Annotated in this window: 61 protein-coding genes and 1 pseudogene (1 of these 62 only partly in view); 23 read left to right on the top strand and 39 right to left on the bottom strand. The window is 63.0% G+C overall.

Annotation, left to right across the window (positions count from 1 at the left end; all coding sequences use genetic code 11):
- The 24 genes from QM716_RS28410 to QM716_RS28295 form a co-directional block, all read right to left on the bottom strand.
- Nucleotides 1–660: the 5' portion of a hypothetical protein gene (locus tag QM716_RS28410; RefSeq protein WP_283307586.1), read on the bottom strand. It extends 132 nt beyond the left edge of the window; the window shows 660 of its 792 coding nt (coding positions 1–660); the start codon lies at nt 658–660; the stop codon falls past the left edge of the window.
- Entirely contained in the window at nt 653–799 is a 147-nt protein-coding gene (locus tag QM716_RS28405) for a hypothetical protein (RefSeq protein ID WP_283307585.1), read from the bottom strand. Before QM716_RS28405 ends, QM716_RS28410 begins: the two co-directional genes overlap by 8 nt.
- A 127-nt stretch (nt 800–926) precedes the next feature.
- Entirely contained in the window at nt 927–1223 is a 297-nt protein-coding gene (locus tag QM716_RS28400; protein ID WP_283307584.1) for a hypothetical protein, read from the bottom strand.
- A gap of 9 nt (nt 1224–1232) precedes the next feature.
- Nucleotides 1233–2594 (bottom strand): VG15 protein, encoded by a 1362-nt coding sequence (locus tag QM716_RS28395; RefSeq protein WP_283307583.1) that lies wholly within the window; start codon nt 2592–2594, stop codon nt 1233–1235.
- Nucleotides 2578–4065 (bottom strand): phage portal protein, encoded by a 1488-nt coding sequence (locus QM716_RS28390; RefSeq protein ID WP_283307582.1) that lies wholly within the window; start codon nt 4063–4065, stop codon nt 2578–2580. The genes QM716_RS28395 and QM716_RS28390 overlap by 17 nt, the downstream gene beginning before the upstream one ends.
- Entirely contained in the window at nt 4062–5879 is a 1818-nt protein-coding gene (locus QM716_RS28385; protein WP_283307581.1) for a terminase, read from the bottom strand. The genes QM716_RS28390 and QM716_RS28385 overlap by 4 nt, the downstream gene beginning before the upstream one ends.
- Complete coding sequence (locus tag QM716_RS28380; RefSeq protein ID WP_283307580.1) at nt 5851–6306, bottom strand: phage terminase small subunit; 456 nt, start codon at nt 6304–6306, stop codon at nt 5851–5853. The genes QM716_RS28385 and QM716_RS28380 overlap by 29 nt, the downstream gene beginning before the upstream one ends.
- A gap of 318 nt (nt 6307–6624) precedes the next feature.
- On the bottom strand, nt 6625–6921 hold the full coding sequence (locus QM716_RS28375) for a hypothetical protein (protein WP_283307579.1): 297 nt from the start codon (nt 6919–6921) through the stop codon (nt 6625–6627).
- A 141-nt stretch (nt 6922–7062) separates the two neighbouring features.
- Nucleotides 7063–7368, bottom strand: coding sequence for a hypothetical protein (locus QM716_RS28370; RefSeq protein WP_283307578.1), 306 nt, complete (start codon nt 7366–7368; stop codon nt 7063–7065).
- Nucleotides 7369–7548: 180 nt separating this feature from the next.
- Nucleotides 7549–7926, bottom strand: coding sequence for a MerR family transcriptional regulator (locus tag QM716_RS28365; protein ID WP_283307577.1), 378 nt, complete (start codon nt 7924–7926; stop codon nt 7549–7551).
- Nucleotides 7923–8681 (bottom strand): hypothetical protein, encoded by a 759-nt coding sequence (locus QM716_RS28360; protein ID WP_283307576.1) that lies wholly within the window; start codon nt 8679–8681, stop codon nt 7923–7925. The genes QM716_RS28365 and QM716_RS28360 overlap by 4 nt, the downstream gene beginning before the upstream one ends.
- The gene (locus QM716_RS28355) at nt 8674–9696 is read right to left on the bottom strand and encodes a hypothetical protein (protein ID WP_283307575.1); all 1023 of its coding nucleotides are present in this window, start codon (nt 9694–9696) and stop codon (nt 8674–8676) included. The genes QM716_RS28360 and QM716_RS28355 overlap by 8 nt, the downstream gene beginning before the upstream one ends.
- A gap of 337 nt (nt 9697–10033) precedes the next feature.
- On the bottom strand, nt 10034–10465 hold the full coding sequence (locus QM716_RS28350) for a hypothetical protein (protein WP_283307574.1): 432 nt from the start codon (nt 10463–10465) through the stop codon (nt 10034–10036).
- 20 nt (nt 10466–10485) lie between these two features.
- Entirely contained in the window at nt 10486–11457 is a 972-nt protein-coding gene (locus tag QM716_RS28345; protein WP_283307573.1) for a hypothetical protein, read from the bottom strand.
- A 669-nt stretch (nt 11458–12126) separates the two neighbouring features.
- On the bottom strand, nt 12127–12441 hold the full coding sequence (locus tag QM716_RS28340) for a hypothetical protein (protein ID WP_283307572.1): 315 nt from the start codon (nt 12439–12441) through the stop codon (nt 12127–12129).
- A complete protein-coding gene (locus QM716_RS28335; protein WP_283307571.1) occupies nt 12438–13697 on the bottom strand; it encodes a hypothetical protein in 1260 nt (419 codons plus the stop codon). The genes QM716_RS28340 and QM716_RS28335 overlap by 4 nt, the downstream gene beginning before the upstream one ends.
- On the bottom strand, nt 13694–14416 hold the full coding sequence (locus tag QM716_RS28330) for a hypothetical protein (protein ID WP_283307570.1): 723 nt from the start codon (nt 14414–14416) through the stop codon (nt 13694–13696). Before QM716_RS28330 ends, QM716_RS28335 begins: the two co-directional genes overlap by 4 nt.
- A gap of 162 nt (nt 14417–14578) precedes the next feature.
- Nucleotides 14579–15976 (bottom strand): ParB/RepB/Spo0J family partition protein, encoded by a 1398-nt coding sequence (locus tag QM716_RS28325; protein ID WP_283307569.1) that lies wholly within the window; start codon nt 15974–15976, stop codon nt 14579–14581.
- The gene (locus QM716_RS28320) at nt 15973–16224 is read right to left on the bottom strand and encodes a hypothetical protein (RefSeq protein ID WP_283307568.1); all 252 of its coding nucleotides are present in this window, start codon (nt 16222–16224) and stop codon (nt 15973–15975) included. The genes QM716_RS28325 and QM716_RS28320 overlap by 4 nt, the downstream gene beginning before the upstream one ends.
- A gap of 71 nt (nt 16225–16295) precedes the next feature.
- On the bottom strand, nt 16296–16565 hold the full coding sequence (locus QM716_RS28315; protein ID WP_283307567.1) for a hypothetical protein: 270 nt from the start codon (nt 16563–16565) through the stop codon (nt 16296–16298).
- 193 nt (nt 16566–16758) lie between these two features.
- Nucleotides 16759–17034, bottom strand: coding sequence for a hypothetical protein (locus QM716_RS28310; protein WP_283307566.1), 276 nt, complete (start codon nt 17032–17034; stop codon nt 16759–16761).
- 176 nt (nt 17035–17210) lie between these two features.
- Nucleotides 17211–17387 carry a hypothetical protein gene (locus QM716_RS28305; protein WP_283307565.1) on the bottom strand — a complete coding sequence of 59 codons (177 nt, stop codon included), beginning with the start codon at nt 17385–17387 and terminating at the stop codon, nt 17211–17213.
- Nucleotides 17388–17735: 348 nt separating this feature from the next.
- Nucleotides 17736–17924, bottom strand: a complete 189-nt coding sequence (locus tag QM716_RS28300) for a hypothetical protein (RefSeq protein ID WP_283307564.1) — start codon at nt 17922–17924, stop codon at nt 17736–17738.
- Nucleotides 17925–18186: 262 nt separating this feature from the next.
- A complete protein-coding gene (locus tag QM716_RS28295) occupies nt 18187–18414 on the bottom strand; it encodes a helix-turn-helix domain-containing protein (RefSeq protein ID WP_283307563.1) in 228 nt (75 codons plus the stop codon).
- Here QM716_RS28295 and QM716_RS29445 point away from each other — a divergent pair, their 5' ends adjacent.
- The gene (locus QM716_RS29445; RefSeq protein ID WP_502942169.1) at nt 18415–18783 is read left to right on the top strand and encodes a helix-turn-helix domain-containing protein; all 369 of its coding nucleotides are present in this window, start codon (nt 18415–18417) and stop codon (nt 18781–18783) included.
- A gap of 347 nt (nt 18784–19130) precedes the next feature.
- Here the strand turns inward: QM716_RS29445 and QM716_RS28290 are convergent, their stop codons facing one another.
- Nucleotides 19131–20489 (bottom strand): recombinase family protein, encoded by a 1359-nt coding sequence (locus QM716_RS28290; protein WP_283307562.1) that lies wholly within the window; start codon nt 20487–20489, stop codon nt 19131–19133.
- 29 nt (nt 20490–20518) lie between these two features.
- Nucleotides 20519–20824: pseudogene (locus QM716_RS28285) on the bottom strand (amino acid permease); the annotation flags it as partial.
- A 189-nt stretch (nt 20825–21013) separates the two neighbouring features.
- Here QM716_RS28285 and QM716_RS28280 point away from each other — a divergent pair.
- The 8 genes from QM716_RS28280 (at nt 21014) to QM716_RS28245 (ending at nt 29838) form a co-directional block, all read left to right on the top strand.
- Complete coding sequence (locus QM716_RS28280; protein ID WP_230816847.1) at nt 21014–21484, top strand: SRPBCC family protein; 471 nt, start codon at nt 21014–21016, stop codon at nt 21482–21484.
- 34 nt (nt 21485–21518) lie between these two features.
- Entirely contained in the window at nt 21519–21971 is a 453-nt protein-coding gene (locus QM716_RS28275) for a hypothetical protein (RefSeq protein ID WP_283307561.1), read from the top strand.
- Nucleotides 21961–22965, top strand: coding sequence for a DNA polymerase III subunit beta family protein (locus QM716_RS28270; protein WP_283307560.1), 1005 nt, complete (start codon nt 21961–21963; stop codon nt 22963–22965). The genes QM716_RS28275 and QM716_RS28270 overlap by 11 nt, the downstream gene beginning before the upstream one ends.
- Before the next feature lie 133 nt (nt 22966–23098).
- Nucleotides 23099–23812, top strand: a complete 714-nt coding sequence (locus tag QM716_RS28265) for a phosphatidylserine decarboxylase (protein ID WP_003941540.1) — start codon at nt 23099–23101, stop codon at nt 23810–23812.
- A 59-nt stretch (nt 23813–23871) separates the two neighbouring features.
- Nucleotides 23872–24702 (top strand): CDP-diacylglycerol--serine O-phosphatidyltransferase, encoded by an 831-nt coding sequence (gene pssA / locus QM716_RS28260; protein WP_283307631.1) that lies wholly within the window; start codon nt 23872–23874, stop codon nt 24700–24702.
- A 21-nt stretch (nt 24703–24723) separates the two neighbouring features.
- Nucleotides 24724–26901 carry an AAA family ATPase gene (locus QM716_RS28255; RefSeq protein WP_283307559.1) on the top strand — a complete coding sequence of 726 codons (2178 nt, stop codon included), beginning with the start codon at nt 24724–24726 and terminating at the stop codon, nt 26899–26901.
- 9 nt (nt 26902–26910) lie between these two features.
- Nucleotides 26911–28533, top strand: coding sequence for an amidohydrolase (locus tag QM716_RS28250; protein WP_283307558.1), 1623 nt, complete (start codon nt 26911–26913; stop codon nt 28531–28533).
- Between the two features lie 66 nt (nt 28534–28599).
- Nucleotides 28600–29838, top strand: a complete 1239-nt coding sequence (locus tag QM716_RS28245; protein WP_283307557.1) for an HNH endonuclease signature motif containing protein — start codon at nt 28600–28602, stop codon at nt 29836–29838.
- A gap of 89 nt (nt 29839–29927) precedes the next feature.
- Here the strand turns inward: QM716_RS28245 and QM716_RS28240 are convergent, their stop codons facing one another.
- From QM716_RS28240 to QM716_RS28230, 3 genes are read right to left on the bottom strand one after another with little or no spacing between them, the layout of a single operon-like run.
- Nucleotides 29928–30947, bottom strand: coding sequence for a DUF2804 domain-containing protein (locus QM716_RS28240; RefSeq protein WP_283307556.1), 1020 nt, complete (start codon nt 30945–30947; stop codon nt 29928–29930).
- A gap of 2 nt (nt 30948–30949) precedes the next feature.
- The gene (locus QM716_RS28235) at nt 30950–31702 is read right to left on the bottom strand and encodes an isocitrate lyase/PEP mutase family protein (RefSeq protein WP_283307555.1); all 753 of its coding nucleotides are present in this window, start codon (nt 31700–31702) and stop codon (nt 30950–30952) included.
- A 46-nt stretch (nt 31703–31748) separates the two neighbouring features.
- On the bottom strand, nt 31749–33017 hold the full coding sequence (locus QM716_RS28230; RefSeq protein WP_003945041.1) for a cytochrome P450: 1269 nt from the start codon (nt 33015–33017) through the stop codon (nt 31749–31751).
- A gap of 128 nt (nt 33018–33145) precedes the next feature.
- Here QM716_RS28230 and QM716_RS28225 point away from each other — a divergent pair, with 128 nt between their 5' ends.
- Genes QM716_RS28225 through QM716_RS28210 form a run of 4 tightly spaced genes read left to right on the top strand, consistent with a single transcriptional unit; the run spans nt 33146 to nt 38036 of the window.
- Complete coding sequence (locus QM716_RS28225; protein ID WP_283307554.1) at nt 33146–33781, top strand: TetR/AcrR family transcriptional regulator; 636 nt, start codon at nt 33146–33148, stop codon at nt 33779–33781.
- A 9-nt stretch (nt 33782–33790) separates the two neighbouring features.
- On the top strand, nt 33791–35206 hold the full coding sequence (locus tag QM716_RS28220) for a hypothetical protein (RefSeq protein WP_283307553.1): 1416 nt from the start codon (nt 33791–33793) through the stop codon (nt 35204–35206).
- 13 nt (nt 35207–35219) lie between these two features.
- The gene (locus QM716_RS28215; protein WP_283307552.1) at nt 35220–36608 is read left to right on the top strand and encodes a hypothetical protein; all 1389 of its coding nucleotides are present in this window, start codon (nt 35220–35222) and stop codon (nt 36606–36608) included.
- Between the two features lie 48 nt (nt 36609–36656).
- Nucleotides 36657–38036: a hypothetical protein gene (locus tag QM716_RS28210; protein ID WP_283307551.1), complete on the top strand. Its 1380-nt coding sequence runs from the start codon at nt 36657–36659 to the stop codon at nt 38034–38036.
- Here the strand turns inward: QM716_RS28210 and QM716_RS28205 are convergent.
- Nucleotides 37993–38418, bottom strand: coding sequence for an NUDIX hydrolase (locus tag QM716_RS28205; protein ID WP_095970494.1), 426 nt, complete (start codon nt 38416–38418; stop codon nt 37993–37995). The genes QM716_RS28210 and QM716_RS28205 overlap by 44 nt on opposite strands.
- 190 nt (nt 38419–38608) lie before the next feature.
- Between QM716_RS28205 and QM716_RS28200 the strand changes: the two genes are divergently transcribed.
- The 6 genes from QM716_RS28200 to mnhG are packed head-to-tail and all read left to right on the top strand — an operon-like array spanning nt 38609 to nt 44948.
- On the top strand, nt 38609–41446 hold the full coding sequence (locus QM716_RS28200; RefSeq protein WP_283307550.1) for a Na+/H+ antiporter subunit A: 2838 nt from the start codon (nt 38609–38611) through the stop codon (nt 41444–41446).
- Entirely contained in the window at nt 41443–42075 is a 633-nt protein-coding gene (locus tag QM716_RS28195) for a Na(+)/H(+) antiporter subunit C (RefSeq protein ID WP_283307549.1), read from the top strand. Before QM716_RS28200 ends, QM716_RS28195 begins: the two co-directional genes overlap by 4 nt.
- The gene (locus tag QM716_RS28190) at nt 42072–43772 is read left to right on the top strand and encodes a Na+/H+ antiporter subunit D (protein ID WP_283307548.1); all 1701 of its coding nucleotides are present in this window, start codon (nt 42072–42074) and stop codon (nt 43770–43772) included. Before QM716_RS28195 ends, QM716_RS28190 begins: the two co-directional genes overlap by 4 nt.
- The gene (locus tag QM716_RS28185) at nt 43769–44341 is read left to right on the top strand and encodes a Na+/H+ antiporter subunit E (RefSeq protein ID WP_283307547.1); all 573 of its coding nucleotides are present in this window, start codon (nt 43769–43771) and stop codon (nt 44339–44341) included. Before QM716_RS28190 ends, QM716_RS28185 begins: the two co-directional genes overlap by 4 nt.
- A complete protein-coding gene (locus QM716_RS28180; protein ID WP_502942168.1) occupies nt 44338–44607 on the top strand; it encodes a monovalent cation/H+ antiporter complex subunit F in 270 nt (89 codons plus the stop codon). The genes QM716_RS28185 and QM716_RS28180 overlap by 4 nt, the downstream gene beginning before the upstream one ends.
- Nucleotides 44604–44948, top strand: a complete 345-nt coding sequence (gene mnhG, locus QM716_RS28175; RefSeq protein ID WP_502942167.1) for a monovalent cation/H(+) antiporter subunit G — start codon at nt 44604–44606, stop codon at nt 44946–44948. Before QM716_RS28180 ends, mnhG begins: the two co-directional genes overlap by 4 nt.
- On the opposite strand, the gene QM716_RS28170 is transcribed toward mnhG, so the two are convergent.
- From QM716_RS28170 to napA, 5 genes are all read right to left on the bottom strand, one after another.
- Entirely contained in the window at nt 44914–46281 is a 1368-nt protein-coding gene (locus tag QM716_RS28170; RefSeq protein WP_283307546.1) for a phosphatase PAP2 family protein, read from the bottom strand. The genes mnhG and QM716_RS28170 overlap by 35 nt on opposite strands.
- A gap of 107 nt (nt 46282–46388) precedes the next feature.
- On the bottom strand, nt 46389–47513 hold the full coding sequence (locus QM716_RS28165) for a glutamate--cysteine ligase (RefSeq protein WP_003945034.1): 1125 nt from the start codon (nt 47511–47513) through the stop codon (nt 46389–46391).
- 89 nt (nt 47514–47602) lie between these two features.
- A complete protein-coding gene (gene sodC / locus QM716_RS28160) occupies nt 47603–48304 on the bottom strand; it encodes a superoxide dismutase[Cu-Zn] (protein ID WP_283307545.1) in 702 nt (233 codons plus the stop codon).
- A gap of 95 nt (nt 48305–48399) precedes the next feature.
- Nucleotides 48400–48996, bottom strand: a complete 597-nt coding sequence (locus QM716_RS28155; protein ID WP_283307544.1) for a LytR C-terminal domain-containing protein — start codon at nt 48994–48996, stop codon at nt 48400–48402.
- A 53-nt stretch (nt 48997–49049) separates the two neighbouring features.
- A complete protein-coding gene (gene napA, locus QM716_RS28150) occupies nt 49050–49400 on the bottom strand; it encodes a nucleoid-associated protein NapA (protein WP_283307543.1) in 351 nt (116 codons plus the stop codon).
- A 244-nt stretch (nt 49401–49644) separates the two neighbouring features.
- Here napA and QM716_RS28145 point away from each other — a divergent pair, with 244 nt between their 5' ends.
- Genes QM716_RS28145 through QM716_RS28135 form a run of 3 tightly spaced genes read left to right on the top strand, consistent with a single transcriptional unit; the run spans nt 49645 to nt 52013 of the window.
- Nucleotides 49645–50244, top strand: coding sequence for a peptide deformylase (locus QM716_RS28145; protein ID WP_283307542.1), 600 nt, complete (start codon nt 49645–49647; stop codon nt 50242–50244).
- Between the two features lie 10 nt (nt 50245–50254).
- Nucleotides 50255–51196 carry an N-acetylglutamate synthase, CG3035 family gene (locus tag QM716_RS28140; RefSeq protein ID WP_502942172.1) on the top strand — a complete coding sequence of 314 codons (942 nt, stop codon included), beginning with the start codon at nt 50255–50257 and terminating at the stop codon, nt 51194–51196.
- Between the two features lie 16 nt (nt 51197–51212).
- A complete protein-coding gene (locus QM716_RS28135) occupies nt 51213–52013 on the top strand; it encodes an exodeoxyribonuclease III (RefSeq protein ID WP_283307540.1) in 801 nt (266 codons plus the stop codon).
- A gap of 44 nt (nt 52014–52057) precedes the next feature.
- On the opposite strand, the gene QM716_RS28130 is transcribed toward QM716_RS28135, so the two are convergent.
- Nucleotides 52058–52408, bottom strand: coding sequence for a GNAT family N-acetyltransferase (locus tag QM716_RS28130; RefSeq protein ID WP_283307539.1), 351 nt, complete (start codon nt 52406–52408; stop codon nt 52058–52060).
- Nucleotides 52409–52656: 248 nt separating this feature from the next.
- Here QM716_RS28130 and thiD point away from each other — a divergent pair, with 248 nt between their 5' ends.
- The gene (gene thiD / locus QM716_RS28125) at nt 52657–53499 is read left to right on the top strand and encodes a bifunctional hydroxymethylpyrimidine kinase/phosphomethylpyrimidine kinase (RefSeq protein ID WP_283307538.1); all 843 of its coding nucleotides are present in this window, start codon (nt 52657–52659) and stop codon (nt 53497–53499) included.
- A gap of 32 nt (nt 53500–53531) precedes the next feature.
- On the opposite strand, the gene QM716_RS28120 is transcribed toward thiD, so the two are convergent.
- From QM716_RS28120 to QM716_RS28110, 3 genes are all read right to left on the bottom strand, one after another.
- The gene (locus tag QM716_RS28120; protein WP_283307537.1) at nt 53532–54383 is read right to left on the bottom strand and encodes an adenylate/guanylate cyclase domain-containing protein; all 852 of its coding nucleotides are present in this window, start codon (nt 54381–54383) and stop codon (nt 53532–53534) included.
- 137 nt (nt 54384–54520) lie between these two features.
- Complete coding sequence (locus tag QM716_RS28115) at nt 54521–55975, bottom strand: M20/M25/M40 family metallo-hydrolase (RefSeq protein WP_283307536.1); 1455 nt, start codon at nt 55973–55975, stop codon at nt 54521–54523.
- A gap of 132 nt (nt 55976–56107) precedes the next feature.
- Nucleotides 56108–56661 (bottom strand): ABC transporter permease (locus QM716_RS28110; protein ID WP_283307535.1); only part of this gene is annotated, 554 nt, incomplete at its 5' end.

Here is a 56661-nt window from a genome sequence, read left to right as displayed (position 1 = left end):
GACAACACCAACACCGACCGGAGCAACGATCTTGAATCCAGGATTCGTGGTGATGGCCGCCTGAATTTCGGCGGTCATCTTCGCGGTGAAGTCCGAAGCCGTCGGGTCGAGATCGAGGGACTTGATCTTGTCCATGAACGACCGGGAGTCAATCAGCGAGTTGGCATTCGCGGCCGCGCCGGGTGCGAGACGCAGGATTGCGTTCTCGACTTTGGTGTCTCGAGCGTCCTGCTGTGCGGCGGTGAGACTCGTTGCGATGGCAGCCGGGTCGGGCGGAGTCGCCGGATCAGATCCACCGGTGAGTCCGGCGAGGATCTGGTCGTACTTCTCGGCCTTGGGGTGATTCGCCTTGGCTCTGGTCTCCCACCTGCGCGAGTTGTCCAGCTGCGTCTTGACCTCTGCGGGTGTCAATCCCTCGAAAGTCGTTGCCCAGTCGTCCGGTGCAGGCGCGGCGGGCGGAGTCGCAGCGGGTGGAGTCGCAGCGGGTGGAGTCCCGGGATCAACAGCCGGGGCAGGTGGTGTGCCAGCCGGACTCTGGGGATGGCCTTGTGGATCGGGATTGCGTCGGGGATGGCGCCGTGCGGCACGATTCCCGAACTGACCGAAAGGATCCAGAGCGGCAGGGGCAATTGTGAACAGCGACTTGCTGGGATTACGCATCGAACTTCACCGCCAGACCGTTCTCCTTGACGTACGCGACACCGACTTCGCAAGCAAGTCCGTCGGCGTCACGTTCGCTGAATCCTCCCTCGATCAGTTCCTTGCGGAATCGCGACAGAGTTTCGGCAGTTGTACTCATATTTGCTCCCGTGCGGGATAGGTCAGCACCGTGCGGCGCTGGGGGAATGTGGAGCCCGAAATTCATCCGGGCATGACAAAGGCCCCGGAGCGAAATGCTCACGGGGCCTTTGCGATGTCGGTTGCCGCTATGCGGCTACTTGAAATTTGACCTGTTCAGTCCAGCGACGAATCCGATCGACGTCGTCCGCGCCGATCGCGGTCAGCAGGTCGAGGAATGCGTCGATGTTGCGGCGTATTCCTGTCGGGATGACGAGAGCGAACTCGATCGCGTCCTGCAGCGCGAGATCGACTGCGAAAGCGGGGTCGCCGTCCTCGAGCACGCTCTCGATGTAGCGGCGATTCTCGGCAGGTAGGCCGGGCAGGATCGCCGCGGCGATGATGCCCGCTTCGCGATCGTATGCCTCGACCTGTTCCTGGTTCATATCGTCACCTTATCGCTTTCGTGGCTGCGGCGGGAGCTGATACAGGACAGAGCGGTCGAGTTCGCGCGGAAGCACCTCGCCTGTCGTCCGGTCGTTCTTGACGACGCCGTTTCCGTTGACCGGGTAGGCATGGCGCATGATCTCCTCGCCGTTCTTCGGGTACGAGGCGACTTCGACGATCACGCCGTCGACTTCGAGGCGGCGGACTGTCGCGTCACCGGCCGTTGAGGACCAGTGATGTTCATCCACCGTCGCCCGTACCGCGGTGATGATGCGGTCGTCGTCCCAATCCGGCGGGAACTCGGTCTTGCCCGGACGACCGACGCCGGATCGGTGCCCGCCCGCTTTCACGTTGTCCGGTTCACCGTCGAGAATGTGCCGCCGATTCTGCGCGGTGATCTCGATGTGCGGCGTTTCGGCCTCAGCGCGCGTCAGGCGCTTCGGGAGCGATTCGCCGTCCTCTCCGCCTGCGACGATCTTTCCGGCCGTCGGCGGCTTGATCGGAGGCTTGCCTCCGCCTCCCCCACCCTTCGGTGCCGGTGCGCGCTTGTCGGCGGCCGCGGCTACCCGAGCAGCTTTGGCAGACGACTCACCCGCCCGCATGTGCGCGAGAACTGCCTTGGTATCGATCGCACCGAACTCACCGACCCCCTCGGTCGCCCGAACCGCGGCGATGTACTCCTCGTTCCATTTCTCGACGTACGGCGGTGGTTCGTACGAGCGTCCCGGCCTGACTTCGATCGCCGTACAGAAGCACTTGTCGTGATACTTCTCCCCCGCTGGTTGGGATCCCCGGACACGTCCTGCGCGACCGATGTCGTGTCCGACCTTCTGTCCCTTGTAGTTGCGTTTCGGTTCCCAGCGTTCCGCGCCGACGTACCTGGCAGACGCCTTGGTGCTGTAGACAGGTCCACGGGTGGCTATCATCTTGCAGAAGGCGCAGGCGTTCGACGAGGCGTGACGAGCCCACGTGGAACCGGGTTCGCGCCTGTGATTTCCGATGATCGTCTCGCGGGCGGCGTTGAAGATCGTCCGTTGCGTGAATCCGGCAATTCGAACTAGAGCAGCGTCGCCCGCAGCGCCAAGTGCCCATCTGGTCGACGTCGAAAGCTGCTCGACAGGTGCCAGGGCGGCAGGTGTTGCACGATAAGCCAATTCGGGAGCCGAATCCTCGTACCATCGGGCGGCAAGCTCACCCGTCATCGACTCGTACGGCTGAATCGTTTCCGGCACCGCCTGCACCATCGCGGCACGAAACCTCATGCTCGTCAGATCACTGGCGGACAGCTGTTTCCACAATTCCGAAATATCCTGCACCGCCAGCAAGTTGATGCGTTCGAGGATTTCGATCCGCTCAGTCGGCGAGGGCATCGGGCACGCCCTGCTCGGGACTTCGCTTGCTGGCGAGGGCGATCACGTTCGGATCGGTGACCTGACGCGAGGCATTGATGATTCCATCGACGCGTGTGCCGAGCTGCGCGCGCTGCATGTCTGCCATCGCACGCGCAACCGTGGTCTCGTCCCAGCCCATCATTTCCAGACCGACCGCCGAGTTCTTCAGCTCGGGGTACGCCTGCAAGAGCTTGACGACGAAGTCGCCGGCCGAAGCCTGCGACATCGTGGCGGGGTTGCGCCACTTCGAGCGAAGCGTGCGCCACTCGTCCGGGATCTCGGCGCGATTCTCCCGAATCTGCAGACCCGTCAGAACCGACTTCACCCAGGTCGTACCGAAGCCTTGGTTGCAGTATTCGGCTTCGATCAGCAGGTCTTCCTTCGCCGCGTGAATCGCTTCGGCCGACGACGGGTTGTCCTGCACGACACCGAGAGAGCCGACCGGGATTGTCGTCTCTCCGGAAAAAAGCGTTGCGTAGGTGCGCAACTGGTCGGAGTGCGGTTGAGGTGACGATGCTGCGAAGGTGCCGACCTGCGGGAGTTCGCCGTCCTCGTTTCGGCCGGCGGCCCACAGTCGGCCCATGATCGCCTGCCACTGCGACTTCAGGTTGCCGTTCTCGTCGACGAACATCGACTCGTCTGCACCCATGATCCACCGCTGCGGCGAGGAGTAGAACTCGGCCGAGACTTCCATCCGCACGGCCGTGCGCAGCGCTGCGTCAGCGAGTGCCATCACCGGCCGCGAGATCCGCGAGGAACCAAACGGGCGTTCGAGATGCGGCTTGTGTACGAGCAACTCGACCGGGACTCGTTTGAGTCCGTGCTTTCGGCGGTCGACGTGCCACCCCAACGTGTACTTCGTCATCGTGATCACAACGTCCGGCAGGTACATCACCACGAGTGTGGGAAGTCCGTCCTCGGAGGTGTCGACGATGGCCAGCATCGCCGAGATCCGGCGCCGACGACGATCCCACAATGCCGTCCCGGACATCGCCGAGCGCGTCGTGATCAACACGTCCGGTTCGCCGGATTCGACATCGCCCTTGGTCGTGGCCACGAACGCGCAACTGTGAATGTATGCCGAGGTATGCGCTTGCGGCGCTTCGACATCCATGCTGTTCGCGTTCCACATCGCGTCGATACCCATGTCGAGCGACGAGCCGCCGGGAATGACGAACCCGTCCAGCTTGTTGCGTCGCGCCAACCCGTCGACCGCTTTGGCCGGCCACCCGAGCACCATGTCGATGTTGACCATGTCGGGCGGGATCGCGATGCCGAGATCCTTGAGCAGGTTCTTGTGGTCGTAGTAGGTCTGACGCAGACGATTGCGCGTCAACTTCTGCACGTACTGACGGAGCAGCTTGTCGAGCGTGTTCTGCTCGTCGTGCGGAAGTTCGGGCACCTGCATACTTGACGGAGTTCGCACCGCTCCGAGGATCGGGACATTCACGAGAGAACCACCACCTTCCCGCTACCACCCGAGCGAATCTTGCTGCTGTTGAGCGCGATCGTGCGACCCATCCGAGCGCCGATCATCGTGACCGCGTAGTCGACGAGGAGTCGCGACGAGCGGTTGATCTTGCCGATCGAGGTTCCCCACGCGTTCGGCCGGTTGCGGGCGTTGAGCGTGTGGCTGATCAGAATTGCGTTGCCGTCATGAGTGAGAGTTCCGTTCTCGTCGATGTCGAGCGCGGTCTGCATCGCTGCGCGCGTGAAGAGGTCATTTCGTCGTGCGCCGCCTGGCGACGACAGACGCATATCGAATAGCACCGCGTGTCCCCCTGCTCCTGGTGTCGCCCACAAGGGCAACTTCTTGCGGTAGTCGCGGTGCAGCTCGTCGATCATCGGCATCCAGTAGAGCGTTTCGGTCGCATCGTCTTTCGCGGGCGACGGGTCGATCCCGAACCAGACGATGTTCATCGTGTCGAGCACTTCTCGGACACGGGCCTCGACCTCATCGCGCGGGGCAAGCCACTTTTCGACCTTCTCGCCGTGCTTCGGGAACCACGCGCCCAGTGACAGAACGTGACCGTCGGAGAGCCTGCACGCGGACAGCGTCGTGGCGTCACCCGACTTCGAGCAGTCGAGGAACATCGCGAACTTGTCCGTCGCGTCCATCTCCCAATCGGGGCGCGAGAGCTTGCGGAAGTCGCGAGTCTCGATCCACGCGTCCTCGGCGGTCGCGAGACCGTTGAAGTAGAACCGCACGGCATCCGAGAGCGCCGTCCGTTGGTCCTGCGCTTCGTCCCTCAGTCGTTCGAGGTCCGCCCAATGTGCGTCCGAGTACGCCGCTTTCAGCCCGAGCATGACCTCGTCGTGGTCCCACAAGTTCAGGCCTGGGGGCGCTTCGCGGGAGTCGTACAGGATGTCTTTCTTGCGTGTCAGACCAGCGACCTGCAATTGCCACGCGTCGTAGGACTCGCCCGCGACGCTCTCCGCGCTCGAGCTGTGCGCGTTCGTCAACTCCAACAGTCGGGCCGCAACATTTTTCGGCGACTTGCCGATGTTGCGGCGCGCGACGGCGGCGATCTTGAAGCCGCCGTTGGACTTGAGCATGTGGTGCGACTCGTTGAGGAACGTCGCGGTCGGCGGGTCGCCCTCGGTCGATTTCTCCGACGCCTTGAGCAGCTCGATTTTCGAGCCGTCGCCGAGTGCCGTCCGGGTCAGGCCGGCGTCGACCGCGTAGGCGAGTTTCATCCGGTCCGAGATCATCGAGTTCGCAACCCAGAGCACTTTCGCTGCCTGGCTTTGCGAGTTCGCGCCGATCTGCACGAGCGAGAGTCGGTGTTTGCGTCCGATGGCGCGCTTGCCGTCGATGTCGTGCAGGTTCGCGGGGCCGCAGAGCTCACACAACGCGAGAGCGCCTGCGAATGGATCCTTACCCGTTCCCTTCGCCCCTCGTTTGACGCCTGAGCGGTACAGCCAGCGACCTTCCCAGTCGACGGCATACCAGAGGTGCATGAATCGTTTCTGGCCCTGTGTGAAGCGCCAGGGCTTGCCGGTGCCCGGATGCAGCAACCACTTCTGGCCCCACCGGATCATGGCGGGGCCGAGCGAGAGCGGCAGCAGCTCCAAGCGCGACGGATGGTTGTACGGCAGTGTCAGATCACCCGGCCAGGGCAATGTCAGCCAAGCGCCGTGATCGTTCTCGGTCGGTCCGACGTAGTAGCCCGGTGCCATCTCGTTGGCGACTCGGTCGATGTCGAACTCGTCCAGCGCTGCGGCGAGCTCGGAATCAGGCGTAGTCCTCGCGGAAGTCGTCAATGTCAACAACCTCCGCGCCTTCGCCATCGCCTTCGCCGGCGCCCGGTCGGATCAGCTCGACCCGCACGCGGCGGCGTGCCGATTCCGTGGTCATGAGGTCGCCCATCATTGACCAGATCTGACGTATCGAGGCGGCCCGAAGAGCCGACGGGTTTTCCGGGCTCTCAGCTGCCTTGAGTACCGAGGACGCGTAGTGCGCGGTGAATCGGGCCGCTTGCCAGTCAGAGTCCTCGTAGAACTTCGACTGTCCCGACGTTTCGAGCGACCAGTACCAACCTTTGATCACTTTGTGCCACGACGGGTCCGCCGCCGGCCGCTTCACCGTCGCCGAGGCGGGAGCCTTTTTGACCGCGACTCCGGCCTCGTCGGTCTTGTTGCGCCGAGTCCGTGTTTCGGTCCGTTTGCCCACTGGCCCACGAGTGCCCACGACACACCTCCCGCGAGAAAAATGTTCGAATCAGGCATCACCCGACGTTGTCGTCGGTCGGCCGAAAATGCCGGTTGCCAATTGCATTGCAGTCCAACGGTTCTCAAAGCGAAGCCGTTCAGTGCACCTCTGACGGGCGCAGTCTGCGGGGTCCGAAAAACCCTCGAACCGAGCGAAAATCGCTGTGCGGCCGATTGGTCGAGCCGATCTAAAAAGACCCCTGACCTGCGGCGGAAAAATGTAAAACCCGTACATACAGGGATGCACTATGCCTTTAGGGGCTTCGTCCCCCTTGGGGAGGGGGTACCCCCCGGTGCCTCAGCGGCGCGGCAGCTGCTCGGCAGGTTCATCCGGGGCGGTCCACTCGCCGAACCACAGCCGCCGCCAGCGATCGTCGCTGCGGGCATCATCAGCGAGGTCCAGCTTTACGCGGAAGTCGTCCAGGTCGATCCAGGGCGAGAAGACTGGTGCAGATCCGGGCTCACCGCGATCGGGCAGTCCGTCCGGGCTGACGGGGTCGACGAGAGCGAGCCGACTGTCACCCGGTCGCTCGTAGAGTCCGGTCTTGTCGATGAGTAGGCGGTCGGTGCCGGCGGTCGGCGGCTGACTCGTCACGGTGTCTCCTCGATTCGTCTCGGGTCGAGCATCGGCGGCGAAGCATTGGGGTTGATCGGGTCAGGCTTGCATCGGCCAAGCGTTCCGCCTTGATGGGCAGGGCAGTCATCGGCCGAGGCAAGCGCAGCCATCAGCTCGATGTCACCTTTGAATCAGTCCGATGTGAGGCTTGGTTGGACGCTTCCGAGATCCGGGATGACGAGCAGCTGTCGCCTCGGCCTTGGTCTTGATCTCGTGGTGGTCGTGACACAACCACTGCAGGTTCGACGGGCTGTGATCGTCGCGGTCGTCGATGTGGTCGCAGTCGGTACCGCGCACCGTGCATCGGACTCCGTTGGTTGTCCACTCGCATCGGTCATGTGCTCGACGGCGGGCCATCTTCCGGAGGGTCTGCCAGTTGCTCGGCAACTCGTCGCGTCGAGTTGAGGTGGCGAAGCGGTTGGGCATTGTCACCACCGATCGATCGGATCACTCGCAGCACGTCAGTAGATGGGGCTGCGTGATGGGTGCGGCGGGGGGTAGTCGATCGGGGGCCGGCATCTGCGTGGGGGTCGGGTGTTTGCCCTGGAAACCACGATGACCAACGTGCTTTGAAGTCACGTCGGCCAGTGGCAGAACTGTAACGCGTCACATCGTGGGCTGTCCAGTCCGTCGATTCTTGCGGGCTTCTCGGCAGTGCTCGACGTGGGCCAGGACGTCACCGACTCGGTAGTGGGTGCGGCCAGAGATGTGGTGCCGTGGAATGTATCCGCGGGAGGCCCATTGTCTGATCACTGCCGGTGTGACTCCCGCGAGATCCGCTGCCTCCGTTGCTTGCACGAAGTCTTCGTCGTTGGCGGTCTCGGTCTTCTCCTCGACCCAGCCTTGCCCGAACCGGATGGCGGCGGCGTCGAGCTGGCGGCAGGTCTCGGGTTTGAGTGCCATCAGCGCCGAACGGTATGACTGCAGCAGTCGGCGCGCGATGTCGAGCTGTGTGTCAGCGGGCCAGGGCCACATGTTGTTCACCGGGCGAGTTCCTCTCTGATGATCGATGCTCCGATCTGTGTGAGTCGGTGGTACTCGGTTTCGCTCCATACCGAGCCGCAGGATCGACAGTCGACGTCGGTGCTTCCTGCGTTCTTGCCGAGCTGTCGGGACTCGCAGCGTGGGCACGGCACCGGCATTCGATTGCGCGGCCGCTCGACGCCGACGAGCATCACTGCGCGGCGATGCAGTGCGACGAGTGCGAGCGCCAGCTGCACGCCGTCGAGCATTTCGGCGACGTAGTCGTCACCGGCGCGATTCCACATCAGGTGCTTCCTCGGTGGAGCAGCGAGCAGGTTGTCGATGTTGCGCAGGACGATTCCGCGACACGTGACCACTTGCGCCAATCGGGTCTGTGCTGACGCTGCAGGTTCCGCGGTGATGAGAGCAGCGCAGCGATAGACCGTGTCGGCGATCTCGTGCATCAGGGCGTCCGAGTACACGTTGAGCGGCACTCGTGATCCGGGTGCACCGCTGCGGACCTCGGAGCCTGCGTGTTCGGTGGGTACGAGGAACAGTGCGTTCAGTGACGTGTAGTCGTCCCACAGTCCGCCGATCGCCGCCTCGATCTGGTAGCGACACCGACTGCACACGGTGTTCGCGGCATCGGTGGTGCGAGGAATCCAGTCGAGACTGTCGCGGGCGCGGGATCGGCCGGCGCACGACGAACCTGCTCGACAGTGATGGATCTCGGCGAATTGGTCGGGGTTGGTGTTCAGGCCGATACGGCTATCCATGGGCATCTCCTGACGACTGAGGGTTCTGTGAGTCCGGGAGAGATCGACGTTTCCTGCGGCGGCGGCCACGGGATGACTTTCGAGGTTGATGAGATTCGGAGGTTTGGTCACGTTGGGTAGGGCTTGAGACCCGACCCGACCCGACCCGTCCCGACCCGACCCGACCAGTCGAGACAGGTTCCGTACCCTCGAGGTCTGCTGAATCAGCGGATGATCTGCGGATGTTCTGCGGATCGGGTGTTTCCGCTGGTTGCTGCTGGTGTTGCGCGGTCTCCGAGGGGGTTTCGGGTCGCTGCGTTGACGATGCGTTCGCCGACGGGTTGTCGGTTCGCGGTGCGGGAGTGACAGGTCGTGCCGCCGTAGCGGTGTCCAGAGTCGTTGGTGCGTCGTTGCCCGAGTGGATGTCGGGTCGGTCTCCTGCAGGTGCCGTGCTCGCCGCCGTGGCGGGGCTCAGGCTCGTCGTGTCGGCCGGCGGTGTGCCGGGCGCGAGATCACCAGGATTGAGCTTCTTGCGGGGTTTCGCTGGGACTGTCAGGTCGTTGTTCTGACGCCAGGTGTTCCCTGCAAGCCATTCGATCGTTTTCGGGGAGTAGTAAGGCTTTTCCGGTGCGTCGAGCAGTTTCTCGATGCCTTTCGGGCGAGAGCTGTCCTTGCGGGAGCTGTTACAGCTCGTGCAGGAGACCACGTAGGTTTCGATGGTCGCGGCCTCGCCTGCGATGAGGTGGTCGTACGTTCCCGATCGCGCGGCCTTGCGGGAGCCCCAATCGACGACTCGTCCGCACCAGCGGCACGCGTCTCCATCACGTAGCCGCACGGGAACGATCAGTGACGGCCGTGAGTTGTCTTTCCTGCGTTGCTGTTCCCACTCGATTTCCTCTTTGAGTCGGAGGTGCAGGAATTCGTGATTGTCGTCGACCAGCTTGTACGCCGGTCGACCGTCGACCTCGATTTCGGTCATGTATCCCGCGAAAATCGCCACTGCGAGAAGGGTGTTCACACGAGACGGGCCAGCCATCAGGACCGCTGTACCACGGGAAACGACATAGTCGGTCTTGTGTGATCCGGATTCTGCTGCGCAACGCATCGCGAAACCGTGCACTTCGTTGACCAGTCGGTCATCGCACTCTTCGTGTTCGAGGATCGTGAGGACAATCGGATTCGTTGCAGATGTGTCCCCCAAACGCGCCCATGTCACAGCAGCGGACCAACCGGGGCTGGTCGGAACGTACTAGCGGAGAGCGTCATTAGCATTCCTCACAAGGTTCGGTAGTCATCGGAAACGGGCCACGTTGGCCGGCGGAGCGCGGGCGACGCGGCAACCCTTCACTGGCGGCACCATCTGTTACGCGCCTTCACAGATTCGGCGGGGACCAGAGGAAAACAGCCCGGCGAAGGGGCAGGAAAGCTGCTGGTACGTCTACCGGTTCAACGGGTTTGGATTTCACGGGTTCGGGCTCGGTCAGCCATTCGATGATCGCGGGCAGGCTGTTCCACTCCGCCCAATGGCTATACAACTCTTTCGAGACACCGGCGCATTCGATGATGGCTTCGAAGTCACAGTCCTGTGTGAGCGTGGAGTAGCCAAAAGAGTGATTTCGTTCGGTGACGATGACTTCGGCGTCCGAGGGCGCCCCTAGCTTGGTTCGAATGTCAGCGGCGAGCGTGCCCGCGATGATGCGGCGAACAACCTCAGTCTCACGAGAGTATTCAGGTGTTCCACGGCTGGACGGTTCCGTCGTATCGTCCGTACGCGGCTGGTCGACCTCGAACTGGTCGATCGTCACCTTGTCGACTTCAGCGCTCTTCATCGGTGCCTCCTGCGGGAATTAGTGCGAGTTCTGCGCTGTCGGCCGGCGTCGACTGCCCACATCGGCGGTGTGATGCTCGGCCGAGGCAGTGCGTGCTCTTGTGGTGTGCGGGTATCGGGTTCAGGGTTGCCGACGCCCGCAGTCCGAGCGGTTTCATTAAGGGGGTCGTCGGGCAACGTCCAGAGTTCATTGAATGGCGTGAATCTGGCTCTACGGACCGCGTCGACAAGGAACGGGTTGGGGTAATCGAGAATCCGTTGGAGCGCTCCCATGGGGTGGGGCCATTCCCGCGGGAACTGCATCTCGGGCGGAATCGCTCGATCCGCAAACGAGAAGTCTTCGCCGTACCTGTACGGCCTACCCTCGTCGAGAATTCGACCGATCGCACCCATGTAGTCGGGCTCTTGCAAACCGCCGTAGGTGTACGGCGCGAACACGCCCTCTTGACTGGCTGCTGTGCGCTCTATCGCCCTCGTGAGAACACCGTCCTGGATTCGCGCGCCCACGCCCAACCAGTACCGCTCCCGAAAGGCGCTCATCGACGGCGGCGAGATGTCGGCGACTGCATGGCCGCGCATCCAGAGCTCGACGACGGGCATATCTGGAATTGGGCCATACACGGTCGTGCCGGGAAACACCTTGCCGAGAGTTAGATCAGTTTGGAGCTTCAGAGTCTTTTCGTTGTTGCTCCGAATCCAAGCGAGCTGGCTTTTCGTTGCCCATGGACCAATGAAATGAGATCCGGGGCAGAGGATCTGGCTGTCGTCCTCCGCATGTCGATAGTTCTCGTCGTACCACCGAACTCGGCGCATCCCCTCCATGCGTGTAGTGATCTGCAGACCATGCCACTCCCGTCCGCAGTGCCAGCAAGTCTGCTGATTCACGTTGTAGTTGTAGCCACTTCGGTCGTGGTAGCCGCTGAGCTGCTCGTCGACCAGGGCGTCGATCTCGTCGATGATGTCGGTCATTTCTGCCCCCATTCTTTGCCGCACCTGCAGATTCGGATCGTTGCGTACCGGGACTCATTGACTGGCTCAGTGATCGGATACTCGGGCGTACTGTCAACCCACCTGGACGCGTGACCGCCCCATGCCGTGATCGTTGTCGTCGACCGGTGGCGTTCAAGCCATTCAGCTCGCCCACTGCTCCAGGAGCGCCAATCTGTTGGATCCCACGGGTTCGGTTCTCTCATTGCATGGCAATCGAATTCGCCACAGCTCGGGCAATGTGTCCACGCTTCGAATTGATCGGTGGCGAGTGCCGTCGCTTCGCTGGGCCGCTTTCGTCCAGTCATGGCCTCGTAGACTTCAGCCTCGGTAATCGGCTCACGAGTCACCTGAACGCTGAATTCCATTAACGCCCAAACGATCATGGCAATAACGACGCAGATGAGAACTATGCGAATCCAAACCATTTAGTCCGTCACTCGCTTCACGCATTCCGTGCAGCGGAGGTCGCCGCCAACGAGGAACACTTCGTCACCTGGCTTGACGATGTTGTCGCAGCAGTGGCATTCGTAGCTTGTGGTTGCTTTCATTCGGTGCCTCCGATGCCCTTGCCGATCATGCGGGCGATGGTTCCGATGGTGATGAGTACTGCGACGACGACGATCGCGGCAATTCCGGTGACTGCTGCGTTCATCGCGCACCTGCGTTGGACAGTCGCGCGGTGGCCGGCATGAAATTGCAGACGATTTGGTCGGTCGGCAGTATCCATTCGTCGGTGACGGTGCGGACAACCCACCAGTCGATCGCGTCGGCGTCGCGGCCGGCGTAGATGACCTTGCATGGGATCTCGTCGACGACGGGCCGAATGGTCCCGTTCCTTACCGAGAGCCGTGTGCGAAGCAATCGAACGCCTGTCGGGCGGATTGGGGTGTTGTTGCGGCCGAGTTCGGTTTCTGGGAGCGACCAGCTGCCCGATCGTGGTGCCGCGACACTAGTTTCGCTCACGCGTCGTCCCCCTTTGCCGGAACAAAGGGTGCGAGGTGACCAATTCTGTAGGTCTCCTTAACCGACTTCCCTGGACGGGAGTGCCAGATAACGCCGTCGCGTTTAATCCACACGGTTTCGGTGTGGCCTCCATCCCCGAATGTGCCACGGAACTCGACATTCTCGGGAACCGCGTTCAAACGCGGCCACGCTCCGGTTTGGGTGGGGACAGGAACAACCGGCGAGGAGGCAGGGTTGTTCCACCTGAGACCTCTACTGTCGGTGTGGACGCCGGCATGTCTAGCGGGGAGTACGCACGGATGCATGTCCCCACCGCCCGTGCACGGCGCCTCCGCTTTCGTCCCCTCCTCGGCCGCAACGAACGGGGCGAGGTCATTCACCGCTGACACGTCCCAGATCTGATAGCCCTTGACGGTCAGCGGCATCGGGTTGTTTAGGTCCGCGTATTCGGTACTGCCTTTGCCGCAGCGCAACCAGATTGAGTGCCCACCCTCGCGGCCCTTGGACACGAACTTCACGCCATCCGGCACGTCAGCGGCGCTCGGCCACGGTCCGGTTTCGGTGGGGGCAGGGACAACCGGCAAGGAGGCGGGCTCAAACGTGTCCGCAAATGGCGCGGGCTTGCATGGGTAGAACTCGCCCTGCGTGCCCTTGATGATCCAGTCGCCCGGATGCGCGGTCATCACCCCTTCGAGGGTGTCTATCTCGATGACGATCGGGCATCCTGTGCCAACTGTCGGGGTTGCCACTCTGCCTCCGCACCATCGAGCGACTCGCTCAGGTGTGGTGTGGTTGTCGAGACGAATCGCTTCGACCTCGACGGGCTTCTTCCGGAACTTCCTCGGCCTGTCAGCTTTCGTCTCTTCCTCGGCGGATTCGGCAGGGGCGGGAGTGGGTGCGTTGTAGCAGAAGTCGAGATGATGTGCCGCACCGCAATCGCCGTCCGTGGTGCATTTTTTGTCCCACGGTCGGCCTTCGGGGAGATCAAACTTCACTTCGTCGGCGGGTTCGGTTGCCGGGAACAGGGCGTCGACCGCTTTGATGAGCCGATTGACGTGCGACCGGGCATACCCATCGAAGTTGCGATACCCCCGCAACGCTTCTCGTGCTGCCTGCACGTCTTCCACCTGTTCGGCGGTGAGGATCCAGCTCTCTGCGGTATCTATCAGTCCGTTGAGGATGCGGCCACCTTGCTGTTCGCAGGATTTGTCGCAGGAGTTGTTTGGGGCAGCGTCGGGTGTTGTCTCGGTTGTCATTTCGCGGTGTCCTGTTCTTTTTGTTTGGCTTCGACTTCGGCGGGTGTGGGGATTCGGGCGTCCCATCCGGCCCGGTGTCGGGCGAGTTCTTCTTTGACGACGGGGCGTAGGTCGGGTTGCGGCATTCGGCCGATGAATGATTCGCCGCAGCGGACGATGATCGAGCTGGACGTGCGGACTGTTTCGAAGGTGAACGGTTCGCGGTAGCAGGCGGCGGCGGCGTGGAACTTGCGGATCAGTGAGTCACCGACGAGCAGCCAGTCGACTTTGCGTAGCGGTGAGTGTTGGGCGTGCGCGAATGTCGCTGGGATGTCGGGGAATTTCTCCTCTTCCGGCAGTCGCAGGACGGTCAGTGATTCTTCGCCGTCGAAGAGTCCGGATGCGTCGGTGATCGTGATTTCTTGTTCGGTCGTTTCGATGCAGAGTGTGTGTTCGGGTTCGTCGCCTTTGGTGCGGCCGCCTTTGAAGACTGTGAGGATTTTCTCGACGTCGGCGACTCCGATGTCGATGATTTCGAGTTCCGGTTCGACGTGGCTGACGACGGAGACGAGTGCCCAGCCGACGGTTTGGTTGTCGGTTGCGAGGACGTTGATGTTGACGGGGCCGATGTCGAGGCGGACTCGCGAGAGGAAGGGATAGTACTTTCCGTTCGACGCGTGGGCGACGGTCGAGATGAGTGCGGCGCGGAAGTCGTTGGTTTCGACGAGGATTCGTGTCATGGGTTCACCTCCCTTTTCGTGTGGTGGGTAGGGGGATTTCGTATTGGCCTTCGACGGGCGGGTGGGTCGGTTCTTTCGGTCCGAGCCAGCCGTAGATCCTGAGTCGGTCGGTGTCGGGCAGGTTGCCCCACCATTCGTCGGCCATGCGGGCGGTGGCCACGGTTACTCAGCGCCTGCTTCGGCGAGGGCGGTGAGGAGTTCGGCTTCGACGTCGGACCATTCGTAGCCGAAGGTGGTGCCGAGTTCGTCGCGCCAGCGGTCGAGGGCTTTGCGGCGGTAATGCGTCGGGTGCCAGTGCTCGGGGTCGGTGAGGTTTTCGTCGAGGCTTGCTGATTCGGTGATTCGGAGCAGGATCGCGAGTTGTGCTGTGGTGTATTTCGCGACGGCGGTCAGGATGCCTTCGACGACGGCGTCCCATTCGGCGTTTGTGGCGCCGGGTTCGGTCGGTGCGCCGATGTTGAGGAGTCGGGCGACGTACGCGAGGACCGCGATGTCGGATTCGTCGATCTGTTCGGTGTAGGCGGCGAGCATGCACTGTTGTGCGATGTCGTCGGAGCCTTCTTTGACGACGAGAGCCAGGTGCTCTATGCGGACGGTTGCGGAGGTCGACAGGTCGGCCGCGAGCTGCTCGCGTTCGGCTGCTGCGGCTTCACGTTCGGCTGCGCGGGCATCGGCCGAGTCCGCGGTTGGGTCGGCGGGGTGCGCCGGCACGTCGACGCTTTCGATGGGGGCGAGTCGTTCCCACAAAAGCTCGGTGCTGTTGTATCCGAACGTGGCAGCCACGTCGGGGCTCGACGCCGCGTCGTCCGGCCGGTCGTCGAGTATCTGGGACCACAGCTGGACACCGCGCGCCTTCTGCTCGGCGATCAACCACTTCGTGAGTGCGGCATTGTTTTCGAACACGCGGACGCCCTCAGCGACGAGCGCCTTACGGATCTTTGCTCGCGCCTTGGTGCGGGCGTCGGTTTCCTTTGCGCGTTCGACGGCGAACTTCCAGTTGACCGTTCCCAGTGCGCGTTCGAGGTCTGCGTAGATCTCGGGCGACTTCTCGTAGCGTTGCATCGTGACCGCTTGCTCGAGAGTGATGTCACGGGTGATGACGCCGGCCCGGATGTGTTCCGGAGCGGACGCGAGCTTCGCCCGATCGCGGATCACCTTCTGTGGACGTCCGGAGGCTTTCGAGATCGCGGCCGGGCCGACACCGAGGTCGAGCAATCCCTGGTACGCGTCGCCCTCTTCGACTTCGTTGAAGTCATCTCGCTGCAAGTTCTCGGCGAGCATTGCGCGGCGTTGCTTGATTTCGGTGTCGAGGTCCCAGCGGATCTCGCATCGAATGGTCGGCAGCTTCGCGTACGTCAGTGCGGCATGACGGCGATGCCCTGCGATGAGGAGGTACCCGCCGTCCGCGATAGGAGCGACGACGCACGACTGCAGTAGACTGTTCTCTTTGATCGAGTCCGCAAGCGCCGGAATGCCTCGCAGCACTCGTCGCGCGTTGTGTGGGTGCGGTTTGACGACGTCGAGCGCCAGCTCGACTACCTCTGGGGTTGCGGTGGTCATCGGAATCTCCGTCGTGACGGGCGGGCGGGCGGGAGGTTGAGCGAAAGGCCGGCAGGCTTCGGGTTGAACGGTTTCTGTTCACTGCAGGTGGCTCCGTGATGCATCCAGAGACGCTCGCCGTCGGCGCGGGCTCGGATGAGTGCGTCACCTTTGAGGGCTTCACCGCGCAGGATCGTCTTGTCCGACGGTCCGGAGATGTGGCGGCGGATGGTGCCCTCGTCCGGGTCGGGTGAGACATCGACGGGCATCGGTTTTCCGTCGGGACGCATCGGTTGAAACCAGCGGATTTCCGAGCCGCAGTCCTTGCAGTTCGCGGCCATCAGGTCGGTCCGGGTGCGAGCAGGTCGGCCGATGCTGAGCCGAGTGCGGCCGCGAGTTCCATCGCGGTCAGTACGGGCAGCGGCCCGGCGGTGTGGACGACGATGTCCCCGTCTTCGACAGAGACTGCGGCGAGTTCGTCGTTCGAGCACCACGGGAGCGTCCGGTCAGGCGGGAACCGCAGGATCATCAGCTGCGAGCCGAGTGCGGTGCTCAGAGCTCGCAGATCGTCGTCCGTGGGTTCGTCGGCGTCGATGTGGATGATGGTCATCAGCGCCTCTGTCCGAGGTACTCTGCGCCGTTTTCGCGGGCGACTCGTTTGGTTCGGGAGTCGGGCTTGCCCATCGTCGCGAGGATCGGCCGGCGGAGGTGGTCGGGCAGTTTGTCGAAGCAGTCGGCGCACGCGAAGCGGCTCCTGTGGATCGACTGTCGGCATTTGCCGGGGCACATTCGTCGTCGTGAGGTCACGGGTGTTCCTTTCGGGCGGTTACGGGTTCGAGGTCTCCGTCGTCGAAGAGCCAGACAGGTACGCCTCGCCAGGTGACGGGTGTGTCCTTCGGTGGGAGTTCGGGGCCGAGCTGCAGGCCCATTTGTTTGGTTGCGTTCTTTCCTGCGACGTCGATCCACCATTCGCAGCGGTCGCAGATGTGCAGTCCAGCTGCGGGGGTGTCGATCGTGGTGTTGTCAGGTATTTCGGCGATTCTGATGTGGAATCGGTTGGCCCAGTTGCCTTGACACATGACGCTGATTTCGCAGTGCCCGGTCGAGCGTTTGAGGATCAGTTGTTTCGCTTTGGCGGAAAGTGTTCTTCCGCCGGTTGATTCGCTGGCAGGGAAGTCGCAGTCGATACACGGTTCGTGTCGGTGCGGGTGCCGTTCGCAGAGGTCCGTTGCGGTCGTCGCCTCGGTCGGACTCATCAGCGGCGGCCGAAGAACCTCGACGCGCGGCGGTGTCGGCCGGCGAACTGGACAGAGGACGGTCGCACCCGCACGGTGCCGGTGATCTCGTCTCGGGCCAGTCGGTGGCCTGCCACGGCAGGGACCGAGGCGGTGGAGACGGTTGCGGCGGTGCGGTTCTCAGTTGCAACGATCATCGTTGACTTCTTTCGTGTGATGGATTTGCTGTAGGTACGGGAGGGGCGGGCACCAGGGGCCCGTGAGGCCGGTGCCCGCCCCGATATCCCTGCGCCAACTGCCCGGTACCAGACAGAGGCAGCGGAGGGACGTTTACTTTTGCGGTGCAGTGGGATTCGAGAATCGCCCGCGCCCACTTGGGTGTCGACACTTCGCGAGCGCGATCAAGTGTTGAGTGCGGACGATCTTGCGGTTCTCAGCTTCCCAAACCTTCTGAAGCTGATTGATCAGGATGGCGACAAAATCGCGTCTGCGGATCGCCGTGTTCAGCGCGTCGGAAAGCGCTGTGGTGGCTGGGTCAGACTCGGTCATGCGGCACCGCCCATCACACGAAGCTGGGCTGCATAGGCGACAGCGATCCCGCGTCCGAAGTAGTCGACCCGGAACAGTTCGTCGACGCCGAGACGATGGTTTGTACGAAGCGGCGAAACAGTGTCGACGAGAACACCGTCATGGAAAATGATCGGATCGTTGGCGGGAGTCACGTTCTCGGACATCAGCTTTCCTCCGCGATAGTTCAATACTTGAGCAATGCATGGCGGTTACAGTCGGTTTGGCCGGAAATTTTGTTCAGGTGAATTGGATTGGGGATAATCCTTCAGGCAGCAGTTGCGCGCCCACAGCGCGCAGGTTGAGTGAGATCACTCGCGGCGGCTTTCCGAAATGCAGTCCTAACAATGTCGAGCTGTCGCACGGTGAGCGGCTTGCTGCGACTCATCGTCTCGTCAAGCCACGTCTGCATCTCGGGTGTCCAGCTCGTCATGCCGCGAGGGTCTGTGACATCCCGAAGAGATCGCCGATGTCGATCTTCAGGAACTCGACGGCCTTGACGATCTCGGTGACCTCGTAAGGGCGCTCACCACGCAACCGGCGGCCAATCGTCGTCTCCGAAACGTCGAGGACCTGCGCAAACTCGGCGTGCGTAATGCGAGCTTCTTCCACGGCTTTACGTATCCGGTCCGCGATCCGGGTGCTCAAGGCGTCCATATGGAAGACAATAGACCTCCAAATGGACGTTTCGCAAGAACTCAAAGAAACGTCGGGAGGAAATCTTGTGAATACGTCAATTTGGACGCTATAGTCATCCATATGGAACCCATTCAATCCTCTACGGAGGAGATACGGCAGGCGGTCGCTGCGGAGTTACGCGCGGCCCGCGCTCGCGTACGGATGACCAGACCTAAGCTCGTTGAACTGTCCGGCGTCAGCAAGTCTGCGATCGAGCGTCTCGAGAATGGTGACCGAGATATGGATATCCCTCAACTCGTGGCGCTAACCACCGCACTGCGAACTGATCCAACAAAATTCATGCAGCTCGTGTTCGAACACCTTCGCGAAGAAAAGACGGACACATAGACAACGCCCCCTAAACCTGTCGGCTGGGGGCGTTAATGGTCGGGATGGGCTAGTCCATCAATTCCGCGATCGGTATGTTCAATCGTTGTGCGGCCGCCACAATGTCAGTCACCGTCACACTCGTACTACCCATGCCGAGTGTCGACAAATCAAATACAGGAATCTCAGGCGTCCTCTCAACTGCGAGAGAGGACGCGGCTTTGTGCGCGCGGCGCTGACCGAGAGTACTTAACACAGGGTCATCATTCGTGAATAGTTGAGACATGAAACCAGGCTTTCGATAGTCGGTACATCTCGGTTGACTATACGATTCCTTTGCATTTCTGATACTGCAATTGTTTCAAAATCTAGTTCCAGTCCACACGAACAAATTCTGGACGGAAGCCTCGTCCGGACGGTGCTTTTAAGATCTTCACCGACACGAGTGCCCTCACAACCGTGCGTCTCTCTTCAATTCCCATTCTCTCCCAATTGGTACGCGCATTTTTGCCAAGCAACTCGCCAACCAAAGGATGGACGACTGCCTGTGCTTGCCGCTCGGCCGCACGGATCTTTGGTAGCAATGTCTGCTCGATCCTCATGAACGCCGAGCGAGAGATCCTCCCCTCAGCAGCGTCGTCGACAAAGCCTTCGAGCCTGTCTCGAAGCTCACGAGCGGTGGCAGCGGCAGCGGCGACTGCCGGGTCCTCCAGTTCGTCGACGCTCTGCACTTGCGCACATCGGGCGATGATCGCTTCGGCGACCAGTAGGTCGACGGGGTCCATCAGCCTCGAAACGCAGAAGTTTTCGGTGCAACGGTACGAGCTCGCCCCGTTCGACTTCCCACGCCACATGACCTCGTTGCACACGCCGCAACGGACTATGCCCGTCAATAGGTGCGTCGGCTTCGAACCCCGATGCGACACTCGCGCCGGGTCGGACAGGATCGCCAACAATTGACGATGATCCTCCTGCGAGATCAACGGTTCCCACGTTCCCGGTACAGAGGTTCCGCGGTGCGTCCGGATGCCGGCATACGTCGCGCGCCGAATCATCTGCACCATTAGGCCGGGCCGCCACGACGGCGAGGTGGCGGCAGTCGGAACTCCACGCGCGTTCAGGTCAGTCGCGATCGAACGTACCGAGTCGCCCGCGATGATGCGCCGGGCAATCTCTCGCACAATAGGCGCCTGTTCGGGATGCGGTACGCGCTGCTCAATTCGTCCCGTATCTGGGTCACGCTGCGCTTGATAGCCGTAGGGGATCTGGCCATGAGGTCGACCTGCGGCAGCGTTCGCGCGGTGCGCGCGCAGCACCCGATCGCGGATTTGATCGACTTCCTTCTCAGCAAGCAGCGCGTCTAGACCTGTCGCAAATCGATCGTCGCCGCGAGAGAGATCGAAGAGTTTTCCGGAATACGACCACATGACGCCGCGCTCGGAGCAGAGGTCGCGGAGCTGAACGTAGGCCGCGAGATCACGTTGCGCTCGCGATGCTTCCCACGTCACCAGAACGTCGCCCGCCGCCAAAGTGCTCGCAAGTTTGCGGTATGCCGGACGGTCTTTCGCAGAGAACCTTGAAGCGCCAATATCGTTGTCTATCAACACCTCTGCGACAGGCCAGCCCGCGCGATCACATTCCTGGCGACAGACACTTTCCTGCTCCTCGACCGACCGTCCACGACCACTGGTATCGCTCGACACTCGGGTGTAGATGATCGCTCGCATGCACAGACCTTATACGACCCCTAACGACCCTCAAAGGTGTACGTCCACCCAGTCATGAAACCGGCGAGCGGTCCGAGGTGCTTGTTCGCGTACTCGCTGAACGAACCGGAAACCGGGTTACGGACTGCCATCTCGCCGAGTGCTCGCAACACCAGATAGACCGCGATACCGCCGATCAAGTAGGCCAGGAGCACCGACGGGCCGGCTCGTTTGATGGCCTCGGCACTGCCGTAGAACAGTCCGGTTCCGATGGCTGATCCGAGGGCGATGAAGCGGATATGGCGCGCCGTCAGCCCTCGTTTGAGACCATCCTGCGTCGCGGCGTCGCTGTTCACTTCTCGGTACTCCAGTCGGATGGATCGTCATACGTGCGCGAACCATTGTCCGCTACCACCGCGCGTGTTCCCGCGCGACCCTACTGGACGGCCGTACAGTGACCTGACACACATGGTCCATTGACGGATCGCCTACGATCGACAAAAGTGTTTGTAACTTTACGTAGCATCAACTCGACTGGAGAGACTGTGTCCAACACCCTCGAAGCAAGCATCGACATCGACGCATCACCGCAGGACGTGTGGGCAATCGTCGCCGACCTGCAGCGAATGGGCGAATGGAGCCCCCAGTGCAAGGTGATGAAGGTGATCGGCGGAACCGTGCGTGAGGGTGCCAAGACCATCAACATCAACCGCAAGGGCCTGCTGGTCTGGCCGACGTCGTCGAAGGTCGTTCGCTTCGAACCGAACAAGTCGGTGGCGTTCCGTATCGCGGAGAACCGCACGATCTGGTCCTACGAACTCGAGCCGACCGCTACCGGCACCAAAGTGACCGAACGCCGTGAGGCTCCCACCGGAACGTCGAAGGTCTCGCAGTTCCTCGTCAAGACCGTCCTGGGCGGAAACGCCGACTTCGAGGTCGAGCTCGTCGAAGGCATGAACGCCACCTTGAAGCGTGTGAAGAGCGAGGCCGAGGCGGCTGCGCGCACCTCTGCTTGACCCTCGACCTGGTCGAGGCATCAGGATCCGTTCCATGGATCCCGTGATGACACAGATAGCGCAGGCACAAGAATTGGCGAGCTCCGGCGATCGAGCCGGGGCTCGCTCTGCGTTCGAGAAGGTGTGGGCCGAGATCAGCGCCGCTCCAGATGCGCTCCACATGGTCTCCCTCGCGCACTACATGGCCGATGTTCAAGACGATCCGGCTCAGGAGCTCTGCTGGGACCTGCGCGCCCTCGAAGCTGCCGATTCATTGACCGACGCGCGAGCCCAGGAACACCACGCGTCGCTGCAGGTTGCCGGTTTCTATCCGTCGCTGCACCTCAACCTGGCTGCCGATTACCGCAAACTCGGACGCGACGCCGAGGCCCTCGAACATCTGACGAAGGCCGAGGCGTCGGTCGGCACGCTCTCCGACGACGGTTACAGCCGGATGATCAGGGGCGCTATCGAGCGACTGCGGGCAGAATTGAGCGGTGACCACTAGTTCCGCGCTCCTGACGATCGGCGAGATGTCCCGGGCGTCGGCGCTCCCGATCAGCGCGCTGCGGTTCTACGACAAGGAAGGCGTGCTCGTCCCGCATTCCGTCGATCCGCGCACCGGTTATCGCTGGTACACCGACGACCAGCTCCGCGACGCACGCGTGATCGCCGGTATGCGACGCGTCGGTGTTCCGATCCGCGACATGATGGCCGTCCTGACCGGACCGGAACCCCACTCGTGCCTGGACGCCCATCTGCGCAACCTCGAGGACGGTCTCGCCGACGCCCGCGCCGAACTGGGGCGAATCCACCGGCTGATCGACTCGGTGCCCACCGCCGGCGGCTTGGACATCGACTCCTGGGACCTACGACGCGCACTCGACGCCGTGCTGTTCGCCGTGAACGAGGAATCGGAGTTCCCGATACTTCGCGGCGTCCACTTCGACATTCACGACGGCGTCGCGGCGTTTGTCACCACTGATCAGTTCCGGCTCGCGGTCGCCGAGGTGAAAATTCACTCCGCTCTGACGGTGTCCGCCGTCGTTCCCGTGGCCTTCGTGCGTTTGTTGCGCGATGTCGCCGGCGTCGTGACGCTCACTTTCTCCACGCGCACAGTGACTGCGTCGTATCCGGGAGGTGAGGTGTCCAGCCCGCTGATCGAGGACGGCGAGTTCCCCGATCACCGAATCTTGGGCGAGCACCACGACGCCGTCGAACTGAGCGGCGACCAACTTGCCGCCCTGCTCAACGGCACCGGGGACCGCGCAGTCGTCAGCGTCGGCGAAGACGGTGGTGCCCGGGTGGATCCGGGCGGAAAGGATCCCCGCGAGAGGTTCCGAGTACTGGTCGACCGGCAGCGACTGCGCGACGCCGCGGCAGCCCAACCGGGGCGGCAACTGGTGATCCGAGTAAGCGGCGCGAAGCTGCCACTGGCGATACGCACGGGCGACTGTGTCGGGCACTACTCGTACTTGATGCCACTGCAGGGACGTGCATGATGCCACTGCAGGGACGTGCATGATGTGGCAGTAGCCCGTAGGAGAGAAGGCGTTCACGTAATCTATGGATGCTCTACCGCCCCGTACTGTCAGTGCGACCAGCAGAAGACCTACCGAGTAGTTAGAGGAGCCTGTGGCACGCCGACCCACACCCCCCGGAACCCCGCAACCCACCGGGATCGGACATATCGTCGATCTGGTTCGCCATGCGATTCCGCCACTTCATCCCGCCGGCCTGCCGTTCGTGCTGGCCCCGCTGGGAGTTGCAGCTCTGGGCCGCAACCGTAAGTGGGTGCGCCGAGCCGGTCTGACCACCGCCGCCGCATGCGCCACGTTCTTCCGTCACCCGCACCGGGTGCCGCCCAACCGCATCGGCGTCGTCGTCGCACCCGCCGACGGCGAGGTGGCGCTGGTCGACAACGCCGTTCCGCCGGCCGAGCTCAATCTCGGAAGCGAGCCGCGCCCGCGCGTCAGCATCTTCCTGTCGGTACTCGACGTACATGTCCAGCGCAGCCCTGTCGGTGGAACGGTCAAAGAGGTCGTTCACCAGGCAGGCAAGTTCCTCTCCGCAGATCTCGCCGACGCCAGCGAGGTCAACGAGCGCAACAGCATGCTCATCGAAACCGCCGACGGTCACGACGTCGCGGTCGTCCAGATCGCGGGACTGCTCGCACGCCGCATCGTCTGCTACGCCGGTGTCGGTGACGTCCTGCCGATCGGCGACACGTACGGACTGATCCGTTTCGGCTCACGCGTCGACACGTACTTCCCCGCCGGAACCACACTCCTGGTCGAGCCGGGACAACGCACGATCGGTGCTGAAACAGTTATCGCGCAACTGCCGTGAAGACGCCGAAGATGAAGTCAGCCGTGAAGAAGCCGGGAGCAGCCCAACCCGGCGCGAAGATGCCCAAACGCACCCAGGCGGTGCGGTTGCTGCCGTCCGTCATCACCATCCTGGCGCTGTGTGCCGGCCTGTCCGCCGTCAAGTTCGCTCTCGACGGTCAGCCTGGCACTTCGCTCGCGATGATCGGCGCCGCTGCCGTCCTCGATTCACTCGACGGCCGCATCGCGCGACTGCTCGACGCCACCAGCAAGATCGGCGCCGAACTCGACTCACTGGCCGACTCCATCTCCTTCGGCGTCGCCCCGGCCCTGGTCCTGTACGTGACCTTGCTGGACGGCACCAGCATCGGCTGGATCATCGCGCTGATCTACGCGGTCAGTATCGTGTTGCGACTCGCACGTTTCAACACCCTGCTCGACGACGACGACGTCCCCGCGTACTCACGTGAGTACTTCGTCGGCGTTCCGGCTCCGGCCGGCGCACTCATCGCCCTCACTCCCCTGGCCGCGACGGCTCAGTGGGGTGACGGCTGGTGGTCTTCGCACATCGTCGTCATCGTGTGGACGCTCTTCTCGGCGGCGCTGATCGTCAGCCGCATCCCGACACTGGCGATGAAGTCGGTATCCGTGCCCCCGCACATGGCTGCCGGCCTGCTCGTACTGGTGACGTTGGCTGCGGCTGCACTCATTACCTACCCGTACATCTTGCTGATCGTTCTCATCGCGATCTACCTGGTGCACATCCCGTTTGCCGTGCACTCGAAGCGGTGGGTGGCGGCGCGTCCCGAAACTTGGGACATCAAGCCTTCCGAACGCCGCGCGATCCGACGCCAACCCAACGTCGGTGGCCGCCGCTCGGCCGCTCGTCTCGGCTTGCGGCGACCCCGCTAGTCCACGACGTACCCTCGAGAGGTGACTTCGCCGGAACTCGCCCTCACCGTTCGACTCAACACCTCTGCCGCCGATCTACGCCGCGGGGTCGTGCGCTTGCACCCCGAAGCGTTGGCGGCGTTGGGCATCCGCGAATGGGATGCCATCGCACTCATCGGAGCCCGCGGCACCGCGACGGTCGCGGGCCGTGCACCCACCGGAACCCCGGCAGGCACGATCCTTCTCGACGACGTCACCATGTCGAACGTCGGCCTGACCGAGAACTCTGCCGTCGTGGTCGGTCCGGTGACGGTGTACGGAGCGCGATCCGTCTCCGTCACCGGTTCCACCATGGCGACAAATTCGATCAGCTCGACGGTTCTGCGACAAGCCCTTCTGGGCAAGGTCGTCAGCGTCGGCGACACGGTCTCGCTTCTCCCCCGCGATCTCGGTCCGGGTACGAGCACTTCCGAAGCCACCCAAGCGCTTTCCCGCACCTTCGGCGTCGCGTGGACATCCGAACTGCTCACCGTCACGGCCGTCGAACCTGCCGGTGGCCCGGTCAGCGTCCAGCCGAATTCGGCGGTCAACTGGGGTTCCGGATCAGCGGCTGCACTGACGCCGAGTGCGTTCGTTTCCAGTCCTGCCGCAGTCGCGATCGAACCCGCACCGTCGGTTCCGCTGGATCACCTCGTCGGCGCGCAGGCGCAGGCAGCCAAGCTGACCGAGTGGCTCGGCCTGGCACTCGACGAACCAGAACTGCTCCGTACGCTCGGCGCCTCCCCACACCTCGGCGTCCTCGTCTCCGGCCCCGCCGGGGTGGGCAAAGCCACGCTGGCCCGCTCGGTCCTGTCCTCGCGCAAATTGGTCGAACTTGACGGCCCGGGAGTCGGTGCCACCGAGGCGAATACCCGCCTGCAGCGAATCGTCGACGCTGTTGCCGCGGTGCGCGGCGGTGGCGTGCTGCTGATCACTGACATCGACGCTCTACTTCCCGCCACCGCGGAACCGGTGTCAGCACTGATCCTCGAACAACTACGCAGCGCCGTCGCCACCCCGGGCGTGGCATTCGTCGCGACCTCCGCCCATCCGGAGACCGTCGATGCGCGCCTTCGCGGCCAGGATCTCTGTGATCGAGAACTCGCACTTACCCTGCCGGACGGCGCAACACGCAAGGCGTTGCTCGAACTCCTGCTTCGCCGCGTGCCCACCGGAACTCTCGAACTCGACGCCATCGCCTCGCGCGCACCCGGCTTCGTGGTCGCCGACCTCGCCGCGCTCTGCCGTGAAGCTGCTTTGCGAGCGGCGACGCGGGCATCCAAATCCGGCGAACCTCCCGAGATCACACAGGAAGATCTTGTCGGTGCCCTCGAAGTGATTCGGCCGCTGTCCCGTTCGAGCACCGAAGAACTGTCGATCGGCAGTGTCACCCTCGACGACGTGGGCGACATGGTCGAAACCAAACAAGCACTCACCGAAGCAGTTCTGTGGCCACTGCAGCACCCCGACTCCTTCGCGCGCCTCGGGGTCGACCCTCCCCGCGGCGTGCTCCTCTACGGTCCTCCCGGCTGCGGTAAGACGTATCTCGTTCGCGCCCTTGCCAGCTCGGGCCACCTCAGCGTTCACGCCGTCAAAGGTGCAGAGCTGATGGACAAGTGGGTCGGCGCCTCCGAAAAGGCCGTACGCGAGTTGTTCCAGCGCGCACGCGATTCGGCGCCCTCGTTGATCTTCCTCGACGAAATCGACGCCCTTGCCCCGCGTCGTGGTCAAAGTTCCGACTCCGGGGTGTCGGATCGCGTCGTGGCCGCGTTGCTGACCGAACTCGACGGCGTCGAACCGCTACGCGACGTCGTGGTGTTGGGCGCCACCAACCGACCGGATCTGATCGACCCTGCTCTCCTGCGCCCCGGCAGACTCGAACGTCTCGTATTCGTACCGCCGCCGGACGCAGAGGCTCGCAAAGCAATTCTGCGAGCGTCGGGAAAGTCGGTACCGCTCGCCCAAGATGTCGATTTGGACATTCTGGCCGTCGATCTCGAGGGATACTCGGCAGCAGACTGCTCGGCTCTCCTGCGTGAGGCGGCACTCGCCGCCATGCGTCGGAGCATGGACGCGGCCGACGTGACGGCCGCGGACGTGGCAACCGCCCGTGAGAAGGTACGTCCCTCACTCGATCCCGAGCAGGTGGCACACCTACAGGCGTACGCGGACAACCGATAAGGACTGACCATGGCTGCTGATCTGGTTCTGTACGGCGACATCGTGACCATGCACGAGGAATCACCACGCGCCCAGGCGCTCACCGTGACGGGCGGCCGGATCACAGCCGTCGGAGCGCGCACGGACGTCGAGAAACTGGTGGGGCCGGACACCCGCGTCGTCGACGTCGGAGGTGCCGCTGTTCTGCCGGGGTTCATCGAGCCACACGGTCACCCTCTGGAAGAAGCGATCGTGCTCGGCCCTGACGTCGTCGACATCCGGCCTGTCACGATCACCGAGGCGGACGCCGTAGTTGCTGCCGTCGTCGACACGGTCCGTTCGCGAGGTGCTGCAGGCGCTTCTCTGAACGGATGGGACCCGTTGCTGCAGAAGGGCTTACCCGACCCGACCATCGACTGGCTGGACTCCGTAGCGCCGGAGTACCCGCTCGTGATCATGCACAACTCGGGCCACGTCGCGTATTTCAACACGGCGGCAGCAGTGCAGGCCGGCATCACCCGGGATACCCCCGATCCGATCGGCGGATCGTACGGCCACGACGCGACGGGCGCACTCGACGGATCTGCGTACGAAATGCCAGCGGTGTTTGCAGTCGCGGGCCACGCAGTCACCATCGGTGACGACTTCCCCGCACTGGTGGCGGCCGAATGCGGCCGGCTGAACGCCGCCGGAATCACCACCATCGCAGAATTGTCGTTCGACCCCAAGATGCGGCCCGCCCTTGCAGCGATAGCCGACGCCGGACTGCTCACCACACGCTTGCGGCTCTACGAAATGTCCAACGACGCACGCACTACCGAAGCATCGCCGAGCGACGGAAACGACCTGGTGCGCCAGATCGGGATAAAGGTCTGGTCCGACGGTTCGCCGTGGGTCGGCAACATCGCCACCAGTTTCCCGTATCTCGATACCGAGGCAACCCGCGCGCTCGGGATCGCCTGCACGCACGGGCACGCCAACTACACCGGCGAGCAGATCCACGACATCAGTTCCGCCTACTTCGCAAAGGGGTGGCAGATGGCCTGCCACGCCCACGGTGACGACGCGATTACCATGGTCCTCGATGCGTGGGAGCAACTTCTGAAGGAGCACCCCCGGCCCGATCACCGACTCCGTCTCGAACACGTCGGCGCGATGCGTCCGGATCAGTTCGTCCGCGCAGCGGAACTGGGCGTCACGGTCAGCATCTTCATCGACCACCTGCACTACTGGGGTGACGTTCTGGTCGACGACCTCTTCGGCCCCGAATACGGATCCGTTTGGGCCGCAGCAGGATCTGCACTCGCGGCGGGACAACGGTTCACCTTCCACAACGACGGGCCCGTCACCCCCGCCAATCCGCTACGGAACATGCAGGACGCCGTCACCAGACTTTCGCCGAGTGGCCGCGTCGTCGCACCCCAGGAGCGGATACCCGTGGACGCCGCCGTGCGAGCCCATACGGTCAACGCCGCCTGGCAGCTGTTCAGCGAAGATCACATCGGGTCCATCTTTCCCGGCGCCTACGCGGATCTTGTTGTGCTGTCGGCGAATCCCCTCGACGTCGAGCCGACCGAGCTGGCCGACATCAAGGTGCTCGCCACCGTCCTGGAGGGTCGGACGGTGTACGGAGACCTGAGCGCAATCGGCTGACCTCGAGCTCAAAAGTCGTCCGATATGTCCCTGGTTATCGAAAGTATGTTCGATTAAACTTTCGGTATGGACAGTCGGGAAGCGTGGCAGCTGGATGGTGAGGATCTCGAGAGTGAGGTTCTGGATCTGGTGCGCGTCCGGCACGAGTTGCAGTCGCGGATGGTGTTGCTGATTGTGGAGATGTTTTCCCGGGAGACTGTGGTCGGGAAGGGTTTTCGGGCGATCGCGCAGTGGTTGCATGGTTCGACGAATTTGGAGATCGGTGAGTGCAGTCTGCTGGTCGGTTTGGCGAGGCTGCTGTTGCTCGAACCTGTTGTCGCGGATGCGTTTCACCGCGGGGATGTGGATGCGTTGAAAGCCCGCCAGGTGGCGTCGTTTTGTCAGCATCCACCGAAGAACATGACCCCGGCGGACGTGGACAAGGCCCGCGGAATCTTGTTGGGGTTGGCGTCGAAGAATATTGCTGATTGTGATGCGGTGCGGGCGGCGATTCGGCGGATCGAGAAGCAGTACGGCAAACGCGAGGACGGCGTTCCAGTTGGGGAAGACTCGGAACGAAACGAGTTCTACGCGTCGACAGGCTTGTACGGCAGAGTCAGCGTGAAAGGCGATCTGGATGCGATCAACGGTGCCCGTCTGATCACGTTGCTGTCGAGCCTGTCGGCGCCGACGCCGGAGAAGGACGGCGTCAAAGACACTCGTACTCCGGCACTACGGCGGGCGGATGGGTTCTGCGAATTACTGCGGCGGTACGAGCGGGCGGGGATGGGTCCGATCGAAGGCGGCGTGAAACCGCACATCACTGTGACCGCATCGGCGAAGGACATAACGGACCTGAAAGCTTTGAAGGACTTGTTGCCCTCGACCGAGGAACTCGGGTGTGCGTGGGCGGATTGGGTGGGCCCGATCAGTCTTGATACTGCCCGGATGTTGGCGTGCGACTGCACCGTGACCCGGATTTTGTTGGATGAGAATGGTGTTCCGCTCGAGTGCGGCAAGGAAGTGCGAACGGCGACGGTTCCGCAGCGGCGGGCGTTGGCCATCCGGGATGGTGGGTGTGCGTTTCCGGGGTGCGGGACTCCGTCGGGGTGGTGCGATGCTCACCATATTGTTCACTGGAGTGATGGTGGCCCAACGGATCTCGACAATCTGATCTTGTTGTGTGGTCATCATCATCGGACGATGCATCACACGCAGTGGCGGGTGGAGATCGGACCCGATCGGAAGACGGTGTTCTATCCGCCGATGTCGATCGATCCGTACCAGCATCCGATCGGCGGGAACAGTCCACCGACAGCGGCGTGAACCGCCACAACTGAAGACTTGAGCACCGGGGCACCTCCATGCCTCGGTGCTCGTGCTGCGTTCCCGGCGTCTTCGCGGATACGCACGGCTTACCAGCGGTTCCGAACCTTCTCGGCAAATCCGAGGAGATCTCGAACCACCAGACGCGAACCGTCGTCGAGGATCACTGTGCCGGAGAACTTTCCGAACACCTGATGCTGAATCGAACGCAGCACCCCGACGTCGAAAGTCGCGGCACGGTCGATGATCGGCTCGAAAGTCATCTCGAAGCGACCATCGTTGCTCGAGAAAGTCCATGGAGCGCCGTCGTACGTTCCCTGCGGGATATCGAAGTCGATCCTGTCCAGTTTGTGCGCCCGGCCGCCGACAAACACGATGTTCTCGCTGGCCGCCGTAGCGTCCCCGAAGCCGTAACCGATGTTGAATCCGAACCGCTCGCCGCTCACCAGTCCGGATACAGAACCCCAGTACCAGGTGTTGTCGTAAGTCCAGACTCCCCTGCCCCAATCGAGAACGCCGAACGAGTCTTCCGAGCGAAATGTGAAGTCGTCGATCCCGATTCGCACGCTTCCAGTCGCGGGAAGGCAGTTGATCTTCTGGTTGTAGTAGAACGACCGGGGCGCCTTCGTAAACGGCGTGGCAATCACCATCCGGTCATCGGCAGGACACGCCAGAAACAGATCGGCATGTAGACCTCGTCCACCGTCGAAAGCCGGATAGTCGACAATCAGGTGACGCCCACCGTCTACATGGCGAAATTCGAACCGAGCCCTACCTTTCGACACCACCACATCACCGTCGTCCGCACTTTCGGGCAGACCGAGCCTTCCCATCGGGAACGGCAGCATCACGTTTTCGGTGATTTCGTGTGGTGTTCGGAAATCGAGCCAGGACACACCGAGCAAGCCCATGTACCCGTTGTCGGCGACGGTCAGCGCGATACCGTATTCCGCAGTGAGAACGCAGTAGTAGTCCCACTCCTTGATCCGGAACTTCGGGGCGGTAATCGCGGAGCGTCGATACTTGCGAATTTCCGATGAGGCCCAACCCGTCTCGACCAGATGTCCGCGATCGTCGAGAAGCGGGCCGGGCGACATCAGTGTCTGCATTCTTACTTCCAGCGTCCCAAGATCTCGTTCGCACGGTTGGCCAAGGCCATCTGGAAGAACGGACCGAAGCTCACACGCGCCACTCCGAGCGGGCCAAAACTTGCCGGATCGTCCTGATCCGGGATTCCGATCGCATTGATCGGAAGGGGGAGTTCGGACGTCAGGCGGCGTTGGGTCTCGTCGTCATGGCGCCCGACGGGGTACAGAACGTCGGCTCCGGCGTCGGCTGCCAACTTGAGGCGTGCAATAGCGCGATCGACGCGATCGGACTCGTCACCGACCTGCTTCACGAACAGGTCGGTACGCGCGTTGACGACAACGTGAACTCCGGCGGCGTCGGCGGCCTGACGCAGCCCACCCACGAAGTCGGCGTGCTCTTGCGCCTCTCGCAAGCGTCCGCCTTCACTGTGAACGGTGTCCTCGATGTTGAGTCCGACAGCGCCGGCATCGATCAGCCCGTCGATGAGAACTGCCGGCTCGAGCCCGTAGCCACCCTCGATGTCCACCGAGATCGGGGCGTCGACCGCACCGGTAATCTGCTTGATCCGGTGCAGAAGCTCGTCGAAGGTAATGCCTTCGTTGTCCGGCTTGCCGATGGAATCGGAAACCGGGTGGCTGCCCACCGTCAGGGCTGCAAAACCTGCAGCCACCGCAAGATTCGCCGACCACGCGTCCCAGACTGTGGGGAGAATGACCGGGTTGCCTGGCTGGTGCAACGCCAGTAGAGCAGTTGCCTTGTCGTTGATCGAAGTCATGCGGTGGCTCCTCGAGATCGTGGGGTGTACCTCTCACCTACCGACTCTAGTGAGCGACCGGGCAGCCTGTGCTCTTGTAATCGACCTGGAACTCCTTGATGCCGTTGATCCAACCCGAACGCAGACGGCGCGGATCACCGATCTTGGTGATGTCCGGGACGTTGTCGGCAATCGCGTTGAACATCAAGTCGATCTCCATGCGAGCGAGGTTGGCACCGATGCAGAAATGCGCGCCCGTTCCACCGAAGCCCAAGTGCGGATTGGGGTTACGAGTGATGTCGAACGTCATCGGGTTCTCGAACACGTCCTCGTCGAAGTTCGCGGAGCTGTACAGCATCACCACGCGTTGCCCCTTCTTGATCGACACTCCTGCCAATTCCGTGTCCTCGAGCGCGGTGCGCTGGAACGCGGTGACCGGCGTCGCCCAACGAACGATCTCGTCGGCCGTCGTCTTGGGACGTTCCTTCTTGTAGAGCTCCCACTGCTCGGGGTTGTCCAGGAACGCGATCATTCCGTGTGTGATGGCGTTGCGGGTGGTCTCGTTGCCCGCCACCGCCAGGATCAACACGAAGAAACCGAACTCTTCCGGGCTCAAAGAGTCGCCGTCGATGTCGGCCTGGACCAGTGTGGTGACGATGTCGTCTGCCGGGCAGGTACGACGTGCGTCTGCCATTTGGTACGCGTATCCGAGGACCTCGGTGGACGCGACTGCCGGATCACCCTGGTATTCCGGGTCGTCGTAGCCCATCATCTCGTTGGACCACTTGAACAGCTTGTCTCGATCGTCCTGCGGTACACCGATCAGATCTGCGATCGCCTGGAGCGGCAGCTCGCTGGCAACCTGCTTCACGAAGTCGCCCGGGCCTTCGCTCACAGCGGTGTCGACGATGCTCCGCGCACGACGATCCAACTCGTCGCGCATGCCGTTGATCGCGCGAGGCGTGAAGAGCTTCGAAATAAGCTTGCGGAGCTTGGTGTGCTCCGGCGCATCCTTGTTGAGCAGAAGATGGCGGAGCATCTCGACGGCCTCGCGAGGCATATCGTCGGCGAAACGCGCGATCGCGGTGTTCTCCCAGCTCGAGAACACGTCGCTGCGCTGGCTGACCTCTTTGACGTCAGCGTGACGCGAGACCACCCAGTAGCCCTCGTCCTGGAATCCGCCGACCGTCGGCGGCTGCTCACACCACCACACCGGTGCGTTACGACGCAGTTCAGCGAACTCCTCGAAAGGGATCCGTTCTCCGAGAACAGCAGGATCGGTGACGTCGAATCCGGCCGGCAGGTCAGGTGTGCGTGTTGTGTCCGAGATGGTCATGGCGTCCTCTGATCGGTCGAATGTGCGCTACACCACAGAGTAGCTTTCACTAACAGGCTGTCAAGTGAAAGACGGGGAGTCTCGTACAATCGTCCCGCAAGCGCCCCCGCGGCACTAGGATCCCGGTAATGACAGATACCTCCGGCAGACTGACGCTGCGAGAAAAGCAGAAGCAGCGAACTCGCGCAGACCTCGTGGATGCCGCCGGCGCGCTCTTCACCGAACGCGGATACGCGGCTGTCACCGTGGAAGACATCGCGGGCCGGGTCGGCTGCAGCCGAGCCACCTTCTACCTGCACTTTCCCGGCAAGATCGACATCCTCAAGGCTCTCGGCTCGAACACTGTCGTATCGAGCACGCTCGCCATATTCCAGGATCTCGACCATGTACTCGACTCCGGTTCGCGCGAAGAATTCGCCGGCTGGATCGCACGCGCCCTCGACTGGTGCCGCGATCACCACCACATGATGCGGGCGTGGGACGAGGCAATGGTCCTCGAACCCGAGTTCCGAACACTGGCACGCGAAGGTATCTCTGCACTACCCAACGCGATGCCGTCGTACCTGGCCCGCTGGCCACAGGACCGTCATGACGAGGCAAAACTCCGAGTCGAACTCCTGCTGACACAAGTCGAGCGTTTCTTCATTCGATGGGCCGAGCAGGGCGCAATAACCGCGGGTGCGGACGTCGCAGCAGACGTTCTCACCGACATCTGGTTTCCAGCACTCACGCCGCCCACTACCGATGTTGCGGCGCCGCGATAGGTTGGCCCGATGCCACTCGATCTTCGAGCGATCCTCACCACTGTCGCTGCGCTCCTGTCCGGGATACTCGCGGCGCTGGCCCTGACCAATCCAGTTCTTCGTGACTGGGCCATCGTCGCCTCCCCCTCTGAAGTGGATCGCTGGATCAGTAGTGGACCCACTGCTGTCGGACTCGGCGCCGTGGTTGCCGTGCTTGCCTGCGCACTCTCACAGCGTCGCGGTTCCCGTCGGGCAGCGTGGATCGCGATCGCCGTCGGGGTCGCCGTCATCGCGATCATTCGGGCAGTTGTACCCGAGGTTGCGTCACTGGACTTGCTTATCGCCTTGATCATCGTCAAAAGTGTTGCAGCCGCCGCAATTCTGGGTTGCGTTGTTGCCGTCAGTTGGGATCGCACTGCCACGAAGAACGCCGTACTCCTCGGCGTGCTTGCCACCTTCCTCGCGGTTCGCACCTTCGCCGGCGGGACAGGCCGGATGAGTACATCTTCGGTAGGTGAGCCGTCGTGGTGGCTGATCGGCGCCACGGCCGCGGCAGCGATCGCCTGCGCAGTCACCGCACAAGCCGGCTTCCGGATCCGAAAGCCCGACGCGGGGGAAATCCGCATCGCGCTCGTGGTGATCACCGCGCTGACGATCGGGCATCGCGTGCTCGGCGCCGTGATCGACCGCCAGCAGTACGCGTCCGAGACAACCGCCTGGATCGTCATGGTTTTGGCGGCAGGTGCTGCGCTTGCGTTGACGTGGATCGCCGCCTACCGTCTCGGCGACACTTCCGGCGCTGGCGGCAAGTTCCTCTGGGCGGCAACCGCATTGGCGGCTGCGTCGGCTCCGTTGTTCGTCGACATCGCGAAGGGTTCCTGTCACTGGGGGCAGCTGAAGTCCCCCTGGGTACTGGTGCTTTTCGCAGCCCTGCCGGTCGCCGTCGGATTGCGACTGCACAAGCAGGTGCCAAACCTCGTGGCAATCGCCGTTCTCGTTGCGGTAACACTGTCAGAACTACTGCCCTTCGACTCCGCGCACGGTGTCTGGGCAATCGCACTGAAGATCGCCGCACTGGGCCTCGCCGCCGGATTGCTGTTCGGCTCCCTGGCTCCCGGCAGCCTGGTCGACGCTACACTCGGGCTCGCCATTCCCTTTGCCGCGATGACCTTCTCGTCGATCGCCATCCTCACCGATCAGCTCTCTTTCCCACCGATGATGACGTCGATATACATCCAAGGCCAGCTCGACATCGATGCTGTCTCTCCCCACGGCGACGCGGGATTATTCGGACGCGGCATCGGCATCACCGTCGACTACGTCACCGCTCAGACCGTCGGCGCGGCGGTACTCCTCACCCTGATCATCGGCTTCTGCGGTGCAGCGATCCTCCGACGACCTTCACATCCGCCCGTCGAGATACCGGAACCCACCGAGACCGCCTGATCAGGACAGACCGATGACCATCGACGTCCGGTCAAGCACCGGCACCCTTGCAGCCTTGCTCTCGGGAATCCTTGCGGCCGTGGCGCTGACGAGCCCAGCCCGCATGAGATGGCCTGTTACCGAGCCGCAGTCGAAGATCGACCAATGGATCAGCAGCCAATCCACCAGCGTCGTGGTCGGCGCCATCGTCGCGGTGGCGGCCTGCGCGTATCTCCAGCACCGCGGTTCTCGCAGGCGCGCGTGGGCATTTGTGAACGTGGGCGTTGTCGTGCTGATTCTGATTCGATTCCTCGTCCCCGAAGAACTGGGTCTTGATCTGCTGAGCGTTCTAGGTTTTGCCAAAACCATTGCAGCAGGACTCATTCTGGGCGGCGCCGTGGCTGCCTCGTGGGACAGTCGCATCGGACGCAACCTGCTGATCGTGGGCGTGGTTTCGACGTGGTTGGCCGCGCAATCGTCCACCGGAGTTTTGATACCCGTCAGCACGTCGTCCATCGGTGAACCTGCCTGGGCACTTCTGTGGCTTACGCTGATCTGCGCAGTAGCGTGCGCCATCACAGTTGACTCCGAATCTCGGATAGGTGAAAGCGAACCGGTCGTTTCCGCAGCCGCTCTGGCAGTTGTCACCGGCCTCGCCGTCACCCAACGGATTCTCAATTCGGTCGTCGACCGGCAAGACAGCCCGTCGACGTATTCGGGTTGGGTGGTCATGGTCGCATCCACCGTCGCCGTCCTCACCCTGACCTGGTTCTGCACGAGGAGACTCGACACAACATCAGACAGTGGCGGATTCCTCTGGGCTGCAACCGCTGTTGCGGCCGCCGCCACGACGGTGTTCGCAGATCTGACCGATCGCTTCTTTCTCGACGGTGACCGAACCTCACCGTTGGTGATCGCTGCCCTCGCGATCATCGCGGTCGTCGTCGGGTTGACGCGTTCTCGACACCGGAATCGCAGGATCGTGGGTCTGGCGCTCCTGGCGGCGATCCCGTTGTCGGAGTGGATCTTCAGCGCCGATCAAGAATTTGCACTTTTGCTCCGGATCGTCATGCTAGGCGTGGGATCGGGATTGCTGTTCGGATCCGTCTTGCCCTCGAATCCCGTTATCGGGGCGCTGGGGTTGACCATTCCTTTCACTGCCCTGGTCTTCATGTCGATCGGGCAGCACGACATCGAGACTGTGTCGTCAACGTACGTCCAGCACGACTCCGAACTGCGCGACTTCACTTACCCGAGCGGACCAGATACAGCCTGGCAGGCGGACGTCTCGTTCGTTATCGTCGACGCAACTGAGGAGCCACCACGTTCCGTCGGTACCGCGCTTCTGATGTGCGTAGTTGTCGTCGCCACCGGTATCGCGCTCCGCCGCCGAAACTCCGTTGACACACCGACACCGGACTGAGACCTGCTATTGCGGTGCAACTGGTACCGGATTGACTATTTTGGAGCAGTGCCCATCGCCCGCAGGACGCTGCTCGTCGCACTGAGTGGTGTGACGGCATTCGTCGTCACCGTCGTCGCTTTGGCGCCCTTCGTCAACAGCCAGTCGACGTCTATTTCGACGGGTGACCGGTTCTGGTCGATATCGACCATCGGCGCCGGCGTCTTGGCTGTCGTCGCGGTCGGGACAGCCGCGATGATGGCCCGTTGCCGGTTACGGACCGCTGCCATGACGGCATTCGGTGGACTCCTCCTCGAACTGCCCGGACTCTACGATCACAACTTCGAGGCACTCTCGCCCGTCGGTGCGGGAGTCGCTGTCGGAGCAGTCACGGTCGCTGCCGCTCCCCGGGTCCGAGCCGCTTCGGTCGCGGGAACGATTGTTGCCGTGCATGTCTCGGATTCACTCCTGGACGAGGACGCAATTCCTCGGCGGTACGCGGACTACATCGCCGACAACACCAACCAGTTTCAACCACCAGTAGTGGCAGCAACACTGATCGCGCTGGCCTTGACCGCCGCGTGTGTCGCCGCGTTCTGGTTCCACGATTTCGACAAGGACCACCCCAAAGAACGGATGGCCGTTCGACCGGTGACGATCGCGGCGGTGCTCACACTCTTCGGCGTCGCGGCAAATTGGTGGTTCGACATCACCACCGTCACGGCAGCGGTGCCCCTGCTACTCGTCGCGCTGGTGATCACGGTGATCTGCGCGCGGGTGTTGGGCGACGGCAGTCGGATCCTGCTGATGTGTACAGCCGCCGTCGCAACTCTGGCGGCGGTCTCGGCGAACCGTCCCGCAACCGAGGCGATGGAATGGTCGAAAACCCCGGCCTCGACCGCCGTCGTGATCGGCGTCGTCATCGTCGCCGCGGCAGCCGTCGGCGCTCTCGCACCGTCCCGCGTCGTCGGCTACGGATTGCTCCTGACGGTGACGGTCGCCGGGATCGTCAGCTACGCCACGTCGCCTTCGCCGAAGATCGGTGACCTTCTCACGATCAGCGACCTTCTTGTCGCTTTCACTGCGGCGGTCGTCACCTACGCGATTGCCAGCGCGATGTATCGGGAACCACCGCGGACCGGAGCGTCACGAGCCCTCGTCGGACTCGGTGTCATCTTCGGCCCAACGGCGCTGGCCCTGCTCGTCTATCCGCAGTTCGACTACGGATGGACGGCGTACACCCCTCTTGAGGAAAACAAGCCATTCAACGGCATCACGACGGTCGGCCCGTTCGAGATCTCGACCGACATCTTGATCCTCGACGCCGTGGCGCTGGTCATCGTGGCCGTCTGCGCCTACGCGAGTCTGAGATTGGGCCGGATCAATCGATCCGTTCCTCCGTCGATCAGTCGATCAGATCCATCGACGCCAAGCGATGGAACACTTTGAGCGATCCCGGCGCCACCTCGTCCATCGCCGCGTACTCGGAGAGCGTGAAGTAGCGGAACTCGGCGATCTCGCTGGTCGGGTGCGGGTCTCCGGCCATCTCCGCCAGATAGCAACTCATGTGCAAGCCAGTGTCTGCGGAATGACCGAAAGCGTGAGCCTCGAAGACGTCGAGGAACGTGACCGTTCCGTCGACCAGATCGACGTCGAGTTCCTCCCGGATTTCGCGGTGCAGCGCCTGCTCGGGCGTCTCACCGGGGTCGATCTTTCCACCGGCCATGTAGAACGCGGTCTTGCCCACGGAGCGGGTCTGGATCAGCTTGCGATCGCGAATATGCGCGAGGGCAGCGGTACGGATGATCGTGGTGGGAGTCGACGAATTCACGTCGTCCAACCTACGTGTATCAGTGAGCGCCGATGATGTCCGAATCGACTCGCTGCACATCGAAACTGCCACGCCCGGTAATATGTACGCAAAGACAACCTCTCCGACTAGGTGAATTGTCTCGTAAATCCGATAGGTTCGATTTTGTTCGGACACCCCGCCGCCCGCTGACAACACGACGGAGTGCCTTTTGCTCGCCATCTTGCTTGCCCATGCCGTTGCCGCCCTCTTGGCTCCGCTTGTGGTGCGCAGGTTAGGGCGAAACGGCTTCTTCCCCCTCGCGATAGTCCCCCTCGCCAGCCTCGGCTGGGTCATCGACAAATGGGGCACCGTCGAGACGCTGCACATCACCTGGGTTCCTGGCCTGTCGATGGACATCGACTTCAGATTCGACGCGCTTTCGGCCATCATGGCGGTGCTTGTCCTGGGCGTCGGCACGCTGATCCTGATCTACTGCGCCCGCTACTTCAACGACGACGAACCTCGACTCGGGATCTTCGCCGCCGAGATGGTCGCCTTTGCCGGCGCCATGTTCGGGCTCGTGACCAGCGACAACATGCTGCTTCTCTACGTGTTCTGGGAACTGACGACGGTCCTGTCGTTCCTGCTGGTCGGTCACTACGCCGAGCGCGCCACCAGTCGCCGCGCCGCAACCCAGGCACTGCTCGTCACCACCGCCGGTGGTCTCGCGATGTTGGTCGGCATGATCATCCTCGGTCAGGTCGGCGGCAGCTACAACCTGTCCGAGCTGGTCGCGAACCCGCCGACCGGTTGGCTCCCGTCCGTCGCCATAGTCCTGATCCTGATCGGTGCGCTCTCCAAATCGGCAATCGTGCCGCTGCACTTCTGGCTGCCCGGTGCGATGGCCGCGCCCACCCCCGTCAGCGGTTATCTCCATGCTGCCGCGATGGTCAAGGCCGGTATCTACCTGGTCGCGCGTCTGGCTCCCGGGTATGCCGATTCGCCGCCGTGGCGCGTCACCATCATCAGTTTGGGTCTGCTGTCGATGATCCTTGCCGGTTGGCGAGCCATGCGCGCGTACGATCTCAAACTCGTCCTTGCCTTCGGTACCGTCAGCCAACTCGGCTTCATGATGGTCCTGGTCGGCATCGGCACGCGTGACGCCGCCCTCGCCGGCATGACGATGGTCGTGGCGCACGCGATGTTCAAGGCCGCACTCTTCATGGTGGTGGGCATCATCGATCACACCACCGGCACCCGTGACCTGCGCAAACTTGCGCACCTGGGCAAGGCGGCACCAGCTCTTGCGATCATTGCGAGCCTCGCTGCCGCCAGCATGGCCGGTCTTCCACCGCTACTCGGATTTGTCGGCAAGGAAGCCGCACTCGAATCAATTCTCGAAACGAACGCACTCGGCCACTGGTCGTCCATCGCCGTCGTCACGGTGATCGTGTTGGGCTCGATCCTGACCGTCGGCTACAGCATCCGGTTCATCTGGGGCGCCTTCGGACGCAAGACCCTGAGCAAGCCCAGTCCGGCAGTGAGCAAGATGCACAAGCCGGGTTGGCTGTTCCTGTTCGCGCCCGGCCTGCTCGCCGCTCTCGGTCTGGCCGCCGGCATTCTCTCGCCCCAGGTCGAGAAGCTGCTGACGCCGTACTCCACCACCCTGGCCCCCGGACCGCACGCCGATTACCACCTCGCACTGTGGCACGGATTCAACACTCCGCTGCTGCTCACCAGCATCGTCATCGCCGGTGGCGTCGCGCTCTACATCGCGCAGCGTCAGATCAGCCGCCTGCACTTCGAGCACCCGCCGCTCGGCAACGCCGACCGTATCTACGACGCGACCCTGCGCGGCATGGACACCATCTCGATGCGCCTGACCGGCGCCACTCAGCGTGGTTCGCTCCCCCGCACGCAGTCGACGATTCTCGCGACACTGGTCGTCGTGCCACTGTTCTTGCTGATCATCGACACCAAAGGTGGCGGAGTCGACCTTCGGATGTGGGATTCGCCCATCCAGTTCACGATTGCCCTGATGATGATCTCGGCCGCCATCGCCGCGACGCTGATGCGCAACCGCCTCGCCAGCGTCATCCTCGTCGGACTCACCGGCTACGGCTGCGGCGTGTTGTTCGCTCTGCACGGTGCACCCGACCTCGCACTGACCCAGTTCCTCGTCGAGACACTGACATTGGTGATCTTCGTACTCGTACTCCGGAAGTTCCCCGCCGAGGTCGACGAGAGCAAGGCCATCGGCTTCAAGTGGCCGCGTGCCGCACTCGCCGTCGCCGTCGGTATCACCGTCACCACCATCGCGGCCTTCGCGACCAATGCCCGAAACACTCGTCCGATCTACGAACTGCTTCCCGACGCGGCCTACGACCTGGGGAACGGCAAGAACGTCGTCAACGTCCTACTCGTCGACATCCGCGCATGGGACACCCTCGGTGAAATCTCGGTGCTGCTGGTCGCGGCAACCGGCGTCGCCAGCCTCGTGTTCCGCAACCGCCGCTTCGGCATTGCGCCTCGCGTCGCCGACGCACCCTCCGTCATCGTCGACAAGGCGGCCGCCAACACTGACACGACGTGGTTGCGCGGCGGAGACCTGATCGATCCGCGACACCGCTCGCTGGTTCTCGAGGTCACCACGAGGTTGATCTTCCCGACCATCATGGTGTTGTCGATCTATTTCTTCTTCTCCGGCCACAATGCTCCCGGCGGCGGTTTCGCCGGTGGCCTGACGGCGGGCCTTGCCCTGGTACTTCGCTACCTCGCCGGTGGCCGCTACGAACTCGGTGAAGCCGTACCCATCGACGCGGGCAAGATTCTCGGCCTCGGTTTGGCGCTGGCCGCGGGCACCGCCCTGGTGTCGCTGTTCCTCGGAGCCCCGGCACTCTCGTCCGCCGTCTTCGAGTTCACCCTCCCGCTCATCGGCCACGTCAAACTGGTCACCGCACTGTTCTTCGACCTGGGCGTCTACCTCATCGTGGTCGGCCTGGTCCTGGACGTACTCCGAAGTCTCGGCGCCCGCCTCGACGCAGAAATCGAGGTGAAAGCACCATGAGCGCAAACATCGGAATGCTGATCCTGATCGGCGTCCTCACGTCGGCCGGTGTCTACCTCCTGATCGAACGAAGCATCACCCGGATGCTCCTCGGTCTACTTCTATTCGGTAACGCCATCAACCTCTTGATCCTGACCGTCGGTGGATCGGACGGGAATCCGCCCATCGTCGGCCGAGATTCGGTCCACGAGGAGATAGCGGATCCGCTCGCCCAGGGCATGATCCTGACGGCCATCGTGATCACGATGGGTATCGCCGGCTTCGTTCTGGCACTGGCGTACCGGTCTTTCAAGATCAACACCGCCGACGCCGTCGAGGACGATCCCGAGGACACCAAGATTCTCAAGCGTCGCCTGCCAGCCGACGCTCCCGACCACGACCGCTCCGACGACCCGGTTACCGGTGCCCCGAGCATCGGCGGCGACGCATTCGACAAGGACGGCAACCCTATTCCCCTCGAACAACTGGTCAACCTCGAGGACATCGAATGCTACGACGACCTACACGACGGCGACTTCGAGGACGAACCGGTACCCGACTGGGCCACCGACCTTGCTCGTAAGAAGGAATCCGAGAAGCGGCGCAAAGACGCTCGCCAGACCAAGATCGAGGGAGGTGGAGGCGCATGACCATCTCGGACAACCTGATGGGAGCCCTTGCGCCCCTGCCAGTCCTGATCCCGATGCTGGCCGCAGCTGCGACGCTCGTCGTCGGCCGACGGCCTCGCTTCCAACGTGTGATCACCCTGATCGCGCTCGTCGGAGTCGTCGCGGTGTCGGGCCTGCTTCTCTACCTCGCCGACCGCGACGGTACGACGGCTGTTCAAGTCGGTGGCTGGGATTCGCCCATCGGCATCACACTCGTGGTCGACCGTCTCTCGGCGATGATGCTCGTGGTCTCGTCGGTGGTGTTGCTCGCCGTCATGATCTATGCAATCGGTCAGGGTATTCGCGACGGCAGCGAGGCCCAGCCGGTCTCGATCTTCCTGCCGACCTATCTGGCGTTGACTGCCGGTATCTCCAACGCGTTCCTCGCCGGTGACCTCTTCAATCTGTACGTCGGCTTCGAGGTCCTGCTCGCCGCGAGTTTCGTGCTCCTGACGCTCGGTGCAAGCGCCGACCGCGTCCGGGCCGGTATCTCGTACGTGATGGTCTCGATGGTGTCTTCGCTGATCTTCCTGGCGGGCATCGCCTTCGCCTACGCAGCGACCGGCACCCTCAACATGGCCGACATGGCCCTGCGCTTCGACAACATTCCGCCAGGAACACGAACCGCTATCTTCGGTGTCCTCCTCGTGGCGTTCGGTATCAAGGCTGCGGTCTTCCCGCTGTCGGCGTGGCTCCCGGACTCGTATCCGACCGCGCCCGCACCGATTACCGCCGTCTTCGCAGGGTTGCTCACCAAGGTCGGTGTGTACGCGATCATCCGGGCGCACTCGCTGCTGTTCCCGCAAGGAGAACTCGACAACGTACTGATGGTGTGTGGCCTGCTGACGATGGTGGTCGGCATCATGGGTGCCATCGCGCAGAGCGACATCAAACGTCTGCTCTCGTTCACACTGGTCAGCCATATCGGTTACATGATCTTCGGTATCGCGCTGTCCACGACGTCCGGACTGTCCGGCGCGATCTACTACGTCGCCCACCACATCATCGTGCAGACGACACTCTTCCTCGTGGTGGGTCTGATCGAACGACAGGCCGGGTCGTCGTCGCTGCGCCGTCTCGGCGGTCTGGCCGCTGCCAGCCCGATCCTGGCGATCGTCTTCCTGATCCCGGCCCTGAACCTCGGTGGTATCCCACCGTTCTCGGGCTTCATCGGCAAGGTCGCACTCCTGCAAGCCGGTGCGTCCGACGCCAGCGCGCTGGCCTGGATCCTCGTCGCCGGCGGCACGATCACCAGCTTGCTGACGCTCTACGCGGTCGCCCGCGTGTGGACCAAGGCATTCTGGCGAGCCCGCGCCGACGCGCCCGAAGGTGATCTCGCCGACGTCAGCCCGTCAGCGTTGATCGACGAATCCGAAGAGGACATCGCCTTCGTCGACCGCGAGGACGTCGGCAAGATTCCGATCTTCATGCTGATTCCGACGGTCGGGCTCGTCATCGTCGGCCTGGGGCTGACGGTCTTCGCGGGCCGGATCATCGACATCAGCGACAGAGCGGCGAAGGATCTGCAGGACCGGTCCATCTACATCGACGCGGTTCTCGGCAACCACCGACCCGTTCCGGTCGACGAAGCTCCCGTCGCTGCAGACGACCCTGCAGCTGTCCCGAACACCGATGCCCCGAACACCGATGCTCCTGACACCGAGGAGGCTCCGCGATGAAACGCGAACAGGTACTCCGCGTCGGGATCCTGCTGTGGCTGATGGTCGTGTGGATCCTGTTGTGGGGCAACATCAGTTTCGGCAACATCTTCGGCGGACTCGCCGTCGGCATGATCATCATGGTCCTGCTTCCCCTCCCCCGCGTACCGGTCGAGGGTCGGGTACACCTGCTGTCGATCCTGCGTCTGCTGTGGATGATCGTGTACTACGCGATTCAGTCGAGCATCCAGGTCGCCTGGCTGGCGATCCGTCCGTCCCCACCGCCGGTCACCGGAGTTCTGCGGTACCAACTCGGAATCAAGTCGGACCTGGTTCTCACGCTGTGCATCGACGTTCTCAACCTGATCCCGGGCACCATGGTTCTCGAGATCGACCAGAACCGACGCATCGTCTACGTCCACGTGCTCGACGTCGGCTCGCAGAAAGCCGTCAGCGCGTTCTACCGCTCGGTGGAGGATCTCGAGCGGTTGTTCATCGCGTCGTTCGAACGTGATTCGGACTGGCAGCCCAGCCCGTGGCACCAGCGCGACTACGAATTCGATGCACCCCGGCAGGAGGACCAACCATGAACGGGTTCATCACCACGATCTTGATCATTTCGGGAGTGATTCTCCTGATCGCCGCAGTACTGACCACGTTCCGACTGCTCGACGGTCCGACCTCACTCGACCGCCTCGTCGCCCTGGACACGATCATTGCGGTCTCGATGTGTGGGCTCGCGGTCTGGGCCGCATACAGCGAAGACACGACCATCGTTCCCGCCATCGTCGCGCTGGCACTGGTCGGCTTCATCGGTTCGGTGTCCGTCGCGCGCTTCCGGGTGAGTGACCAGTGATCGGCAACATCCTCGACACTATCGGGGCCATCTTCATCTTCCTGGGCGCGCTGCTCGCACTGACCGCGGCGGTGGGAATCGTTCGCTTCCCCGACACCCTGCGTCGTATGCACGCGGCCACCAAGCCTCAGGTGGTCGGGCTCGTCCTGGTTCTGATGGGTGCCGTGTTCCTGCTTCGTGGGAGCGTCGACATCTGGATGCTGGTACTGGTCGGCATCTTCACGTTGCTGACTGCGCCCGTCATCGCGCACAGCGTCGGACGCGTCGCCTACCGCGAACAGCGCGAGGAGGACGACCTCATGAAGATCAACGAACTGGAAGACCCGGACTCTCTGCTGTAGCGGCATCCCACTCATCGTCGCGCTCGCCCCACACTGCAAGAGCGGTGCCGGGGCGGGCGAAGAAGGTGGCGAAGTAAGCCGCCGACATGAGAACCAGAACAGCCATCAGCAGCGGACCGAAGATCGCCGGGTACTCGGCCATCTGCACCGAAGCGAATCGGTACGAGAGCAACAACCCCGCGAGCAATGCCGAGCCACCGATCAACAGACGCGCTCGGAACCAACCCCAGCCGCGCTCCGGATCCCGCAGCGCCGCATCGAGGGTCAAGCACAGAACCGCACCGGCGATGAGGTCGACGCCGTAGTGGAATCCGAAACCAAGCGTCGCAGTCAGTGTCGCGACGAGCCAGAACGATCCCAGGCTGCGAATCCACCACGGGCCGCTGCGCGAGTGGATGAACAACGCGACTGCCCACGCGGTGTGCAGGCTCGGCATGCAGTTTCGTGGCGCGGCGTCGTCGAACGGCAGTGACGACGGTGAGGCGAAGTCGAAGTTGGGCACAATGTTCGGCCAGTAGTCGCCGATCTGGAATCCGAAACCACGCGGACCGAAGGCGAACACCGGACCGACCACCGGGAACAGGACGTAGAAAATCGGGCCGATCAGCCCGATGAGCAGGAACGTACGCAGCAGGTGATGCGACGGCCATCCCTTGCGTACTTGATACAGCGCGACCACGATCACCGCGACCGGCAGTTCGACGTAGATCCAGTCGAGGGCCGCTGCACCGACGGGGCCCATGGCGTCGACGATTTGGCCCATCACCCACGACGGGTTCCCGAGAGCCTGGTCTGCGAGGAATACGTACTCGTCCCACACATCGGTGCCGACGAGAATGGTGATCTCCAGCCACGTCTCGGCAACCTTGGCCGCGATGATGAGCAACGCGCCCAGCACAACGCCGTGGAGAACGCTGAGCCGACGCTCACCGGACAACCTCCACACCGCGTACACCGCGATGGCCGTCAGCACCCAGGTGCCGCCGGTGCCCATTGTCAGCGGTCCACCGGAGAACCAGCGGATCGCGCCGACGACCACGTCGATAACGACGGCCGCGGATACCGCGTAGAGGCGTTCTTTGTTGTTCAGTCCGACCAGCGCGAGAGCGAGGCCCACCCAGGGCATCGTCGCGGAGCGGGGAACGAGGAAGTAGTCACCGAACAGGCTTTCCACCGGACCGAGATAGCCCTTGTACGACGCGAATGCCTGCACGCCCAGGACCAGCACGGTCAATGCTGCTGTGCCGATCAGGAGGACTCGATGAGAACTCGACCACGAACGATCCGACTGTCCGGGTGCGTCCCCTCGTTGGGACCAACTGTCTATCAACACCGGACAATAGTAAACGGCGTGTGAACCGAATATGGACACCCACTGGACAAACGGTTGGTATGCCCGGATGTCCAGCCCCCGAAACAGCCCTTCCGGCGATGAGCCTGCTAGGTGCCCAACTCTGCGACCAGGGCGTCGACGACCGCAACCAGATCGCCGCCGGTCGCTTCCGCAACGCGGCGTTGACGCTGGTAGGACGCACCACGACGGGGAATGTCCGCTACTGACGCCAACTCGTCCGCGCACCCGAGTGAGACCGCAATCGGTGCCAGGTCGTCGAGCAGGCGATCCAGATCGTCAGTGACGAGGCACTCGTTCGCGTCGGAGTCGAGGATGATCTCGGCGTCCAGTCCGTATCTCGCTGCGCGCCACTTGTTTTCCTTGACGTGCCACGGCTGCATGTTCGGCAGAGTCTCACCGGCACTCAGTCTGCGGTCCAGATCGACGATGAGACAGTGGACCAGAGCAACAAGGGCACCCAGTTCTGCGCGCGTCGAGACGCCGTCGAACACCCGGACCTCGATGGTTCCCCACTTCGGTGCGGGACGGATGTCCCAGTGCATGCCACCGATCTTGGTGATCACACCGGTCTTCATCTGGTCGTCGATGAACGACTCGTATTCGGCCCAGTTCTCGAACTGGTACGGAAGGCCTGCGGTGGGCAGCTGCTGGAACATCAGCGCGCGATTGGACGCATACCCCGTGTCCACACCGGCCCACATCGGCGAGGACGCCGACAGTGCCAGCAAGTGCGGATAGCGCTGTAGAAGTGCGTTGATGATGGGGAACACGCGGTCCGCGGACGAGACACCCACATGAACGTGCACGCCCCAGATCAGCATCTGCCGACCCCACCACTGCGTGCGTTCGATGAGTTCGTCGTAATCGGGTGTCCGGGTGACCAACTGCGTCGACCATTGTGCGAACGGATGCGTACCCGCGCTGATGAGGTCGACGCCGAGTGGATTCGCCGCGCGACGCAGCAGATCCAGTGACCTGTCGAGATCACTCATCGCCTCGCCGACCGTCGAGTGAATACCCGTGACGAGTTCGACGGTATTTCGCAGTAGTTCCTTGGTGATGTGCGGGGTCTCGGAGCCGGCAAGCTCTTCGACCGCCGAAAACACCTCGGCTGCTGTGTTGGAGAGATCTCTGGTCTTGCGATCGACCAGCGCGATCTCCCACTCCACGCCCAGCGTCGGGCGCGGCGAACCTGGAAATGGAACTACCACGCAGAGAATCCAATCACAGTGTCGGTAAAAACACCGTGCTGGCTACTGCGTGGTAGTCGCCGGAAGTGATGCAAAACTCAGGTGAGTTGTCAGCTCTTGGTGATGACACCGCAAGCAACGCGTCCGCCTGCGTCACCGGTGTCGAGGGTCTGCTGATCCGGTGCCGGCGCGTAACGCGTCGGAACGTTGCCGAAGTTGTCCGCACCTGCGTGGATCATGACGGAAGTTCCACCGTTTGCGACCAGTTCGTCGACGGTGAATGCATCGGTCGTGGTGACCAGCGTGGCGGTGCCGTCTTCGAGGACCTGGACCGAAGTGAGGTCGCCGCTGGCCGGATGGCCCGTGTGGCCCTCGGCCTGGAAGTGTCCGCCTGCCGAGAGGAAGTTACCCGGCTCTCCGCCGCTGGGTGCTACGGAATTGGTCTCGCACTTGGCAACCTGGTGGACGTGAAATCCGTGGAATCCGGGGGTCAGGCCCTTGGCGTCGAGGGTGACCTTGACGTCGCTACCTTCCTGAGCGAACGTGACCGTTCCGACCTTCGCGCCGTCGGTGCCGTTCAGTGTTGCGGTGACCGTCTCGGCAGAAGCGCCGGCGTGAGCCGTCTCGGAACCGTGGCCGCCCGCGCTTTCGTGCGCGCTGGGATCGGCTGCACCGGTCCACACCGGAGGAGTCGTGCCTGGGACGCTGCTGGGCTCTTCGCTGTTACTGCAAGCGGTCAAGCCGAAAGCGGCAATCGCGACTACAGGGGCAACGACGCGCCAGGACATACGCCGGGTGCTGCTGGGGGCCATCGAACCGCTCCTTTGAGGTGGCGAGAAAGTGCTTCTGATCATAACGGCGTGTGTAGTAGCTGGAACCGACGGGTCAGTTCCACCTTCACGACCGGTCAGTTGGAGGTCACGATCACGATCACGCCAGGTGACGCGTTCGCGATGCCGGCGAATCGAGGTTCCGCGGTGACTCCGAGTTCAGCTGCGATCTTCTGCGCCGCTGCCTTCTCTGCCGCGGACGATCCGTAGTACACCGTCGTCGTACTGACAGTGCCCTCGCTGTAGTTACCCGTCTCCTCGACGTTCCAACCTGCTGCCGTCAACTCCTCGGCAGTGCCTGCTGCCAGACCGGAGACGGTGCTGTTGTTGAGAACTCGAACGCTGACATTCGACGTGTCGGTTCCGCTCGCGGAGCTGGAAGTCGTGGTCGTCGCAGTTCCCGAGGGTCGCGACGTGGTGGTGGTATCGCCCGAAGCGGGTTGCGTAGTCGCTGCCGGCTTGGAGGTGGCAGGGGCCGACGCGGGAGCACTCGTCGTGGCAGGCGCCGAAGATTCGGTCTGCTCTGCTGCAGTGTTCTCGTCGCCCGATCCACCGTCGCCCGATCCACCGAGGGAGGCTGCTCCGAGACCGATGAACACGATCGCCAGAGCGATCAACACCATGGCGATTGCGCGAAGCGGAGGTCCGGACGGCTGCTCTTTCGGGGTACTCACGATGTCGACCTTATCGCCAGTACGTGGACAGCCCGCTCATATGTGCGCGTGATTCAGGTGACCTCGAAGCCGAGGCGACGGGCAGCCCTTGCCTTCTGACGGCTGGCACGCAGACGACGCAGGCGCTTGACCAGCATGGGATCAGCCGCCAAGGATTCGGGGCGATCGACCAAGGCATTGAGAACCTGGTAGTAGCGGGTTGCCGACATGTCGAACAACTCCTTGATGGCCTCTTCCTTCGCACCGGCGTACTTCCACCACTGGCGCTCGAAGGAGAGGATGTCGTGTTCCCGGCGGGTGAGGCCGTCTTCGCCGACCTCGTGCATGCCTGCTGTATCCAGTACCGAATCGTCGGCGCCAGTGCCTTCGGACTGGTTCCGACTACGCGCGGTTGCGCCGTCCATGTCACTCCTCGACTGCTGTGCTCGGCGTCAGCGAGACTCGTATGCCCGGTGTTCTTTTTCCGACCGAATTCCCGCGGCCGTGAGTTTCCCGGTCCCCTGGCCCGAAGGTAACTCACAATTTCCCCCGCGGCCCACGTTCCGACCGAGCAACGAATTACATCGCTGTTCTTCAGCAACCATTGAACCATGATCGAGTGTGCGGGCCGTGATAACTACGCGGGCGCGCCGCACTATCCTTGTCCGCATGGCTATCCTCCCCATCCGAATCGTCGGCGACCCGGTACTGCACAAGGCGACAGAGCCGGTCACTCAGTCCCCGGCCGAGATCGCCGAACTGATCGCAGACATGTACGAGACGATGGACGCCGCCAACGGCGTCGGTCTGGCGGCCAATCAGGTCGGTGTTTCACTCCGAGTCTTCGTCTACGACTGCCCCGGAGACGACCGCAGCAGCGAGCGTCGACGCGGCGTTGTCGTCAACCCGGTACTCGAGACCTCCGAAATCCCCCAGACGATGCCCGACCCGGACGAAGACTTCGAGGGTTGCCTTTCGGTCCCCGGCGAGCAGTTCCCGACGGGCCGCGCCGACTGGGCGAAGGTCACCGGCACCGACGCCGACGGCAACCCGATCGAGGTCGAGGGCACCGGATTCTTCGCACGGATGCTCCAGCACGAGACGGGCCATCTCGACGGCTTCCTTTACACGGACGTGCTGATCGGCCGCAACGCGCGCGCCGCCAAGAAGATCATCAAGCGTTCCGGTTGGGGCAAGCCCGGTCTGACGTGGACGCCGGGCACCGTCGACGATCCGTTCGGTCACGACGACGACGATTACGAAGACTGAGAATTCTGCTCTGAACGGCAACATTTCGATCGGTAGCCGGGTGGTCCTGCGATACAAGCTCCCACCCGGCTACTCGCATCCCATGACCGACGTCATCGGCATCCTCGAGGGTGCCGATCCCATCGCCGTCCGCAGCAGCGACGGTCGTCTGGTCCAGGTCTCCGCCGATCAGGTGATTGCACTCAAGACTCTCTCGGCCCGCCCGATTCGCATCGGCGAGATTCGAAACCTCGAAACGGCTGCCGCGGCGGCATGGCCGGGGGTCGAACAGGCCTGGATCGACGGTTGGTTGATGCGGGCCGGTCACGGGTTGACGGGCCGTGCCAATTCGGCTTTGCCACTCGGCGGTTCGGGGACAGTGGCCGGCTTCGAGGCGAGCACTCTCGAACGGATACGTCAGTGGTTCGGTGACCGCGATCTGCCGACCCTGCTGCTCCTCCCCGATCGGCTCGGCACCGCTCCGGACGGGTGGACCTGTGAGAAGGAAACCATCGTGATGGCAGCCGATATGGGCAACGTCACGCTGCCGCCAGGCCCACCGGTCACCTCTTTCGCCGACCGTCCCGACCACAACTGGCTGTCGATGTACGACGCCCGCGCCGATCCCACACACGTCGAGGCGGTCCTCACCGCCGTAGTGGGCAGCGCAACTTTCGCCGCGATCGGAAACACCGATACGACGCTTGCCATCGGGCGCGCTGCGCTCACCGAGGCGCCCGACCACAAGCGCTGGATCGGGCTCACCGGCATTCACGTCGCCCCCGAACACCGTCGTCACGGAATCGGGTCGCTGATCTGCGGGGATCTACTCTCGTGGGGTCGCGAGAACGGTGCGACGCACGCGTACCTCCAGGTTTCGGCCGGGAACTCCGCGGCAATCGCGCTCTACGAGCGGCTCGGGTTCGTCGAACACCACCGCTACCGATACGCCACCGATCCTGTCGGGGGCTGACGCTAGGCTTGCCCTCGTGCGCATCGCTACTTGGAACGTCAACTCCGTCCGTGCCCGTACCGACCGGATCATCGACTGGCTCGGTCGATCCGACGTCGACGTCCTGGCAATGCAGGAAACCAAGTGCAAGGACGAGCAGTTTCCGTACGAGCGCTTCAAGGAGATCGGCTACGAGGTCGCCCATGTCGGGTTGAGCCAGTGGAACGGTGTCGCCATCGCTTCGCGCGTCGGCTTGGACGACGTGCAGATCGGCTTCGAGGATCAGCCCGGGTTCGACAAGGACCCCGAGGCCGATCCGGTCCGCGAGGCACGTGCGATCGGTGCGACTTGCGGCGGTGTGCGGGTGTGGAGCCTGTACGTCCCCAACGGCCGTGAGCTCGAAGACCCGCATTACGCCTACAAGCTGGATTGGCTGGCCAAGCTGCGCGACGACGCGGAGGGCTGGCTCAAGCAGGATCCCGACGCGCAGATCGCCCTGGTCGGCGACTGGAACGTCGCTCCCACGGACGACGACGTGTGGGATCCCGGGTTCTTCGAGGGCAAGACCCACACGTCGGAGCCGGAACGAGCGGCCTTCACGGCGTTCACCGAGTCCGGGTTCGCGGACGTCGTTCGCCCGTACACCCCCGGTCCCGGTGTGTACACGTACTGGGACTACACGCAGCTTCGCTTCCCGAAGAAGCAGGGCATGCGAATCGACTTCATCCTCGGTTCACCGGCATTTGCAGCACGCGTCGAGGCGGCCGAGATCGACCGGAACGAGCGAAAAGGCAAGGGCGCCAGCGATCACGCTCCGGTGATCGTGAATCTCGGGTAATCGTAAATCTCGGAGCCTGATCGTCTGTTCGTATTTGCCGGCGGTCAGTCCTCGACGAGCAATTCCAGATATTCGGGATGCTCGCCGAGGTACCGCTGAACGTAGGTGCACACGGGCCGTACCGACCATTCACGGTCACGGGCACAGTCCATCGCGAACTGCACGAGTACCGCTGCCAGTCCCTGCCCGCCGTACTCTTCCTTGACGACGGTGTGCATGTAAGCGACCACGTCGCCGGCTTCGGCTCCACTGCCCAGAATCTCGTCCTCGTCGCGATATCCGAGGATGCCGACCAACTCGTCGCCGGAGAGCAGTTCGAATCGTTCGTGTGACGGATTGTCCACGAGCGTCACTTCCGGTGAGGTTCCGGTTTTCGAGTTTTCGATGTCGTTCATTGCGGCGACCTCCACGGCACGATGTGCACCTGCGCGATCGGCGACAGCTGCGTTCGCACGCTCTCCATAACTGTGATCCATGCCACTCATAGAATCAGCTACCGACGACGCTGTCCCGGATTCGACCAATTTTTGCACCGGAAGCGACCGGATCGCAATCGCAGTTCACGCGGTCGTTCGCGCCGTCGTTCGTGCAAGGGGTGGACCGAGCTGCCGTTTCCCCAGGTCCGATCGGTAGGCTCGTCGTCGTGAAGCTGCTGCCCCTGACCCCCGCCGGACAGACCCCGATTCGGGCATTGACCATCGCCGGAACCGATTCCGGCGGTGGAGCCGGTATCCAAGCCGATTCCCGCACGATGGCGATGTGCGGAGTGCACGCCTGCGTGGCCGTCGCCGCTGTGACGGTCCAGAATTCAGTGGGTGTCAGCGGTTTCCACGAGATTCCGCCGGAGATCGTCGCCGACCAGGTACGCGTCGTGGTCTCGGACATCGGCGTCGGCGCAGCGAAGACCGGAATGCTGGCATCGACGACGATCATCGAAGCGGTAGCTGCGGTCGCCGCAGAAGTGGGGATCGGCCGCGACCGACCGATCCCGCTCGTGGTCGACCCGGTGTGCGCGTCGATGCACGGTGATCCACTGCTGCACGAAGAAGCACTCGACGCGGTCCGCAACACCTTGATTCCGGCTGCCACGGTGGTCACTCCGAACCTCGACGAGGTCCGCTTGATCACCGGCATCGAGGTCGTCGACGACAAGAGCGCTCGCCAAGCGGCAGAAGCGCTGCACTCACTCGGCGCTCAGTGGTCCATCGTCAAGGGCGGCCACCTTCGCACATCGGAGTTGTCCACCGACCTGCTGTTCGACGGCGACCGTTTCCTCGAATTCAGCAGTGCCCGGATCGACACCGGCAACGACCACGGCGGTGGAGACACACTGGCTGCTGCGATCACTTGCGCTCTCGCACACGGCTATTCCGTTCCGGATGCAGTGGCATTCGGCAAGGAGTGGGTGACCAAGTGCCTCGAGGCGTCGTACGACCTGGGCGCCGGGCACGGCCCGGTGTCCCCACTCTGGCGGCTCCAGGTCTAGCGCGCGAGGTCTAGCGCTCGAGGTCTAGTGCGCTAGTTCCGTCGCACGCGCCAGATTCCCAGATCGACGGGAACTCCGTTGGGCGTGGTCGCGAAAAACCCTCGCCGCCATGGCCGAATCGCAAGATCGAGATCCTCCAGGGTGCCGGCTTCGAGTTCCTCGAGAGTTGTCGCCGACATCATGACGTTGCCGTCGCCGCCCAAGCCCATCATCCGGGCGGCGATGGTCACGTCGACACCGAGCCAGTCGTCGCCGATCTGACGCGGAGTTCCCGTGTGGAGGCCGACACGCATCCGTGGGGTGTATCCGTCGAGGTCGACTCCCGCGAGCGCGTCCTGCGCGGTGAACACCGCCTTCAAGGCCGCATCCGGGCGAATGAACACCGCCATCAGACCGTCGCCCATCCGTTTGACGACGTGTCCGCCGTTGTCGGTGATCGGAGTTTCCACGGCCTGCGCCACCGCACGCAGGAGTGTCAGCGTGGCGCCGTCACCGGCTTCGAGCGACCAGGTGGAGAAGCCGACAAGATCGGTGAAGACGATGGTCAGTTCTTGATCCCCGCGGCCGCGGCCCATCTTTTCCAGCGCTGCCTGCCATACCTGCAGTGCTCCGAGGCTCACTTCCCGAGTGGCTGCGGGCTTCTGATCGAGCAATCTGTCAGCGACGCGGGCCACGGCGCGGGCACCGCCAGGACCGGCGAGCGAGAGCGGATCCCCGAATCCCGGATCGCCGGGTAATGCCCGCCTGAGCCGCCGTAACGCGTCGATGAGTTGCTGCCGACGGTTCAGTTCTGCCGCAGAGTTCAAGACGACATCGACGACGCCTCGAACCGAGGAGGAAGAGGCACCTGTCGTGTCGGTGCTCTCCGGGGACAGATCAGCCATAACTCAAGCGTAACTCAGAGTTACAGACAGTGTGCTGCCGCGGTTCTCGCACAGTGGCCTCCTGGTCGCTCGCGCAATCGATCATTCGGTCAGTCGATCATTCGGTCAGTCGATCATTCGGTCAGTCGGTCAGTCGATCATTCGGTTCTGGCCTGTGCCCGGGCATCGCCGACGGGAACTCCGTTCGGCCCACTCAAATCCTGGGCATACGTCGCAACTCCGAAGGCTACTGCAGAAGCATTGGCAGCGAGCGCTTCGCGATCGATGTTCGCGAGGTTGTCCTGGGCACTGTGGTAGTTCGGGTCGAAGGTCTCCTCGGCTTCTCCGCCCCACTTCTCGGCCTGAACCGGCGTCTTGCGTTCGTCGGCGCCGCTGAACACGCCACCCGCCGGGATTCCGATCTCGATGAACGGGCCGTAGTCGGAGCGCCCGTCGAAGTCCGTTCCGTCCGCCGCAATCCCCCGCCCGGCGAGAAAATCGACGAAAGTGCGCTCGATACCTGCCGAGCCCTCGGGCCCCGGCCCCTCCCCCACGGCGTCCGAGTTGTCGCCGTCGTAAGCCAGGTATCCGGCGTTGGGCGAACCGAGCATGTCGAAATTCAAGTACAGGGCGATGTCGGCCCGTTCCTGATCGCTCAGGCCCTCGACGTAGCGAGTGGAGCCGACCAATCCCACTTCTTCCGCACCCCAGAACGCGAAGCGCACGGCATTCTCGATGTTCGGTGAGCTTCCCATTTGCAGCGCGGTTTCCAGCACGGCTGCGGTACCGCTTCCGTTGTCGTTGATTCCGGGACCTTCTGGCACACTGTCGAGGTGGGCGCCCACGACAATCACGTTGTCGGTCGCGCCGGTTTTGGTCTGCGCAATCACGTTGCGCGACTTCGTCGTTTCCGTCGACGTGTCGAGAATCAGCGTGAGGTCTCCGGGCGCTGCGGCAAGAGCCTCGCCCGACGCCTTACTCACCCCGCCCGTCGGGATGCGGGCGTCTTCGGGTTCGCCCAAGGTAGCCCCGCCCAGCATTGCGTCCTCGTTGTTCGCAACCAGCAACGCTGCCGCGCCACGGTCCGCGGCGATCTTCTGCTTGTCGCCGAACGGGCACACTCCGCGGGTGACCAGCACGATGGCACCGCTCACGTCGCGGCCGTCGTAGTCTGTGGCTTCGCAACCGGGGGTCTCGTCGGCGGGAATCGCCACCAGACGCGCCGTGATTCCGGCCGGCCCCGTGGACGCCGAATACGTCAACGCCCGCACCGGAACATCTGAGCCGTCAGCGGCTTTCAGGGATTCGGTACCGGGATCGAAGGAACTGAAATCGAATTCCGGGGTACTGACGTCGAAACCCTTGTCTTCGAGCAGGTTTGCCACATAGTCGACGCTGGCGTCGTAGCCGGGGGTTCCGGCCGATCGATTGCCGTCGTTGTTACCGGCGATCTTCTCGAGTTGCTCCAGATGCCCGGTCACGGCGTCGACCGTGACGGTCTCGGAGAATGCAACCGGGTCTGTCGGGACAGCTGCTTGACTTCCCGACGACGAGCATCCACTCACCACGAGTGCTCCAGCCATTCCGACCACAACCACACCGAAGAGTCTCATCTTCGGAGGATATCGGCCCGAACGCAGGAAAGGGACCCAGTACGAATGGTTTTTCGTACTGGGTCCCTACTCTGCTGTCACTCCTCGTTCTCGGTAGGTCTCCCGACAACACCTACCGAGGGAGCGACAAGATCAGGCGTCGCGACGATTCACGATGACAATACTTGCTCCGAAAATCACCAGAACGAAGGCCGCGAAGTAGATCAGGCTGCCCCACGGGCCCCAGTGGAAGTCGAGGCTTCCGCCGCCCGGGCTGAGGAAGTGGTTTGCATTCGCGAACGGCAGGAACGGGGTGATCTTCTCGCCGAAGCTGCCGAACAGTCCGAACAGGCTCTCGATGAGCAGCGGCCAGAGCAGGAGCAACGCAATCGCGCCGGCGGACTGACGGATGATCGATCCCACGCCGACAGCAAGAATCACGCACAGGAACGCGTAGATCGGGATGCCGTAGATCGCACGCCAGTCATCACCGGTCGACAGGGTCAGGCCCGTGCTGGCCTCGGAACCGGCCATGGCTTTGGCCACCGCGTAGGACCCGAAAGCGAGGACAAACGTCAGCACCGCACCGAAGGCACCGATGAGGCCGGCTTTGGCGATCAGAACCGAGGCACGGTTCGGCACTGCCTGGAACGTGGTTCGGATGGTCCCGAAGCGGTACTCACTGGTGACCGCGAGGGCCGCCATGA

This window comes from Rhodococcus sp. IEGM 1409, assembly GCF_030056735.1.
In the GTDB taxonomy this organism is placed as follows: domain Bacteria; phylum Actinomycetota; class Actinomycetes; order Mycobacteriales; family Mycobacteriaceae; genus Rhodococcus_F.
The sequence above is the reverse complement of the archived record's forward strand: the minus strand, read 5'-3'. Positions and strand labels throughout refer to the sequence as shown.

What these genes read in the sequence shown, in the direction of transcription:
- QM716_RS28405 (WP_283307585.1), bottom strand. Translation starts at nt 799, where the DNA reads ATGAGTACAACTGCCGAAACTCTGTCGCGATTCCGCAAGGAACTGATC.
- QM716_RS28400 (WP_283307584.1), bottom strand. Translation starts at nt 1,223, where the DNA reads ATGAACCAGGAACAGGTCGAGGCATACGATCGCGAAGCGGGCATCATC.
- QM716_RS28395 (WP_283307583.1), bottom strand. Translation starts at nt 2,594, where the DNA reads ATGCCCTCGCCGACTGAGCGGATCGAAATCCTCGAACGCATCAACTTG.
- QM716_RS28370 (WP_283307578.1), bottom strand. Translation starts at nt 7,368, where the DNA reads ATGCCCAACCGCTTCGCCACCTCAACTCGACGCGACGAGTTGCCGAGC.
- QM716_RS28360 (WP_283307576.1), bottom strand. Translation starts at nt 8,681, where the DNA reads ATGGATAGCCGTATCGGCCTGAACACCAACCCCGACCAATTCGCCGAG.
- QM716_RS28355 (WP_283307575.1), bottom strand. Translation starts at nt 9,696, where the DNA reads ATGGCTGGCCCGTCTCGTGTGAACACCCTTCTCGCAGTGGCGATTTTC.
- QM716_RS28345 (WP_283307573.1), bottom strand. Translation starts at nt 11,457, where the DNA reads ATGACCGACATCATCGACGAGATCGACGCCCTGGTCGACGAGCAGCTC.
- QM716_RS28335 (WP_283307571.1), bottom strand. Translation starts at nt 13,697, where the DNA reads ATGACAACCGAGACAACACCCGACGCTGCCCCAAACAACTCCTGCGAC.
- QM716_RS28330 (WP_283307570.1), bottom strand. Translation starts at nt 14,416, where the DNA reads ATGACACGAATCCTCGTCGAAACCAACGACTTCCGCGCCGCACTCATC.
- QM716_RS28325 (WP_283307569.1), bottom strand. Translation starts at nt 15,976, where the DNA reads ATGACCACCGCAACCCCAGAGGTAGTCGAGCTGGCGCTCGACGTCGTC.
- QM716_RS28320 (WP_283307568.1), bottom strand. Translation starts at nt 16,224, where the DNA reads ATGCCCGTCGATGTCTCACCCGACCCGGACGAGGGCACCATCCGCCGC.
- QM716_RS28315 (WP_283307567.1), bottom strand. Translation starts at nt 16,565, where the DNA reads ATGACCATCATCCACATCGACGCCGACGAACCCACGGACGACGATCTG.
- QM716_RS28310 (WP_283307566.1), bottom strand. Translation starts at nt 17,034, where the DNA reads ATGTGTCAAGGCAACTGGGCCAACCGATTCCACATCAGAATCGCCGAA.
- QM716_RS28305 (WP_283307565.1), bottom strand. Translation starts at nt 17,387, where the DNA reads ATGATCGTTGCAACTGAGAACCGCACCGCCGCAACCGTCTCCACCGCC.
- QM716_RS28300 (WP_283307564.1), bottom strand. Translation starts at nt 17,924, where the DNA reads ATGTCCGAGAACGTGACTCCCGCCAACGATCCGATCATTTTCCATGAC.
- QM716_RS28295 (WP_283307563.1), bottom strand. Translation starts at nt 18,414, where the DNA reads ATGGACGCCTTGAGCACCCGGATCGCGGACCGGATACGTAAAGCCGTG.
- QM716_RS29445 (WP_502942169.1), top strand. Translation starts at nt 18,415, where the DNA reads ATGGAAGACAATAGACCTCCAAATGGACGTTTCGCAAGAACTCAAAGA.
- QM716_RS28290 (WP_283307562.1), bottom strand. Translation starts at nt 20,489, where the DNA reads ATGCGAGCGATCATCTACACCCGAGTGTCGAGCGATACCAGTGGTCGT.
- QM716_RS28275 (WP_283307561.1), top strand. Translation starts at nt 21,519, where the DNA reads ATGGATCCCGTGATGACACAGATAGCGCAGGCACAAGAATTGGCGAGC.
- pssA (WP_283307631.1), top strand. Translation starts at nt 23,872, where the DNA reads ATGCCCAAACGCACCCAGGCGGTGCGGTTGCTGCCGTCCGTCATCACC.
- QM716_RS28250 (WP_283307558.1), top strand. Translation starts at nt 26,911, where the DNA reads ATGGCTGCTGATCTGGTTCTGTACGGCGACATCGTGACCATGCACGAG.
- QM716_RS28245 (WP_283307557.1), top strand. Translation starts at nt 28,600, where the DNA reads ATGGACAGTCGGGAAGCGTGGCAGCTGGATGGTGAGGATCTCGAGAGT.
- QM716_RS28240 (WP_283307556.1), bottom strand. Translation starts at nt 30,947, where the DNA reads ATGCAGACACTGATGTCGCCCGGCCCGCTTCTCGACGATCGCGGACAT.
- QM716_RS28235 (WP_283307555.1), bottom strand. Translation starts at nt 31,702, where the DNA reads ATGACTTCGATCAACGACAAGGCAACTGCTCTACTGGCGTTGCACCAG.
- QM716_RS28230 (WP_003945041.1), bottom strand. Translation starts at nt 33,017, where the DNA reads ATGACCATCTCGGACACAACACGCACACCTGACCTGCCGGCCGGATTC.
- QM716_RS28225 (WP_283307554.1), top strand. Translation starts at nt 33,146, where the DNA reads ATGACAGATACCTCCGGCAGACTGACGCTGCGAGAAAAGCAGAAGCAG.
- QM716_RS28220 (WP_283307553.1), top strand. Translation starts at nt 33,791, where the DNA reads ATGCCACTCGATCTTCGAGCGATCCTCACCACTGTCGCTGCGCTCCTG.
- QM716_RS28215 (WP_283307552.1), top strand. Translation starts at nt 35,220, where the DNA reads ATGACCATCGACGTCCGGTCAAGCACCGGCACCCTTGCAGCCTTGCTC.
- QM716_RS28195 (WP_283307549.1), top strand. Translation starts at nt 41,443, where the DNA reads ATGAGCGCAAACATCGGAATGCTGATCCTGATCGGCGTCCTCACGTCG.
- QM716_RS28190 (WP_283307548.1), top strand. Translation starts at nt 42,072, where the DNA reads ATGACCATCTCGGACAACCTGATGGGAGCCCTTGCGCCCCTGCCAGTC.
- QM716_RS28185 (WP_283307547.1), top strand. Translation starts at nt 43,769, where the DNA reads ATGAAACGCGAACAGGTACTCCGCGTCGGGATCCTGCTGTGGCTGATG.
- QM716_RS28180 (WP_502942168.1), top strand. Translation starts at nt 44,338, where the DNA reads ATGAACGGGTTCATCACCACGATCTTGATCATTTCGGGAGTGATTCTC.
- sodC (WP_283307545.1), bottom strand. Translation starts at nt 48,304, where the DNA reads ATGGCCCCCAGCAGCACCCGGCGTATGTCCTGGCGCGTCGTTGCCCCT.
- napA (WP_283307543.1), bottom strand. Translation starts at nt 49,400, where the DNA reads ATGGACGGCGCAACCGCGCGTAGTCGGAACCAGTCCGAAGGCACTGGC.
- QM716_RS28145 (WP_283307542.1), top strand. Translation starts at nt 49,645, where the DNA reads ATGGCTATCCTCCCCATCCGAATCGTCGGCGACCCGGTACTGCACAAG.
- QM716_RS28130 (WP_283307539.1), bottom strand. Translation starts at nt 52,408, where the DNA reads ATGAACGACATCGAAAACTCGAAAACCGGAACCTCACCGGAAGTGACG.
- QM716_RS28120 (WP_283307537.1), bottom strand. Translation starts at nt 54,383, where the DNA reads ATGGCTGATCTGTCCCCGGAGAGCACCGACACGACAGGTGCCTCTTCC.
- QM716_RS28115 (WP_283307536.1), bottom strand. Translation starts at nt 55,975, where the DNA reads ATGAGACTCTTCGGTGTGGTTGTGGTCGGAATGGCTGGAGCACTCGTG.